The sequence below is a fragment of the Blastomonas sp. genome (genome assembly GCF_030373265.1).
Lineage (GTDB): Bacteria > Pseudomonadota > Alphaproteobacteria > Sphingomonadales > Sphingomonadaceae > Blastomonas.
The window spans coordinates 115,343-162,857 of the sequence record NZ_JAUCZC010000006.1; the positions used below are offsets into that span (position 1 = coordinate 115,343).

Annotated in this window: 50 protein-coding genes and 1 tRNA gene (1 of these 51 only partly in view); 26 read left to right on the top strand and 25 right to left on the bottom strand. The window is 64.7% G+C overall.

Going from position 1 to position 47,515, the window contains the following annotated elements; genetic code table 11:
* Positions 1-2,252, bottom strand: partial view of a TonB-dependent receptor gene (locus tag QUV11_RS05455; protein ID WP_300880960.1) — the 5' portion only. Its footprint begins 535 nt before the window's first position; 2,252 of the gene's 2,787 nt are visible here — the first part of the coding sequence; it begins with the start codon at positions 2,250-2,252; its stop codon lies beyond the left edge, outside the window.
* 152 nt (positions 2,253-2,404) lie between these two features.
* Positions 2,405-3,085: a ligase-associated DNA damage response endonuclease PdeM gene (gene pdeM / locus QUV11_RS05460; protein ID WP_300880961.1), complete on the bottom strand. Its 681-nt coding sequence runs from the start codon at positions 3,083-3,085 to the stop codon at positions 2,405-2,407.
* An 80-nt stretch (positions 3,086-3,165) separates the two neighbouring features.
* Here pdeM and QUV11_RS05465 point away from each other — a divergent pair, with 80 nt between their 5' ends.
* Positions 3,166-3,981 carry a rhodanese-related sulfurtransferase gene (locus QUV11_RS05465; protein ID WP_300880962.1) on the top strand — a complete coding sequence of 272 codons (816 nt, stop codon included), beginning with the start codon at positions 3,166-3,168 and terminating at the stop codon, positions 3,979-3,981.
* A gap of 87 nt (positions 3,982-4,068) precedes the next feature.
* Here the strand turns inward: QUV11_RS05465 and QUV11_RS05470 are convergent, their stop codons facing one another.
* Positions 4,069-5,178 carry a fatty acid desaturase gene (locus tag QUV11_RS05470; RefSeq protein WP_300880963.1) on the bottom strand — a complete coding sequence of 370 codons (1,110 nt, stop codon included), beginning with the start codon at positions 5,176-5,178 and terminating at the stop codon, positions 4,069-4,071.
* Between the two features lie 162 nt (positions 5,179-5,340).
* On the opposite strand from QUV11_RS05470, the gene QUV11_RS05475 reads away from it, so the two are divergent.
* From QUV11_RS05475 to galE, 5 genes are all read left to right on the top strand, one after another.
* The gene (locus QUV11_RS05475; RefSeq protein WP_300880964.1) at positions 5,341-6,501 is read left to right on the top strand and encodes an N-acetyltransferase; all 1,161 of its coding nucleotides are present in this window, start codon (positions 5,341-5,343) and stop codon (positions 6,499-6,501) included.
* A gap of 144 nt (positions 6,502-6,645) precedes the next feature.
* The gene (locus QUV11_RS05480) at positions 6,646-7,947 is read left to right on the top strand and encodes a UDP-glucose/GDP-mannose dehydrogenase family protein (RefSeq protein WP_300880965.1); all 1,302 of its coding nucleotides are present in this window, start codon (positions 6,646-6,648) and stop codon (positions 7,945-7,947) included.
* Positions 7,948-7,969: 22 nt separating this feature from the next.
* Positions 7,970-9,142, top strand: coding sequence for a non-hydrolyzing UDP-N-acetylglucosamine 2-epimerase (gene wecB / locus QUV11_RS05485; protein WP_300880966.1), 1,173 nt, complete (start codon positions 7,970-7,972; stop codon positions 9,140-9,142).
* Between the two features lie 94 nt (positions 9,143-9,236).
* Complete coding sequence (pgmG, locus tag QUV11_RS05490; RefSeq protein WP_300880967.1) at positions 9,237-10,622, top strand: phosphoglucomutase/phosphomannomutase PgmG; 1,386 nt, start codon at positions 9,237-9,239, stop codon at positions 10,620-10,622.
* Between the two features lie 10 nt (positions 10,623-10,632).
* On the top strand, positions 10,633-11,664 hold the full coding sequence (gene galE, locus QUV11_RS05495; RefSeq protein WP_300880968.1) for a UDP-glucose 4-epimerase GalE: 1,032 nt from the start codon (positions 10,633-10,635) through the stop codon (positions 11,662-11,664).
* Positions 11,665-11,670: 6 nt separating this feature from the next.
* On the opposite strand, the gene QUV11_RS05500 is transcribed toward galE, so the two are convergent.
* The 4 genes from QUV11_RS05500 to QUV11_RS05515 all read right to left on the bottom strand — a co-directional run bounded on the left by QUV11_RS05500 (position 11,671) and on the right by QUV11_RS05515 (position 16,790).
* Entirely contained in the window at positions 11,671-13,089 is a 1,419-nt protein-coding gene (locus tag QUV11_RS05500; RefSeq protein WP_300880969.1) for a trehalose-6-phosphate synthase, read from the bottom strand.
* Positions 13,086-14,897: a glycoside hydrolase family 15 protein gene (locus tag QUV11_RS05505; protein ID WP_300880970.1), complete on the bottom strand. Its 1,812-nt coding sequence runs from the start codon at positions 14,895-14,897 to the stop codon at positions 13,086-13,088. The genes QUV11_RS05500 and QUV11_RS05505 overlap by 4 nt, the downstream gene beginning before the upstream one ends.
* Positions 14,894-15,649 carry a trehalose-phosphatase gene (gene otsB / locus QUV11_RS05510; RefSeq protein ID WP_300880971.1) on the bottom strand — a complete coding sequence of 252 codons (756 nt, stop codon included), beginning with the start codon at positions 15,647-15,649 and terminating at the stop codon, positions 14,894-14,896. The genes QUV11_RS05505 and otsB overlap by 4 nt, the downstream gene beginning before the upstream one ends.
* A gap of 76 nt (positions 15,650-15,725) precedes the next feature.
* On the bottom strand, positions 15,726-16,790 hold the full coding sequence (locus tag QUV11_RS05515; RefSeq protein ID WP_300880972.1) for a DNA topoisomerase IB: 1,065 nt from the start codon (positions 16,788-16,790) through the stop codon (positions 15,726-15,728).
* 179 nt (positions 16,791-16,969) lie between these two features.
* Between QUV11_RS05515 and QUV11_RS05520 the strand changes: the two genes are divergently transcribed.
* Positions 16,970-17,272 (top strand): SemiSWEET family transporter, encoded by a 303-nt coding sequence (locus QUV11_RS05520; RefSeq protein ID WP_300881006.1) that lies wholly within the window; start codon positions 16,970-16,972, stop codon positions 17,270-17,272.
* 42 nt (positions 17,273-17,314) lie between these two features.
* Here QUV11_RS05520 and QUV11_RS05525 read toward each other — a convergent pair.
* A tRNA-Leu gene (locus tag QUV11_RS05525) sits at positions 17,315-17,401 on the bottom strand.
* A gap of 146 nt (positions 17,402-17,547) precedes the next feature.
* Complete coding sequence (locus QUV11_RS05530; RefSeq protein ID WP_300880973.1) at positions 17,548-18,426, bottom strand: MJ0042-type zinc finger domain-containing protein; 879 nt, start codon at positions 18,424-18,426, stop codon at positions 17,548-17,550.
* Between the two features lie 231 nt (positions 18,427-18,657).
* Here QUV11_RS05530 and ftsE point away from each other — a divergent pair, with 231 nt between their 5' ends.
* Genes ftsE through QUV11_RS05550 form a run of 4 tightly spaced genes read left to right on the top strand, consistent with a single transcriptional unit; the run spans position 18,658 to position 21,531 of the window.
* A complete protein-coding gene (gene ftsE, locus QUV11_RS05535; RefSeq protein WP_300880974.1) occupies positions 18,658-19,389 on the top strand; it encodes a cell division ATP-binding protein FtsE in 732 nt (243 codons plus the stop codon).
* Positions 19,389-20,285, top strand: a complete 897-nt coding sequence (locus tag QUV11_RS05540; protein WP_300880975.1) for an FtsX-like permease family protein — start codon at positions 19,389-19,391, stop codon at positions 20,283-20,285. Before ftsE ends, QUV11_RS05540 begins: the two co-directional genes overlap by 1 nt.
* Entirely contained in the window at positions 20,282-20,812 is a 531-nt protein-coding gene (locus tag QUV11_RS05545; protein ID WP_300880977.1) for a YdcF family protein, read from the top strand. The genes QUV11_RS05540 and QUV11_RS05545 overlap by 4 nt, the downstream gene beginning before the upstream one ends.
* Before the next feature lie 2 nt (positions 20,813-20,814).
* Positions 20,815-21,531 carry a 1-acyl-sn-glycerol-3-phosphate acyltransferase gene (locus tag QUV11_RS05550; RefSeq protein ID WP_300880978.1) on the top strand — a complete coding sequence of 239 codons (717 nt, stop codon included), beginning with the start codon at positions 20,815-20,817 and terminating at the stop codon, positions 21,529-21,531.
* 131 nt (positions 21,532-21,662) lie between these two features.
* Here the strand turns inward: QUV11_RS05550 and QUV11_RS05555 are convergent, their stop codons facing one another.
* The 6 genes from QUV11_RS05555 to QUV11_RS05580 form a co-directional block, all read right to left on the bottom strand.
* Entirely contained in the window at positions 21,663-22,640 is a 978-nt protein-coding gene (locus QUV11_RS05555) for a ParB/RepB/Spo0J family partition protein (protein WP_300880979.1), read from the bottom strand.
* A complete protein-coding gene (locus QUV11_RS05560; protein WP_300880980.1) occupies positions 22,640-23,425 on the bottom strand; it encodes a ParA family protein in 786 nt (261 codons plus the stop codon). The genes QUV11_RS05555 and QUV11_RS05560 overlap by 1 nt, the downstream gene beginning before the upstream one ends.
* A complete protein-coding gene (gene rsmG / locus QUV11_RS05565) occupies positions 23,422-24,099 on the bottom strand; it encodes a 16S rRNA (guanine(527)-N(7))-methyltransferase RsmG (RefSeq protein ID WP_300880981.1) in 678 nt (225 codons plus the stop codon). Before rsmG ends, QUV11_RS05560 begins: the two co-directional genes overlap by 4 nt.
* Before the next feature lie 8 nt (positions 24,100-24,107).
* A complete protein-coding gene (gene mnmG / locus QUV11_RS05570) occupies positions 24,108-25,955 on the bottom strand; it encodes a tRNA uridine-5-carboxymethylaminomethyl(34) synthesis enzyme MnmG (RefSeq protein WP_300880982.1) in 1,848 nt (615 codons plus the stop codon).
* A gap of 179 nt (positions 25,956-26,134) precedes the next feature.
* The gene (gene mnmE / locus QUV11_RS05575) at positions 26,135-27,430 is read right to left on the bottom strand and encodes a tRNA uridine-5-carboxymethylaminomethyl(34) synthesis GTPase MnmE (protein ID WP_300880983.1); all 1,296 of its coding nucleotides are present in this window, start codon (positions 27,428-27,430) and stop codon (positions 26,135-26,137) included.
* A 15-nt stretch (positions 27,431-27,445) separates the two neighbouring features.
* Positions 27,446-27,700 carry a DUF6489 family protein gene (locus tag QUV11_RS05580; RefSeq protein ID WP_300880984.1) on the bottom strand — a complete coding sequence of 85 codons (255 nt, stop codon included), beginning with the start codon at positions 27,698-27,700 and terminating at the stop codon, positions 27,446-27,448.
* Between the two features lie 116 nt (positions 27,701-27,816).
* On the opposite strand from QUV11_RS05580, the gene QUV11_RS05585 reads away from it, so the two are divergent.
* Complete coding sequence (locus tag QUV11_RS05585; RefSeq protein WP_300880985.1) at positions 27,817-28,527, top strand: dienelactone hydrolase family protein; 711 nt, start codon at positions 27,817-27,819, stop codon at positions 28,525-28,527.
* Positions 28,524-28,922 carry a nuclear transport factor 2 family protein gene (locus tag QUV11_RS05590; RefSeq protein ID WP_300880986.1) on the top strand — a complete coding sequence of 133 codons (399 nt, stop codon included), beginning with the start codon at positions 28,524-28,526 and terminating at the stop codon, positions 28,920-28,922. The genes QUV11_RS05585 and QUV11_RS05590 overlap by 4 nt, the downstream gene beginning before the upstream one ends.
* 112 nt (positions 28,923-29,034) lie before the next feature.
* Here the strand turns inward: QUV11_RS05590 and QUV11_RS05595 are convergent, their stop codons facing one another.
* From QUV11_RS05595 to hemE, 7 genes are all read right to left on the bottom strand, one after another.
* Positions 29,035-29,412: a c-type cytochrome gene (locus tag QUV11_RS05595; RefSeq protein ID WP_300880987.1), complete on the bottom strand. Its 378-nt coding sequence runs from the start codon at positions 29,410-29,412 to the stop codon at positions 29,035-29,037.
* A complete protein-coding gene (locus QUV11_RS05600) occupies positions 29,409-30,413 on the bottom strand; it encodes a PQQ-binding-like beta-propeller repeat protein (protein ID WP_300880988.1) in 1,005 nt (334 codons plus the stop codon). The genes QUV11_RS05595 and QUV11_RS05600 overlap by 4 nt, the downstream gene beginning before the upstream one ends.
* An 81-nt stretch (positions 30,414-30,494) precedes the next feature.
* Positions 30,495-31,466 (bottom strand): 2OG-Fe(II) oxygenase, encoded by a 972-nt coding sequence (locus QUV11_RS05605; protein ID WP_300880989.1) that lies wholly within the window; start codon positions 31,464-31,466, stop codon positions 30,495-30,497.
* Between the two features lie 78 nt (positions 31,467-31,544).
* Positions 31,545-32,219: a TerC family protein gene (locus tag QUV11_RS05610; RefSeq protein WP_300880990.1), complete on the bottom strand. Its 675-nt coding sequence runs from the start codon at positions 32,217-32,219 to the stop codon at positions 31,545-31,547.
* A 22-nt stretch (positions 32,220-32,241) separates the two neighbouring features.
* A complete protein-coding gene (gene rho, locus QUV11_RS05615; protein ID WP_054135170.1) occupies positions 32,242-33,498 on the bottom strand; it encodes a transcription termination factor Rho in 1,257 nt (418 codons plus the stop codon).
* Positions 33,499-33,818: 320 nt separating this feature from the next.
* Entirely contained in the window at positions 33,819-34,283 is a 465-nt protein-coding gene (locus QUV11_RS05620) for a CopD family protein (protein WP_289619261.1), read from the bottom strand.
* 55 nt (positions 34,284-34,338) lie between these two features.
* A complete protein-coding gene (hemE, locus tag QUV11_RS05625; protein WP_300880991.1) occupies positions 34,339-35,391 on the bottom strand; it encodes a uroporphyrinogen decarboxylase in 1,053 nt (350 codons plus the stop codon).
* A gap of 282 nt (positions 35,392-35,673) precedes the next feature.
* Here hemE and QUV11_RS05630 point away from each other — a divergent pair, with 282 nt between their 5' ends.
* The 10 genes from QUV11_RS05630 to QUV11_RS05675 all read left to right on the top strand — a co-directional run bounded on the left by QUV11_RS05630 (position 35,674) and on the right by QUV11_RS05675 (position 42,370).
* Positions 35,674-36,516 carry a pyruvate, water dikinase regulatory protein gene (locus QUV11_RS05630; protein ID WP_300880992.1) on the top strand — a complete coding sequence of 281 codons (843 nt, stop codon included), beginning with the start codon at positions 35,674-35,676 and terminating at the stop codon, positions 36,514-36,516.
* Between the two features lie 12 nt (positions 36,517-36,528).
* Positions 36,529-37,122, top strand: coding sequence for a nucleoside triphosphate pyrophosphatase (locus QUV11_RS05635; protein WP_300880993.1), 594 nt, complete (start codon positions 36,529-36,531; stop codon positions 37,120-37,122).
* A gap of 16 nt (positions 37,123-37,138) precedes the next feature.
* Entirely contained in the window at positions 37,139-37,951 is an 813-nt protein-coding gene (gene aroE / locus QUV11_RS05640; RefSeq protein WP_300880994.1) for a shikimate dehydrogenase, read from the top strand.
* Positions 37,948-38,586: a dephospho-CoA kinase gene (coaE, locus tag QUV11_RS05645; protein ID WP_300880995.1), complete on the top strand. Its 639-nt coding sequence runs from the start codon at positions 37,948-37,950 to the stop codon at positions 38,584-38,586. The genes aroE and coaE overlap by 4 nt, the downstream gene beginning before the upstream one ends.
* Positions 38,587-38,611: 25 nt before the next feature.
* Positions 38,612-39,313 (top strand): DNA polymerase III subunit epsilon, encoded by a 702-nt coding sequence (gene dnaQ / locus QUV11_RS05650; protein ID WP_300881007.1) that lies wholly within the window; start codon positions 38,612-38,614, stop codon positions 39,311-39,313.
* A gap of 128 nt (positions 39,314-39,441) precedes the next feature.
* Complete coding sequence (gene raiA, locus QUV11_RS05655) at positions 39,442-40,005, top strand: ribosome-associated translation inhibitor RaiA (protein WP_289619257.1); 564 nt, start codon at positions 39,442-39,444, stop codon at positions 40,003-40,005.
* Between the two features lie 194 nt (positions 40,006-40,199).
* Positions 40,200-40,661, top strand: a complete 462-nt coding sequence (locus tag QUV11_RS05660; RefSeq protein ID WP_300880996.1) for a PTS sugar transporter subunit IIA — start codon at positions 40,200-40,202, stop codon at positions 40,659-40,661.
* Positions 40,648-41,157: a PaaI family thioesterase gene (locus tag QUV11_RS05665; protein ID WP_300880997.1), complete on the top strand. Its 510-nt coding sequence runs from the start codon at positions 40,648-40,650 to the stop codon at positions 41,155-41,157. The genes QUV11_RS05660 and QUV11_RS05665 overlap by 14 nt, the downstream gene beginning before the upstream one ends.
* A complete protein-coding gene (locus QUV11_RS05670; RefSeq protein ID WP_300881008.1) occupies positions 41,157-41,510 on the top strand; it encodes a DUF1491 family protein in 354 nt (117 codons plus the stop codon). Before QUV11_RS05665 ends, QUV11_RS05670 begins: the two co-directional genes overlap by 1 nt.
* Positions 41,511-41,710: 200 nt before the next feature.
* The gene (locus tag QUV11_RS05675; RefSeq protein ID WP_300880998.1) at positions 41,711-42,370 is read left to right on the top strand and encodes a cell wall hydrolase; all 660 of its coding nucleotides are present in this window, start codon (positions 41,711-41,713) and stop codon (positions 42,368-42,370) included.
* 194 nt (positions 42,371-42,564) lie between these two features.
* On the opposite strand, the gene QUV11_RS05680 is transcribed toward QUV11_RS05675, so the two are convergent.
* From QUV11_RS05680 to QUV11_RS05690, 3 genes are all read right to left on the bottom strand, one after another.
* Complete coding sequence (locus tag QUV11_RS05680; RefSeq protein WP_300880999.1) at positions 42,565-42,951, bottom strand: UrcA family protein; 387 nt, start codon at positions 42,949-42,951, stop codon at positions 42,565-42,567.
* 467 nt (positions 42,952-43,418) lie between these two features.
* A complete protein-coding gene (gene thiS, locus QUV11_RS05685; RefSeq protein WP_300881000.1) occupies positions 43,419-44,429 on the bottom strand; it encodes a sulfur carrier protein ThiS in 1,011 nt (336 codons plus the stop codon).
* A gap of 75 nt (positions 44,430-44,504) precedes the next feature.
* On the bottom strand, positions 44,505-44,882 hold the full coding sequence (locus tag QUV11_RS05690) for a MerC domain-containing protein (protein ID WP_300881001.1): 378 nt from the start codon (positions 44,880-44,882) through the stop codon (positions 44,505-44,507).
* Positions 44,883-45,031: 149 nt separating this feature from the next.
* Here QUV11_RS05690 and QUV11_RS05695 point away from each other — a divergent pair, with 149 nt between their 5' ends.
* The 3 genes from QUV11_RS05695 to QUV11_RS05705 are packed head-to-tail and all read left to right on the top strand — an operon-like array spanning position 45,032 to position 47,299.
* Positions 45,032-46,117, top strand: coding sequence for a COX15/CtaA family protein (locus QUV11_RS05695; RefSeq protein WP_300881002.1), 1,086 nt, complete (start codon positions 45,032-45,034; stop codon positions 46,115-46,117).
* On the top strand, positions 46,114-46,464 hold the full coding sequence (cutA, locus tag QUV11_RS05700) for a divalent-cation tolerance protein CutA (RefSeq protein ID WP_300881003.1): 351 nt from the start codon (positions 46,114-46,116) through the stop codon (positions 46,462-46,464). The genes QUV11_RS05695 and cutA overlap by 4 nt, the downstream gene beginning before the upstream one ends.
* Before the next feature lie 16 nt (positions 46,465-46,480).
* Positions 46,481-47,299: a hypothetical protein gene (locus QUV11_RS05705; RefSeq protein ID WP_300881004.1), complete on the top strand. Its 819-nt coding sequence runs from the start codon at positions 46,481-46,483 to the stop codon at positions 47,297-47,299.
* Positions 47,300-47,515: the final 216 nt, after the last annotated feature.

Below are 47,515 nucleotides of genomic sequence, written 5' to 3' on the forward strand. Positions count from 1 at the left end.
TCGAGTTCCACACCCTGCGCAACCACGCCATAGCTGACATCGTCGCGGGCGCAGGCGCCGGTGGTGGCGCTGAGGTCCCGATCGCCGCCGCCCAGATCGGTCGAGCAGCCGTTGACGGTCTGCACCAGGAACACCGTTCCGTTGAAGGTGTTGAGCTGGAAGTTCTCGAACTGCTGGCGGAACAGCGCGAGGTTGAGGGTCAGCGGTCCGGTGGAGTATTTCGCCCCCAGTTCGAACGCATCGACGATTTCCTGATCGAACTGCAGGTTGCCGACCAGCGCCTGCGCGCCGCCGACCGCCGCGAAGGTGGTGGTGGGGATCGCGCCCAGCGGTGCGACGATCGGGCCCTTCAGCGCCGAACGGTCGAGGTTGAAGCCGCCCGCCTTATAGCCGCGCGAGGCACTGCCGTAGAACAGCAGATCGTCGGTGGCCTTCCACGACAGCACCACGGTTCCGGTGAACTCGCTCTCGCGGCGCCGATCGTTGATCGAAACGCCGTTGAGTTCCGCGGTCGAATTGCCCTGGCACGACAGCCCGATGATGCCGCCGGCCACCGGCGACAATCCGGCGTTGGTGAGGAAGGGAGTCAGCGCGGCCTGGTTCTGCACGCAGCCGATGTTGTCGTTGCTGAAAGTGGCGTCGAAGCGCTTGCGCTCGTTGGTGTAGCGCAGGCCCAGCGTCAGATCGAGCCGGTCGGTGATGTGCACGATGTTGTGCGTGAAGATCGCGAAGTTGCGGCTGTTCTGGAAATAGCGGTCGCTGATCGAACCGCGGTCGTTGATCGCATCAAGCCGGTCGATGCCTGCCACGATGGCCGGGCCCGCCGGGCCGAAGGGCGATGCGACACCTGGCACCGCGCCGCTCAGCACGGCCCTTCCGGTCGGGCTGAGACAGCCCGCCGATCCGGGCGAATAGAACTGTGCGAGACCGCCACCGGAAATCAGGCGGCAGCTGGCGAACCGGCCATATTGGCTGCCGAAGCGCAGGTTGTCGCGCACGGTCAGATCTTCGTTGGCGAAATAGCCGCCGACCAGCCAGTCGAGCTTGCCGCCGAACGCCTCACCCTGCAACCGCAGTTCCTGGGTGAAGGTCTTGAACCGGCGGAACTGCGCGTCCTCGTCATCGGCGCGGTAGAGGATGTCGACCGAGCTGTAGTCGATGTCGCCGGCCTGGCTGTTCTTGTATTCGCGATAGCCGGTGATCGAGGTCAGCGAGGCGCCGCCCAGATTCCAGTTCACCTCGAGCGAAACGCCGCCATCCTTGGTGCTGCCGTTATAGTTGCGCCCGGGGGTGACGAAGGCATTGCGGCTGAACGGATCGTTGAACGACACCAGAGGCTGGCCCAAGTCGCGCAGCACGTTGATGATGTTGTTGCCGTTCGGCTGCAGCGGCGCCAGCGGCGTCGAGGGATTGTTGAGGTTGCCGATCAGCGGGTTGAAGCGGTTGCCCAGATTGACCGCACCGCAGCAGCGTTCGTCGCGGTTGGTGTAGTCGGCGATGAAGCGGAACGACACGTCATCGGTCGGCTCCCACAGCAGCTGACCCTTGACGAAATAGCGGTTGCGGTTGTTGAGATCGATATCGTTGTTGACGTCCTGCAGGAAGCCGTCGCGCCGTTCGAACACGCCATCGATGCGGGCGGCGAGGTCCTGCGTGATCGGGCCGGTCAGCCCTGCCTGCAGGCGGACGTTGTCATAGTTGCCATATGTCGCTTCGGCAAAGCCGCCGAAATCGAACTCGGGCCGCTTGGAATAGATCGAGATGATACCGGCCGAGGCGTTGCGGCCGAACAGCGTCCCCTGCGGGCCGCGCAGCACTTCCACCCGCTCGATCTCGCCCAGTTCGTTGAGGCCGATGCCCGAACGCGAGCGGTAAACCCCGTCGATGAACACCGCGACCGAGCTTTCGAGGCCGGGGTTGTCGCCGACCGTGCCGATGCCGCGGATACGCGCAGAGCCGTTGGCCTCGTTGCCGGTCGAGGACACGAGCAGCGAGGGGACAACCTGATTGAGCTGGCGGATGTCGTTGGCGCCGGTGTTTTCCAGCGTTTCGGCGTTCACCGCGGAAACGGCAACGGGAACGTCGGAGAGCAATTGTTCGCGGCCCTGGGCGACGACGACGATGGTGTTGCCTTCGCGGACACCCTGCGCATCGGCTTCGGCTTCCTGAGCGAAGGCGGGACTGGCCATGGCGACGAGGCCGGCGGAAAGCATGAGGGATACACGGCTGGTCTTGCCGAAACGCATGGACATATCTCTCTCCTGATATTGGTCTTCGCAGGCGGTCATGTTGCCGCCTTGACGCTTACGTTAAACCAAATCGGTGCGACTTCCAGCGTTTGCGCGGGCCTCACGCAAAAATGCAGGCGTATGTCGCAAAAACGCAACACCCGTGCCAAGGCGCCTCAGGCGCGCAAATCTGCGGTTTTCTGCAAGTGGAAGGCAAGGGCCCTGCTTTCCGTAGCGACAACCGCCTGCGGATCATCGCCCATCACCCGCAAGATGGCCTGGTCGCCCGCATCCATACCACCGGTCAGCGACCCGAACGCCGGCAGGATCAACCGCTGCGAACACCGCACGAAGCACGGCCGCGACACCATCCGCCCGCGCAGCCGCACCCGCAGCCGGGGGTGAAAATGCCCCGAAAGCTCGGGCACGCTGGCATGCGATTCGGCGCGGTGACGCAGCGCCAGCCCGCCCAGTTCCGCCTCGTCGACCACACGGCCGCCAAAGCCCGCATCGAGCGCGCTGTCGTGGTTGCCGGTGATCCAGTGGACCGCGACCCGTTGCGCCAGGCTCTCCAGCCGCTCTGCCAGCCTGGCATCGAGCCGCTGAGCCCCCCGGCTGTCGTGGAAGTTGTCGCCCAGACACCACAGGCTCGTCGCCCCGCAGGCCGCGATCGCCGCCTCCAGCCGGTCGAGCGTCGCCGCGCTGTCATAGGGCGGCAGCATCTGGCCCGAGGCGGCGTACCAGCTCGCCTTTTCGAAATGCAGGTCGGCGACGAACAGCGCCCGCTGGCCCGGCCAGTACAGCGCGGCACGGTCGACGATCGTGAAGTCCTGTCCGGCGAACGAAAGGTGAACCATGGCATTGCCATGCCGCAGTGCGAAGCGTCTTGCAAGCAGGACCATTGGCATCGGGCGGCCTCGTAGCTTATGGGCGCAGCATGACCGACTCTCCCGCCTATCCGATCACCGTCGCCGCGCTCTATCATTTCGCGCGGATCGAGGACCCTGCCGCCGTCCGCGCGCCGATCGAGGCACTGTGCGCTGAGCATGGGCTGTGCGGAACGCTGCTGCTGGCGCAGGAGGGCGTGAACGGAACGGTGGCGGGAACGGCCGATGGCGTTGCCGCGCTGATCGGCCATATCCGCGGCCTGCCGGGCTTTGCGGACATCGAGATCAAGTATTCGGGCGCGCCGATCCCGCCGTTCCGCCGGATGAAGGTGCGCTTGAAGCGCGAGATCGTGACCATGGGGGTGCCCGATATCGATCCGGTGCACGGCCAGGGTGCGTATGTCGATCCTGCCGACTGGAACGCGCTGATCAGCGACCCCGATACGGTGGTCATCGACACCCGCAACAGCTTCGAGGTCGAGCAGGGCAGCTTTGCCCACGCCATCGATCCGGGCACCGAACGGTTCAGCGACTTTCCCGCCTGGTTCGATGACCAGGCCGAGGGCTTGCGCGAGTCGGGCAAGAAGATCGCGATGTTCTGCACCGGTGGCATCCGCTGCGAGAAAGCGACAGCCTATGTCCGCGCGCAGGGCTTCGACGCGGTCTATCAACTAAAGGGCGGCATTCTCAAATATCTCGAGGACGTGCCCGCCGACGAATCGCTGTTCTCCGGCGGCTGCTTCGTGTTCGACGAGCGCGTCGCCCTGGGCCAGGGGCTCAGCGTACTGGGCGATCCAGTCGCTCCGGTGATGGTCGACCGCAAGCGCAAACCCCGCAAGCGAGGCGTGGCTGACGTTAAAAATTAACCGTTACTCCCGCGCACGCGGGGGTCCCGCTTCTGCGCCACTGCCGCGCTGACGCGGGATTCCCGCTTTCGCGGGAATGACGGTGAATTACCGCGAACTGTTCGTCCGAAAGGTGCTGCGGACCAGACGCCCGACCAGACCCGACAGGCTGCGATAGTTCGCGAGCGCATAGGTCGAGGCGCCGGTGAGTTCGCGCGACAGCCGCCGGTGCGCCTCGGGCAGCGCGTGATAGGGCACGCCGGGCAGCAGATGGTGCAGCGCATGATAGCGCAGGCCCACCGGCGCCCACAGTTCGGGCAGCAGCCCGGGCGGCGGCACGTTGACGCTGTCGAGATACTGCGCGGTGACGCTCATCACCTGCTCCTCGTTCTCCCACAGATGCGCGACCAGGGTGCGGATCTGGTTGAGCACCATCGTGCCCGATGCGACCGCAAGGCCGATCAGGAAGGCGCGCAAGGGAATCGTTCCGGTCGCGACCAGTGCGATCAGGCTCATAGCCCAGACGCTCGCCAGCACCTCGAGCACCAGCCAATGGCGGCGCGCGGGGCCTTCGGGCATCACGCGGCGGAAGGCAGGGTTGATCACCAGCCCCGAGTAGCGCTCGACGACGATCCGGCGCAGCGGCGGGATCAGCGCCGACAGCGGCGACAGCACGCCATAGCGGATGATCAGGCCAATCGGGCCCAACGCCGCGACCGCGACGAACAACGGCACCGTCCACGGCTTCATCAGCGCGAGCGGAAGATATTCGGGATCCTTGGCGGTGCCATAGCGCGTGCGCTGGTGGTGCAGATTGTGCACGCCTTCGTACATGAAGCTGGGGATCAGCAGCGGAATGCCGACGAATGCGTTCCACCCTGCGTTGAAACCGGGCACCGCGCCGGGCCGCAAATGCGTCAGTTCGTGGATGAAGCTGCCTGCGCGGTAGAGCGCGAGCACCGCGACAACACCACACAGCACGGCAAGGCCGACGCCGGGCGCCAGAATCGCGCCCGCCAGCGCGCCATAGCCGACCGTCACCGATGCCAGCATGTCGGCCCAATAGATGCCGGGACGCGCAGCGTTGAGATCGCGCGTCAGCGATGCCGCCGCACGGATCATCTTCATGTCGTCGGGAATCTGACCGACAACCCGGGCGCTGGTCGCGCCGCGCGCTGCTGACGGGTCCGCGCCGGTCAAGGGAAAGCTGCTTGCCATAATCATCCTGCTTGTGAGTGCCTGCTTTAGCCAGATCAACATGGCAGCAACATGGCAACATCTGGCCCGCATGTCCTTGACACAGATCATAGCCGGGCGACAAAGAACGCTTCGAACACGGCCTGCCCCGCAAGAGGACCCGGCCCGGACAAGGAAACGGCATTGACGAACCCAGGTGAAATAAGGGTCAGCCCGGTCGATGACAAGGCGGCCCTCAAGGCGTTCATCGAAATTGCCTATACGCTGAACGCTTCGGACCCCAATTGGGTGCCGCCGCTGCGCACCGAAGTGCGCGAGATGTTCAATCCGGCCAAGAACCCGTTCTACGGCCATGCCACGGTGCAGCCGATGATCGCCTTGCGCGGCGGCAAGGTGGTCGGGCGAATTTCGGCGCATATCGATCATCTCGCGCTCGCCCAGCCGGTTGAGCAAGGCATGGGTCCGGGCACCGGCAATTTCGGCATGTTCGAGGCGGCGGACGAACAGGTCGGTCGCGCGCTGCTTGCCGCAGCCGAGCAATGGCTGCGCAATCAGGGCATGACCCGCGCGCTGGGGCCGCTCAGCCTGTCGATCTGGGACGAGCCGGGGCTGCTGACCTCGGGCTTCGAGACGCCGCCGATGGTGATGATGGGCCACCACAACCGCGCCTATCGCGGCTGGATCGAGGCGGCAGGGTACACGCCTGCCAAAAAGCTGCTGACCTATGAACTGCCGATCGTCGAAGGGTTCTCACCGCTTATCCAGCGCATCGTCGCCTCGGGGCATCGCAACGACCGCATCCACATTCGCAAGGTCGACAAGAGCCGGTTCGACGAGGAGGCCGCAACGATCCTGGAAATCCTCAACGAAGCCTGGGGCAACAACTGGGGCTTTGTGCCGATCACCGACGCCGAGGTTGCCTATATCGGCAAGAAACTGCGGCCACTGGTGCGCGAGGACCTGATCATGATCGCGGAATATGACGGCAAGCCGGTCGCGTTCCTGATGACATTGCCCGATATCAACGCGGTGACCGCGCCGCTCAAGGGATCGCTGCTGCCCTTCGGCTGGGCCAAGCTGCTGTGGTGGCTGCGCAACTGCCGCTCGCCCAGCGTGCGGGTTCCGCTGATGGGGGTGCGCACCGAGCTCCAGAACTCTCGCCTTGCCGCGCAGATGGCGTTCATGCTGATCGAAACGATCCGCATCGAGGCGGTGGGCAGATATGGCGCGATCCGCGGCGAGCTGGGCTGGGTGCTCGACGACAACCAGGGGATGGTGGCAATCGCCGATGCCATCGACAGCAAGGTCAACCGCGAATATCTGATCTACGAAAAGACGCTGTAGCCGCCGCGTGGTCGCGACAGCGCTGTTCAGATCATTGCAACATTCTGCCGCTATCACGCATGGCCAACGCCGGATGGTGGAATATTTGACGCCCCCCATGGCGGTCCCTAGACGGGGCCAAGACGCTCTGGAGCTTATCCTGACATGAAGATTGCAATGATTGGTTCGGGCTATGTCGGCCTGGTATCGGGCGCCTGCTTTGCCGATTTCGGCCATGACGTGGTGTGCGTCGACAAGGACCCGGCCAAGATCGAATCGCTGCTGGCAGGCATCATGCCGATCTTCGAGCCGGGGCTCGAGGGGCTGGTCGCCAAGAATGTGCGCGCAGGTCACTTGTCCTTCTCGACCGATCTGCCGGCCAGCGTTGCGGATGCCGATGCGGTGTTCATCGCGGTGGGCACCCCCTCGCGGCGCGGCGACGGCTTTGCCGATCTGAGCTATGTCCGCGATGCGGCGCGCGAGATCGCCGAATCGATCCGCAAGCGCTGCGTCATCGTCACCAAGTCGACCGTGCCCGTGGGCACCGGCGACGAGGTCGAGAAGATCATCCGCCAGGCTGCGCCCGACGCCGAATTCGAAGTCGTCTCCAACCCCGAATTCCTGCGCGAGGGCGCCGCGATCGGCGACTTCAAGCGCCCCGACCGGATCGTCGTGGGGACCGAGGTCGAATGGGCGCGCGAATACATGCGCGAGATCTATCAGCCGTTGTACCTCAACGAATCGCCGATCCTGTTCACCTCGCGGCGGACCTCGGAAGTGATCAAATACGCCGCCAACGCGTTCCTCGCGACCAAGATCACCTTCATCAACGAGATGGCCGATCTGTGCGAGAAGGTCGATGCCAACATCCAGGACGTCTCGCGCGGCATCGGGCTCGATGGCCGGATCGGGGCGAAGTTCCTGCATGCCGGGCCCGGCTATGGCGGCAGCTGCTTCCCCAAGGACACGCTGGCGCTGATGAAGACCGCGCAGGACCATGAAGCGCCGCTGCAGATCGTCGAGGCCGTGGTCCGCGTCAACGACCTGCGCAAGCGCGCGATGGCGCGCAAGGTGATCGCGGCGATGGGCGGCGATGTCGAGGGCAAGCGGATCGCGATGCTGGGCCTGACCTTCAAGCCCAACACCGACGACATGCGCGATGCGCCGGCGATCGTGATCGCGCAGGGGCTGATCGATGCCGGCGCCGAGGTTGTCGCCTACGATCCCGAAGGCATGGAAGCGGCGGCCGCGCTGATGCCCGGCGTGACCATGGCCAAGGGCACCTATCAGGCGCTCGATCAGGCCGATTGCGCGGTGATCGTCACCGAATGGGATGTCTTCCGCGCGCTCGATCTGCCCCGCATGCTCAAGACGATGCGCGGCAGCACACTGGTCGACCTGCGCAACATCTACAAGCCCGAGCAGATCAAGGCCGCGGGCTTCACCTATGTCAGTGTCGGGCGCTGAGCAGCGCGCCAACGGGGGGGCGATGAAGATGGCACAACACAGGACTGCGTCGCGGCGCATCATGGTGATCTTCGGCACCCGTCCCGAAGCGATCAAACTGTTCCCGGTGATCGCGGCGCTGCACGAGACGGAAGGACTCGAGCCGATCGTGCTGGTCACCGGCCAGCACCGCGAGATGCTCGATCAGGTGCTCGAGATCGCCGGGCTTGTGCCCGATCACGACCTCGCGCTGATGCAGCCCGGCCAGAGTCTCGACGAGATCAGCGCGCGGCTGCTCACCGGGATCGGCGGCGTGCTCGATGCCGAAAAGCCCGATATGGTGATCGTCCAGGGCGACACCGCAACCGCGATGTGCGGCGCGCTCGCGGCCTATTACCGCAAGCTCCCGGTCGCGCATGTCGAGGCGGGACTGCGCAGCGGCAACATCTATCACCCCTGGCCCGAAGAGGTGAACCGCAAGATCATCGGCGGCTTTGCCGATCTGCACTTTGCCCCGACTGAAACCGCGGCCAATGCGCTGCGCCGCGAGGCGGTGGCCGAGGACAAGATCCTGGTCACCGGCAATACCGTGGTGGATGCGCTGCACTGGGTCACTGCCCGGCTGGCCGAGGATCCTGCGCGCGCCGGCGTGATCGCGCCAGTCGAGCAACGCTTTGCCGGCAAGCGCATCATCGGCGTCACCACGCACCGGCGCGAGAATTTCGGCAGCGGGATGGACGACATCGCCCACGCCATCCGCGATCTGGCTGCGCGCGATAATGTCGCGATCATCTTCCCGGTACATCTCAACCCGCAGGTGCGCGCGGCGATGCTGCCGATCCTGGGCGGTCTCGACAATGTCGCGTTGCTCGAGCCGCTCGATTACCTCAACTTCACCCGGCTGCTGCAGGTCGCCGATCTGATGCTGACCGACAGCGGCGGGGTGCAGGAAGAGGCGCCTGCTCTGGGCAAGCCGGTGCTGGTGATGCGCGATACCACCGAGCGGCCCGAAGGCGTCGCGGCAGGCACCGCGAAACTGGTCGGCACCGACCGCGCGACGATCGTGGCCGAGGCGACCCGGTTGCTCGACGATCCGGCCGCTTATGCCGCCATGGCGCAGGCGCACAACCCGTTCGGTGACGGCAAGAGTTCGGCCCGCATCGCCGACGCCATCACCCGTTGGTTCGCCGCGCCCGAGCGCGCCGAGGCCAATTGAGTTTGCCGGTTTTTGCCGGTAGTGAACCCCCACGGTTCGCGCCCCATGACGTCACAGGGCTGATATGCCTGACCTTTCCGGAAGACCCCCCTTCATGACCCACCAGTTCCATTCCACCACCCTGCGCGAATATGACATCCGCGGGATCATCGGCGAGACGCTGGGCGAGGCGGATGCCTATGCCATCGGCCGCGGCTTCGCGACGCTGATCGCGCGTGCGGGCGGCAGCTGCGTCGTCGTCGGCTATGACGGCCGGGTGAGCTCACCGGTGCTCGAGGCGGCGCTGATCAGGGGATTGAACGACAGCGGTATCGACGCGGTCAGCGTCGGCATGGGCCCGACCCCGATGCTCTATTACGCCGAAGCGGTGCTAGAAGAGGCGGATGGCGGCATCCAGATAACCGGCAGCCATAACCCCGCCAATTACAACGGCTTCAAGATGGTCTTTCAGGGCCGTCCGTTCTTCGGTGCGGATATCCGCAAGCTTGGCGAGATGGCGGCGGCGGGCGACTGGGATGCCGGCACGGGCACCTCGCGCTCGGTGGATATTCTGGAGCGCTATGTCGACCGGCTGGTCGAGGACTTCGGCGGCAAGGCGGCGCGCGTCGGCTGGGATTGCGGAAACGGGGCTGCGGGCCCGGCGGTGGAACTGCTGGTCAAGCGCCTCCCAGGCGAGCACTTCACGCTGTTCACCGAAGTCGACGGCAACTTTCCCAATCATCATCCTGACCCCACCGAAGAGAAGAACCTCGCGGACCTCAAGGCGCTTGTCGCCGAGAAGAAGCTCGATTTCGGAGTGGCTTTCGACGGCGATGGCGACCGGATCGGCGCGATTGACGGCCAGGGCCGCGTGATCTGGGGCGATCAGCTGCTGAGCATTTACGCCGAAGTGGTGCTGAAAGACCTTCCGGGCGCCACCATCATCGCCGACGTGAAGGCCAGCCAGGCCTTGTTCGACCGGGTGAGCGAGCTGGGCGGCGAACCCTTGATGTGGAAGACCGGGCACAGCCTGATCAAGTCCAAGATGAAGGAAACCGGTTGCCCCCTCGCAGGCGAGATGAGCGGCCATGTGTTCTTCAAGCACCGGTATTACGGTTTCGACGACGCGCTGTACGCCGCCGTCCGGCTGATCGAGGCGCAGACCCTGCTCGGCAAATCCGTGACCCAGCTGCGCGGCGAGATGGCGCCGATGATCAACACCCCCGAAATGCGCTTCCAGGTCGACGAGGCCCGCAAGTTCGCGGTGGTTGAAGAGGTGCTCGCGCGGCTTTCGGCGAGCGGCGCGACCGTCAACGCCACCGATGGCGCCCGCGTCAACACCGAGGATGGCTGGTGGCTGCTGCGCGCATCGAACACCCAGGACGTGCTCGTCGCTCGCGCCGAAGCGCGCGATGAAGCAGGGCTCGAGCGGCTGATGGCGCAGATCGACGAGCAGTTGGCGGCTTCCGGACTGGAACGCGGCGAGCAGGCCGGTCACTGAGGGGCAGACGATGAGCGATTTGCAGGGTTTCAAGCAGAACCACACCGTGCTGGTCACCGGGGGGGCAGGCTATATCGGCAGCCACGCCGTGCTCGCGCTCAAGGATGCAGGCTGGAAGGTCGCGGTGATCGACAATCTGGTCACCGGCTTCCGCTGGGCCGTTCCCGAGGGCGTTGCCTTCTACGATGGCGACATCGCTGATGGCGATCTGCTGGCGCGGATCGTCGCCGAACAGAAGGTGGGCGCGATCCTGCATTTTGCAGGCTCGGTGGTGGTCCCTGAATCGGTCAGCGACCCGCTGAAATACTACAGCAACAACACGGTCAAAAGCCGGGCGCTGATCGAATCGGCGGTCGCAGGCAGCGTGAAGCACTTCATCTTCTCGTCCACCGCCGCGACCTATGGCACGCCGGATACCGATGGCCCGATTGCGGAGACCGACCCGCAGCGCCCGATCAATCCCTATGGCACATCCAAGCTGATGACCGAGTGGATGCTGCGCGACGTCGCTGCGGCGCATGACTTCAATTACTGCGCGCTGCGCTATTTCAATGTCGCAGGCGCCGATCCGCAGGCGCGCACCGGTCAGTCGACCGCAGGCGCGACGCATCTGATCAAGGTTGCGGTCGAGGCGGCTTTGGGCAAGCGCGACAGCGTCGCGGTGTTCGGTACGGATTTCGACACCCCCGACGGCACCGGGGTGCGCGATTACATCCATGTCAGCGACCTTGCGCATGCCCATGTGCTCGCGCTCGAAGCGCTGATCGCCGACCCTGGGCGCTCGCACACGCTCAACTGCGGCTATGGCCATGGCTATTCGGTGCTCGAGGTGCTCGACGCGGTCGACCGGGTCACCAATCTCAAGATCGAGCGCGTGCTGTCCGGCAGGCGGGCAGGCGACCCTGCATCGCTGACCGCCGACAACACCGCGATCCGCGGGACCTTCGGCTGGACCCCGCAGCATGACGATCTCGATACCATCGTCCGGCATGCCCTCGCCTGGGAGCGCCGGCTGAGCGAGAAGACCCAGCAGAGCGCCTGACCGCGGTCAGGACTTACTCGACGCCAGGGAGAGCTTTGGCCGGTCTTCCTCCGGCCGGGGCTCCCCCAGCGCCGAGATGAACCGGGCGCTCCACCAGCGCACGTCCTGCTGCACCACGGACTTGAGCATCGCTGCGTGGCGCTCCTTGCGCTCCTCGAGCGGCATCGTCAGCGCGCGCGCGATGCCATCGGCCATGTCCTCGCTGCTGTGCGGGTTGACGATCACCGCCGCATCGAGCTGAACCGAGGCTCCGGCAAAGCGCGACAGCACCAATACGCCGGGATCGGCCGGGTCCTGCGCCGCGACATATTCCTTGGCGACAAGGTTCATCCCGTCGCGCAACGGCGTGACAAGGCCGACCCGTGAGGCGCGATAGATGCCGAACAGCTCATCGCGGCCATAGCCCTTGTTGACATAACGCACCGGCACCCAGTCGATGGAGGCGAACTCGCCGTTGATCTGCCCGGAAAGGCTGTTGAGATCGGCGCGGATCTGCTGGTAGCTGGCGACATCGCCGCGCGACGGCGGCGCGATCTGCAGCATGAACACCTTCTCGCGAAGATCAGGCCGAGTGTCGAGCAACTGCTCATACGCCAGGAACCGTTCCTGCAGCCCTTTGGAGTAATCGAGCCGGTCGACCCCGACGATCACCTGCCGCCCTGCCGCGCTGGTGATCATGCGCTGCTGCGCCTGGCGCGCGGCAGGGCTGTCGAGCGCGCTGGTGAACTCGGTGGTATCAAGCCCGATCGGGCAGATCAGCAGCCGGGTCATCCGGCCCTCATAATGCGCGTAATCGCCATCGATCCGCGCATCGAGATGGGTAACGATATAGTCGATGAACGAGGCGCGCCATTCGTCGGTGTGGAAGCCGATGACGTCATAGCTCAGCAGGCTGGCGACCAGCTCGCGGTGATTGGGGAGCGATACCATCAGGCTGGCGGGCGGCCAAGGCGTGTGGAGGAAGAAGCCCAGCCGGTTTTCGAAACCGCGATCGCGCAGGCCCTTGCCCAGCGGCATCAGATGGTAGTCGTGCACCCAGATCAGGTCATCCAGCTCGATCAGCGGGGCGATCGTATCGGCAAAGCGTGCGTTGACGCGGGCATAGCCGCCGGCAAAATCGCGTGCGATCTCGGTCAGGTCGAGCCGGTAGTGAAACAGCGGCCACAAGGTGCGGTTGGCGAACCCGTTGTAGTATTCGTCGATATCCTGGGCTTCCAGATCGATCGTCGCGGTCGCCACCCCGTCTTCGCGTTTGAAGCTGATATGCCCGGTAAACTCGTCGGTCTGCTCGCCCGACCAGCCGAACCAGAAGCCGTTGCTTTCGCGCAATGCCGCTGACAATGCGACCGCAAGACCACCCCTGTTCGAGCTTTCCCCCGCCTGAGCGGCCTGCACCCGGTTGGAAATGGCAATCAGTCGGCTCATCGCGCGTCGCTCCAAGGCCGGGAGAGCATGCCTGCGCACTGGATCAGCCCAACCAGCGAATAGGTTTGAGGATAATTGCCCCACAATGCGCCGGTGCGGGGGTCGATATCTTCGGACAACAGACCGGCAGGGGTGCGCCGGCTCAGCATCTCTTCGAACAGCACGCGCGCATCGGCGTCGCGTCCGGTGGCATGCAGCGCCTCGATCAGCCAGAAGGTGCAGACGTTGAACGCGGTTTCGGGCATGCCGAAATCGTCTTCCTCGGCGTAACGCAGCATATGGCTGCCCCGCCGCAGCCCTGCCTCGATCGCTGCCAGGGTGGTGATGAAGCGCGGGTCGTCGGCCTGCACGAACTTGAGGTCGAGCAGCTGCAACAGGCTGGCATCGAGCGTGCGTTCGCCGAACACCGCCGAATAATGATCGCCATCCTCGCTCCAGGCCCGGTCGTCGATGTGCTGGCGGATGTGGTCGGCGCGGTCCTGCCAGAATTTAGAGGCCTCGCTGCGCCCGATGGCGTTGGCGGCATTGGCCAGCCGGTCGCACGCCGCCCAGCACATCGCGACCGAATAGGTGTGGATATGGCTGCGCGTGCGCAGCTCCCACAGGCCCGCATCCGGGGTATCGAACACATCGAACGCACGGTGGCCTACCGCTTCGAGAGCCTCGAAATCCTGCACCGTCGCGCGGCGAAGCAGCCTCTGGTCGAAGAACGCCTGCACGCTCGACAGAATGATCTGGCCATAGGCATCGTGCTGAATCTGCTCATAGGCCTGGTTGCCGCAGCGCACCGGGCCCATGCCCTGATAGCCGCGCAGCGCCGGCATGATGTTCTCGGGGATCTGCGCCTCGCCGCCGATGCCGTAGAGCGGCTGGATATGCCCGCCGCGCGCCGCATCGACGATGTTGCGCAGATAATGCAGATAGGATTCGAGTACGTCGAGCGCGCCCAAGCGGTTCAAGGCCTGCACGGTGAAATACGCATCGCGGATCCAGCAGAAGCGATAGTCCCAGTTGCGCCCCGAATCGGCATGCTCGGGCAGCGACGTCGTCAGCGCCGCGACGATCGCCCCGGTCTGCTCATACTGGCACAGTTTGAGCGTGATCGCCGCGCGGATCACCGCCTCCTGCCACTCGAGCGGCAGATGCAGCCCGCGCACCCAGTGCTGCCAGGTCGACACGGTCTGCTCCAGCATTGCCTCCATTGTGGCGGCAAGGTCGGCATCGAAGCCCTCATCGGGGCCGAAGTAGAAAAACAGGTCGCTTTCAACCCTGAACATCGTCTCGTTCCTGATCCAGCCCAATGGGGCGTTACAGGTCAGTCGCTGGGTATGGTCGTCCAGGATATAGCGTATGTGATTGGAGCCCGATGTTTGTGCCGGCTTGCCTGCGCCCCAGCTGTGTGCGGGGCGCAGGCGCACGGTGATCCGCGGCGACCCGCTGATCACGCGGATGATGCGCGCGATCGCCACCGGGCGGAACATCCGGCCATGACGCTGGAAGCGCGGCATGAAGTCGACGATCTCGATCACGTTGCCGCAGTCCGAGCTCATCCGGGTGACCAGCACCGGGGTGTTGCGCATGTAATGCTGCTCGATCCGGGTGCAGCCCTCGAGCAGCACGTCCCAGAAGCCATGATCCTCTTCGGGCTCGAGCAGCGAGCAGAACACCGGATCGCCATCGAAGCGCGGCAGGCAGCCCCAGCGGATCGAGGCCTTGGAATCAACCAGGGCTGCGATCTCGCAATTGCCGATCGGCCACAGGTTCATCGCATCGGCCTGCACGGGGGCGGTTTCGGAAGCAACGCTCATGCGCCGATCTCGCCGATGCGCGTGAGCACCGCGCGCACGTCGGTCAGCTGCTCGTCGGAATGATCGGCAGTGCGCGGGCCCACGCTGATCGCGGCCCCGCCCATCGCCTGCACCGCCTGGAATGCGGGGATATCGGTCAGGTCATCGCCGATATACAGTGGACGACTGCCCTCGAAGCGGTCCAGCGCCATGATCGCGCGCACCGCATCGCCCTTGTCGGCACCGCGCGGGCGCAGCTCGAACACCATGTCGCCCTGCTGGACGAACAGATCATGCGCATCGGCCATGGCGGCAACCCAGGCCTGGACGGTCTCGCGCAGTGCGGGCGCCAGGCGGTAGTGCACGCCGAGCCCGAACGTCTTTTCCTCGATGACGATCCCGCCATCATCGGCAAAGTGCCCGCTTGCCGCTGCGGCGAGCCGCGCGAACACATCGGTATGCACCGGGCTGTCGACTGTGCCTTCGACCTTGAGTTCCTGCCCGTGGCTTCCGGCCATCACCATGTCGGGCAGCGATCCGGGCCACAACGCCTCGAGCTGCGCGATCGACCGGCCGCTGACGATCGCCACGCGTCCGGCCAGACGCTCGGACGCCGAGGTGATCACAGCCACCAGCTCGCGGCTGACGTCGACCGAATCGGGAGTGCGGGTGATGTCGACCAGCGTGCCGTCGAAGTCGAGCAGCAGCGCGGTGCGCGGCGCGGGATCGGTCTGGGGATCAAGGACGGTATTCTGCGCAGGGCTGATATGCACGCGTTCGGAGCTCCCGGATGGCTAGGGTCTGCGATGGGGGTATCGCCTAACCACGCTCCGATCGCAGGTTGGTTCCCTATTTTCCGCGGTTTTCTGCCGCCTTTAGCAGGGCGAGAACCTCCACTTCCGCATCATCAATGACCATTTTGCCAAACGGCGCAGGGTCGGCGCTATACGCATCGAGCACCGCGGGATGGATATAGGACTGACGGCAGATGGTGGGGGTGTTCTGCAGCGCCTGAGAGGCTGCGAGCACCGCCTGCTTGATCGCCGCCTTGAGCGCGGGAGGTTCGTCCTGCTGGTGCAACTCCGCCAGCATCGCGACCGCGGTCACCGTCCCGGCCCATGTGCGAAAATCCTTGGCCGAAAAGTCCTCGCCGCCGATCTCCCGCAGATAGCTGTTGATGTCATCCGAGGTGATCGCGCGCAGGCTGTCGCCATCCAGATAGCGGAACAGCTGCTGTCCCGGCAGATCCTGCAGCCCGCGGATGACCCGCGCGACCCGGCGGTTGCGCAGCGACACATCCCATTTGCGCCCGCCCTTGCCGGCAAAGCGGAATCGGATCGTCGAGGATTCGAGCGAGACATGCCGCCGACGCAGCGTGGTGAGGCCGTAGGACCGGTTCTGCTCGGCATAAGGCGCGTTGCCGATGCGGATCGCGGTGCAATCGAGCAGGTGGACGATGGTGGCGATGACGCACCGCCGCGATGTGCTGCGCGCGCGCAGATCGGCATCGATCCGCCCCCGCATCTCGGGCAGGGCGGCGCCGAACTGCGCCAATCGTGCGAATTTCGCCTGATCCTGCGCCGCGCGGAAGGCGGGATGATAGCGGTATTGCTTGCGACCCTTGGCATCGCGCCCGGTCGCCTGCACATGGCCATTGGCGCGCGGGCATATCCACACCTGCTGATAGGCAGGCGGGATGGCGAGCGCGCGGATGCGATCAAGCGTCTTGCGGTCGCGAATCAGGCTGCCATCGGGTTTGTGATAGCTGAAACCGCGCCCGCGCCCGACACGGGTGATTCCGGGCATGTCATCCTGAGTATAGACCAGCCCGCCGGCGAGTGCAGGCACCGGCACGGGAACGGCCACCGAATCGCTGCCAGCCTCGTCCGTGCCGGCCTTGTTCTTGCGAGCCACCGTGTGAATTCTTTCTCCAGCGAGCGTGCCGGTCATGCGCCTGATGCAGGCTGACGGGTCGCCATCCTGCGCCGATTACGCGCACCGCCCGGCAAAGGCTCCGCAGCGACCGCGCCGAATGGCGACGCCGGCGCGATTATTTTGCGAAACCAGCCACGCCCGGGCGCGTAGTGGCCGGTATGACGATGGACTGGATCACGATAGCGGGAACGATTGGCGCTGTGGCGTCGGTTGCAAGCTTTACCCCGCAAGCGTGGAAGATCATCCGCAGCCGATCGACCGAGGGCCTGTCGCTGGGCATGTTCGCCCTGACCTGCCTCGCCTTCGCGTCATGGACCACATTCGGGCTGCTTCAGGCCGAATGGACGCTGATCATCCCCAACGCGATCTGCCTGTGCTTTGCCCTGTTCATCCTGGCGATGATCGCCCTGCCCGAGCGCAAGACCAAGGAGATCGCCGAGACGCTCGATCCGGTGGGGTGATTGCGAAGGAGCCCTCGCCGGTGGTCCGGCGGGGCGGGTGACTGGTGCGGTCAAGAAGACTCGAACTTCCACGGGCTTTCGCCCACAACGACCTCAACGTTGCGCGTCTACCAATTCCGCCATGACCGCACAGTCCAGCAATTCACGGGATTTTTGAGCGGGATGAGACCCGCCTGCCCGCGTGGCAGGCCGCGCCATTAGCAAAGCGCTTGGCGCATAGCAACACGGATTATCCGGCAGACCCGATGCCGGTCGCAACCGGCGCCACACCGCAATCAGCGACGCTTGGCCCAGGCGATCTCGGCCGAGCTGGCCGAGCGGGGCACATCGACCATCGCCTGGCGGAAATCCGCCGACTGGCCTGGCTGCAGCGTCTCGACCGGCGGGTTGATGATCCAGTTGAACACCACCCGGTCCTGGGCATCGCGCAGCACCACCAGCATCGGTGGCACGTCTTGCGCGGTCTGGCTCAGATTGCGGATGGTGCCCGAAGCGGAAAAGAATTCGGTGCCATTGGGCAGGGTCCGCCGTTCCTGCTTGGTGGGCGGAAAATCGATCTGCAGATCGGGTTCGACCTCGGCAAACGGCAGGCTGTAGCTGGTCAGCGCAGCTGGCAGGCCGAAGGCATAGATCGCCGCGGCCGTTCCCGATGCGATCACCGCAAACGCCACTGCGCCCAGCATCCACAGCTTCGCCGGGTTGCGGCGAGGCCGGAAGGGCGGCTCGTGGCTGAAGCTGCTCGGGCGATCGGCGAGCGATTCATCCGCATAGGTCGCAACGATCGGGCGGCTGGCCGGCGGCACGGGCCGGGGCAAAGGCGGCAAGGTCGGCTCGGGCTCCGCTGCAGGCGCAGGCGCAGGTGCAGTTGCAGTTGCAGGGTTGGCAGCCGCGGGTGCGGGTGCCGGGGCAAGCTGGGGTGCCGGGGCAGGCGGGGGCGCTGGAGCAGGCGCAGCTGCGGGCGGCGGCGGCGACGGCGATGCCGGAGCCGCAACGGATGGCTGCGGTGGCGCAGGTTCGGGCGGCGCAACCACCTCCGGGCCGTGCTGGAACCAGTTGTGCCCGCATTTGGCGCATCGCACCGATCGCCCATCGATACCGATGGCACTGTCCGGGACCGCATAGCGGGTGTTGCACGCGGGGCACGCAATAATCATGGCGTTTCTAACCACGCCGCGCGAATCGCTGCAAGGGGATTGCGGCGCCCGCTGCGACCTCTCAACCCTTTTTCCACCGGAGTTTGCCCGCCGGAGCTATAATTCAATGGGTTGGCGACGTTCAGACCCCCATGGCCGGCACCATCGGCACCGCAGAGTCCATCGCGATGCGCATTGTGATTGCCTGCCCGGTCCACCCCGCGCTATCGCCTGCGCATGAGCAGCGCGACCATGGATAGCATCGTCCAGTTCGAGAATGTCGGGCTGCGGTATGGCACCGGCCCGGAGGCGCTGTCCGACCTCTCTTTCACCCTGTTCTCGGGCCAGTTCTACTTCCTCACCGGGCCTTCCGGCGCGGGCAAATCCTCGCTGCTCAGGCTGCTGTATCTTGCTCAGCGGCCAAGTCGCGGCATGATCCGGCTGTTCGACAGCGATCTCGTCACCCTGAGCCGTGACCGGATGCCTGGCTTTCGGCGCCGGATCGGTGTGGTGTTCCAGGATTTCCGACTGGTGCCGCATCTCTCGGCGTTCGATAACATTGCGCTGCCGCTGCGTATTGCCGGGATGCGCGATGCCGATCTGGCCACCCCGGTGCGCGAGATTCTCGACTGGGTGGGGCTCAGCGCGCGCGGCGATGCATTGCCCGCCACGCTGTCGGGCGGCGAGCAGCAGCGCGTCGCCATCGCGCGCGCGGTGATCACCCGGCCCGACATCCTGGTGGCGGACGAGCCCACCGGCAACGTCGACCCCGAGATGGCCGTCAAACTGCTGCGCCTGTTCGAGGCGCTCAACCGGATGGGCACCACGATCATCGTCGCGACCCATGACATCCACCTGATGACGCGGATCAAGCGCGCGCAGATGATGCGGCTCGAGGGCGGGCGCCTGTTCGACCCGACCGGCGCCCTGCGTTATCCGCCCAAACCATCGGATCTGCGCGGCTGGGACGAGGACCGGGGCTGATGCTGGGCGCGATGTTTCCCACGGCGCATGACCGTCGGCTGATCCCGCAGGCACGGCTGACCGGGCCGATGCCTTGGGTGATCGCGGTGATGCTGTTTCTCACCCTGCTCGCCGCCGCCGCCGCACTGGCGCTGGGCAGCGCTGCGGACCAGATCAATGCCGACCTGGCCGGGCGCGCCACGGTGCAGATCGTCAACGCCGATCCGGAGGCGCGCGAGCGTCAGGCGAGCGCCGCCGAGGCGGTGCTGCGCTCCGACCGGGCGGTGGCGTCGGTGACGGTGGTCAGCGATGCCGAGGTGCGCTCGTTGCTGTCGCCCTGGCTCGGCAGCGGCGCCGGCAGCAAGGATATCCCCCTGCCCAGCCTGATCGACGTGAGCTTCCGCCAGGCTGCCGACAAGGCGACGTTGGACCGGCTGCGCGGCGCGATGGCGCAGGCCGCACCCGATGCGCGGATCGACGCGCATGGCCAATGGCTGCGCCCGGTGTTCGAGCTGATCGGCACGCTGCGCTGGCTGGCGATCGCACTGGTCGCCCTGCTGGTGCTCGCCAGCATCGCCTCGGTCACGCTCTCGGCACGCAGCAGTTTCGCCGCACACGCCGAAACCATTGATATCATGCACCTTCTGGGCAGCACCCATGCGCAAATCGCGCGATTGTTCCAGCGCCGGATCGCGCTCGACGCGGCGTTGGGCGCGCTGTTCGCCTGTTTGCTCGCCGCGCCGGTGCTGTGGCTGCTCGGCGAGGCTGCCGCGCGGCTCGATTCGGGGCTGGTGTCTGCCGGATCGTTCGGGCCGCTCGACTGGCTGCTGCTTGCAACCGTGCCGATTGCGGGTATTGCGCTGGCAGTGATCACCGCACGCATCACCGTGCTGGATGCGCTCAGGAAAAAACTGTGATTGTCCGCCTTTTGTCATCGGTCATGCTGGCCTGGATCCTCGGCTTCGCCTGGTTTGCGATCCTGCTGCCGCAACCGCTGGGCGAACTGCAGACCGATGCCGTCGTTGTCCCCACTGGCGGGCCGTTGCGGATCGATCGGGGGCTCGAGGCGCTGCGCAACGAATGGGCGGAGCGGCTGCTCATCTCGGGTGTCGACCGCGACGTCCGCCCGGCCGAGCTCAACGCGCAATATCCCGGCTCCACCGCGCTGTTCGATTGCTGCGTCGATCTGGGCTTTCGCGCCTATGACACCCGCTCGAACGGGATCGAGACCGCGCGCTGGGCCGAACAGCGCGAGGTGAGATCGGTGCGGCTGGTAACCACCGACTGGCACATGCGCCGCGCCGAATATGAATTGCGCCGCGCGCTGCCCGACAACATCGCAATCTATACCGATGCGGTGGCCAGCAAGCCCAGTCTGATGACCTTGTGGCGCGAGTACAACAAGCTGGTGCTGCGCGTGCTGGCCGGGTTGTTCGGGGTTTGACGATGCGGACTTTGCTCGCCCTGTTGCGCACGATCCTGTTTACCATCGCCTTTTACGGCGGGTCGGTGCCGATCGTCATCGTCGCCTTTATCATCCTGCCGTTCTCGCGGCACCGGCTGCAGGGCATGGCGCGGTTCTGGGGCACCTACCACTATGTCTGCGCCCGCACGCTGCTCGGCATCCGGGCGCGCATCGACGGTGCGATTCCCGACGGCCAGGTGCTCTACGCGATCAAGCACGAGAGTTTTTTCGAGACGATCGAGCTGCTGCGAATCTTCAACCGTCCTGCGGTCGTCGCCAAGATCGAACTGTCGCGCATCCCGTTGTGGAGCCAGATCGCACGGACATACGGCATGATTTTCATCGACCGTTCGGGCGGTGCGGTTGCGCTGCGTTCGATGATGACCGAGGTCCGCAGGTTCGTCGCCGAGGGCCGGTCGATCGTGATCTATCCCGAAGGCACCAGCATTCCCCCCGGCGAACAGCCGCCCCTTCAGGCTGGCTTTGCCGGGCTGTACAAGCTCGCCAAACTGCCGGTGGTCCCGATCGCGCTCGACAGCGGGTGTCTGTATCCGCGCCGCGGGTTCATCAAGCACCCGGGGGTCGTCACCTACAAGTTCGGCGAGATCATCCCCGCCGGCCTTCCCCGCGAAGAAATCGAGGCGCGGGTGCACGCGGCGATCAACGTGCTCAACGATTCGGGACGGATTTCGTCTTAGTGATTTCGTCTTAGCACAGCACCGTCACCCCCGCGCAGGCGGGGGTCCCGCTTTGGCGCCACACTTGCAGCAAAGCGGAATTCCCGCCTTCGCGGGGATGACAGAGATTGGTCTTTAAACCACTGAAAAGACTAGATAATATCACCTGACAACCGCTGACAGATCAGGTCGAGCTGGTCCAGATTGCCATAGCGGATGGTCACGCTGCCGGAGCGCTGGTTGGCGTCGGTCATGATCTTGACCTTGAGCCCGAGCAGGTCCTCCAGATGGCGTTCGACCGCCGCGATATCGGCATTGCTGGCCGAATCATCGCTGCCCTGCCCCGAGCCCTTGCGACGCGCGCTGGGTGCCGTTCCCGAAGCGTCGCTGCGCGCCCGCCGCACCAGCTCTTCGACCTCGCGCACCGACAGCCCGCGATCGACCACCTCGGCAGCGATCGCCTCGGCATCGGGCACGTTGATCAGCGCGCGGGCGTGGCCCATGCTCAGGCTCTTGTCGGCGATCATCTTGAGCACCGGCTGCGGCAACGCCAGCAGCCGCATCAGATTGGCGATGTGGCTGCGCGACTTGTCGACCATCCGCGCGACCTCGACCGGGGTATAGCCCTGATCGCCGACCAGCCGCTGATAGGCCTCGGCCTCTTCGACAGGATTGAGATCCTCGCGCTGGATATTCTCGATCAGCGCCAGCGCAAAGGTATCGGGATCGCTGAGCTCGCGGACGATCGCGGGAATCTCGTGCAGCCGCGCGCGCTGCGCCGCGCGCCAGCGGCGTTCGCCGGCGACCAATTCGTACCCGCCGCCGCTGCGGGGACGGACGATCACCGGCTGGATCACCCCGCGCTGCGCGATCGACCGCGCCAGGTCGTCGAGCGCCTCTTCGTCGAACCAGCGGCGCGGCTGTCCCGGGTGCGGGCGGATTTCGGACAGCGGCAGCGTCCTCAGCCCTGTCGCCGGCATCGCTTGCCCCGAAGGCTCATCATCGCGCCGGATCAAAGGCTCCTCGCGCACCGCTTCCCCAAGCAGCGCGTTGAGGCCACGGCCAAGCCCGGACGGACGCTTGCGTCCCAGCGCCTTGGCGACATCGGGCAGATCGTGTTCCTCGGCCATCAGGCGGCTTCCTCTTCGACCCGGGGCAGCCGGGAAATGAACTCACGTGCCAGCGCGATATAGGCTTCCGACCCGACGCAGCGATGATCGTAGATCAGTGCCGGCATGCCGTGGCTGGGCGCCTCGGACAGGCGGACGTTGCGCGGGATGACGGTATCGAACACCAGTTTGCCAAGCACCGCGCGGACGTCATCGGACACCTGATCGGTCAGCCGGTTGCGCCGGTCGTACATCGTCAGCACCACCCCGATGATCGCGAGGTCCGGATTGAAGCGCTGCTGCACCCGTTCGACCGTCTGGAGCAGCTGGCTCAATCCTTCGAGCGCAAAAAATTCACACTGCAGCGGCACCAGCACCTGGTCGGTTGCGACCAGCGCGTTGAGCGTCAGCAGCCCCAGCGAAGGCGGACAATCGATCAGGCATACCTGCCAGCGGCCCGCGCTGGCCGAGTCCATCGCCATCTTCATGCGGTGGGTACGATGCTCGAGATCGACGAGTTCGATTTCTGCGCCCGACAGGTCGACGGTGGCGGGAACGATGTCCAGGCCGGGAATCTGGGTGGGCACGCTGCACTGCGCGAGCGAGCTTTCATTGGTGAGCAGGTCATAGCTCGAAAACTCGCGGTCGTTGCGCGCGATGCCGAGGCCGGTCGAGGCATTGCCCTGCGGGTCGAGATCGATCAGCAACACCTTCAGCCCGGTCGCAGCCAGGGCCGTCGCCAGGTTGATCGCGGTGGTGGTCTTGCCAACCCCGCCTTTCTGATTCGCGACCGCAATGCGGATCATGATGGGCTCCTGTGGCTGCGCTTCTGCCCGACGCCACTGTGCTGGGTGATGGTTCCGGTTCCAACCAAAATGGCGGCATCGGCATCCGTTAAACTGTGTTCCACGTGAAACACATGGTGCCACGCCGGGTCGATGCTTTCCAGTTCCGCAGCAGCATTTCGGCCCTTCGGCAGCAACCAGCACGTTTTATCTGTGGAAAACCTTTGGGCACTCTCCAACAGTTTGGGCAAGGGTGCGAACGCGCGGGCAGAAATATAATCCGCACTAACCGTCGGGACCCGCTCGAGCGGCATCCCGGCCACATCCACCTGGCCACGCAGGCCGAGATGATCGACGGCGCGCTCGAGATAGGAAATCCGCAATCCGCGCGATTCGACCAGGGTGACCTGGCATGGCGCCAGAAGCGCGATGACCAGACCTGGAAACCCTGCGCCACTGCCCAGATCGATCCAGCGCTGCCCAGCTTGAGGCCGTGCAAACCGCAGCAGCTGCGCGCTGTCGACGATGTGGCGTTGCCATATTTGGGGCAGCGTAGATGCCGACACCAGATTTTGACCAGCGGCCTCAGCGATCACGAACGCACGCAGGCATTCCAGACGCTCCATCGTTTCACGTGAAACATCCAGCACATCGGTCAGCCAGGATTGGGCCTCATCTTCGGTCTGAATAATCATTGTCTGGGTCATGCTGCCTGGCGACGGGCGTGGACGAGGATCGCGGCAAGCGCAGCCGGGGTCACCCCGCGAATGCGTCCGGCTTCAGCCAGTGTCTCAGGCCGCGCCAGGCTGAGCCGCTCCACCATTTCGTTGGAGAGACCGGTGATCGCGCGGTAGTCGATATCCCCACCCAGGCTGATGCGCTCATTGGCGCGCAGGTCGCGCAGTTCGGCATCCTGCCGCGCCAGATACGGCGCATAGACAGCGTCTTCCTCGATCTCGGCGATCAGATCGTCAGCCAGATCATGCTCCCCCTCGATCAGCGGAGATAGCGACGCCAGCGAAATCGCCGGGAAGCGCAACCAATCCTGCAAGCTCTGACGCGCCCCATCGGCCTTGACAGGCAGCCCCAGGGCAGCGAGCTCGGCGCAACTGGCCGGACGCTGGAGCGCTGTCAGCAATCCTGCCTTGGCGCGCTGACGCCGCTCGAACCACGCCTGGCGTTCATCGCCCACACAGCCATTGCCGATCGCCAGCCCGGTCAGCCGATCCGAGGCGTTGTTGGCGCGCAGCCGCAGCCGGTACTCGGCGCGTGCGGTGAGCATCCGGTAAGGTTCGGTCACGCCCTGCAAAACGAGGTCATCGATCATCACCGCCAGATAGCTGGTTGCGCGATCGGGCAGTTCGATCTGGCGTCCAAGCACCTGCCCCGCCGCTGCCATGCCGGCCACCAGACCCTGGGCTGCAGCTTCCTCGTATCCCGTGGTTCCGTTGATCTGCCCGGCGCAGTACAGCCCGGGGATTGCCCGCACCTGAAGCTGATGATCGAGCGCCCGCGGATCGATATGGTCATATTCCACCGCATAGCCCGGCACGACGATCTCAGCGCACTCGAGCCCGGCCATCGAACGCACGAAGGCGCGCTGGACATCGGTCGGCAGCGACGTGGAAATTCCGTTGGGATAGACCAGATGTGTGTCCAGTCCCTCGGGCTCGAGGAACACCTGGTGGCCATCGCGATCGCCAAAGCGGTGGATCTTGTCCTCGATTGACGGGCAGTACCGCGGCCCCTGCGCGCCGATCGCGCCGCTGAACAGCGGCGAGCGATCGAGGTTTACACGGATGATGTCATGCGTCTGCTGGCAGGTACGGGTAATCGCGCAGAACACCTGCGGCACGCTGCGGCCTTGACTGCGCGGCGACATCGTCCAGCCATCGCTGTCACTGGGCTGCTTATCGAGCATCGCCCAGTCGATCGTGCGTCCGTCGATCCTCGGCGGGGTCCCGGTCTTGAGCCGCGCCATGGGAAGCTCGGCAGCGCGGAGCTGCTGCGCCAGCAAGCTCGCGCCCGGCTCGCCGATGCGTCCACCCTCGAGCCGCTCTTCGCCGCGAAACATGCGTCCGCCCAGGAACGTACCGGTCGCCAGCACCACCGCCCGCGCAGCGATGCTGGTGCCATCGGCCATACTCACCCCGGACACCCGGCCGCTTTCGATCCGAATTGCGGCGACTTCACCTTCGACGATATGGAGATTGTCCTGCTCGCCCAGCATCCGCTGAATGGCAGCCTTGTAAAGCTTGCGGTCGGCCTGGACGCGAGGCCCCTGCACCGCACTGCCCTTGGAGCTGTTGAGCATCCGGTAGTGAATCGCCGCCTGATCGGCCGCGCGCGCGATCAGCCCGTCTAAGGCATCGACCTCGCGGACCAGATGGCCCTTGCCCAAGCCGCCGATCGCGGGGTTGCACGACATCGCCCCGATCGCATCGCGGGTGAAGCTGACCAGTGCCGTGCGCGCACCCATCCGAGCGGCCACAGCCGCAGCCTCGCATCCGGCATGACCGCCGCCGACAACCAGAACATCGAATTGAACCATGACACCGCGCATAGCGCAGTTGCGGGATTCGGTCGAGGGGTTGGGAAGATCATCTCTCCCCTCCCGCTTGCGGGAGGGGTGGCTGAGCCGAAGGCGAAGACGGGGTGGGCCTGACGTTAGCTCCGGTTCAAGCCCACCCCGGCCTACGGCCTCCCCTCCCGCTTGCGGGAGGGGAGAGGTTATTTGCCGATGCAGAAGTTCCCGAACAGCGCGTCGAGCATATCCTCGACATGGGTGCGCCCGAGCAGTTGGTCGAGCGCCAACCGCGCGTGCCGAAGCGATTCCGCGCGCAGCAGCAGGTCATCCTGCTGGCCTGCGCGGTCGAGCGCCTCGGTGCATTCGGACAGCAGCCGATGCTGGCGCGCGTTGAGCGCGACATCGCCCGCTCCCGGCAGCAGTGTCTGTGCGGTCATCACGAGGTCGTCAATCAGTCCGTCCAAGCCGATCCCGGTCCTAGCCGATAGCCTGTGCCGGGCAGCGGTCTTTGTTTCACGTGAAACATCGATGCGATCAATCTGCGTCTCGATCTCCCAGGCCCTTGCCCCGCCCTGCCCCTCGGGCCCAAGCCACAATAGGATATCGGCCACCGCCATCGCATCGCGGGCGCGGTCGATCCCGATCGCTTCGATCACCTCCGCGCCCTCATCGCGCAAGCCGGCCGTGTCGGTGAAGACGAACGGGATACCCTTCAGCCCGACCGGGACCTCGATCAGATCGCGCGTGGTCCCGGCGATGTCCGAGACGATCGCAGCTTCCCGCTGAACTAGGGCGTTGAGCAGGGTCGACTTGCCGCTGTTGGGTGGGCCCGCCAGCACGACGCGAATACCATCGCGCAACCGCTCAGCCCGCGGCCGCTGAAGCGCTGCGCCGATGTGGCTCGCCAGAGCGATGATGCCCTGCCCCGTGGTATCCGCCACACCGCTGGCGACATCATCCTCGTCGGAAAAATCAAGCTCGGCTTCGATCAGCGCCGAAAGCCGCAAGACCTCCTGCCGCCAGCTTTCGACCTGGCGCGACAGGTGCCCGCTGGCCATCCGGATCGCAGCGACGCGCTGGGCCTCGGTCTCGGCAAACAGCAGGTCGGACAATCCCTCGGCCTCGGCCAGGTCCATCCGCCCGTTGAGGAAAGCCCGGCGGGTGAACTCGCCCGGCTCGGCCAGTCGCAAGTCCGGCATGCGCGCCAGCACGGCTTCCACCGCCCGCACCACCGCGCGACCGCCGTGCAGATGCAGCTCGGCAAGGTCTTCCCCGGTTGCCGTGGTCGGCCCGGGAAACCATAGCACCAGCGCACGGTCGAGCAGACCGCCGTCATCAGGATCCTGCAGGGAACGCAGAACCGCGTGGCGCGGCGACGGCAGTCCGCCGGACAAGGCCGCCAGCGCATTGCCGGCGCCCGGCCCGCTGATCCTGATGATGGCCAATGCCGCAGGCGGTGCGCCGCTGGACAGCGCAAAGATCGTATCGCCTGCGTGCATTGTTAAGGGATGTGGTCAGCTGCCGCTTTTGGGCTTGCCGCTGGCACCCGATGCTGCGGCTTCCATGATCTGCTGGAAGAAGCGCAGCCCCATCTCACCCATGGGTGCGATGTTCTTGGCCATGGTCTGCAGCTGGTCGACGTTGCTGGTGCCCTTCATCGCGTTCACGACACCATCGACATAGGTCCGGTTGACATCGGACACGTCAGGCAGCCCCATGAACCGGCGCATTTCTTCGGGGGAGCAATCGACTTCGATATTCACTTTCATGGCAATCTACCTTCTTGCAGCGCAAAGGCCCCCAAGCCCCAGTTTTACGCTTATCTGCAATGGCAAAGTGGGTATAAATGGCCGCCAAAGCAAACGAATTGATGATGGAGAGCAAAATGGGTTCGATGCACAGCATCCAGACTTTCGACCACGCCGGGAAGTTCGACGCCTATGTCGCAACGCCCGAGGGTGCGCCCAAGGCAGCGATCATCGTGATCCAGGAGATATTCGGGGTCAATCCGGGCATCCGGCAGAAGTGCGATGGCTGGGCTGCCCAAGGCTATCTCGCGGTCGCGCCCGATCTGTTCTGGCGGATCAAGCCGGGCATCGAACTCGATCCGGATGTCGAAGCCGAGCTGCAGGAAGCGTTCGGCTATTTCGGCCAATATGATGCCGATGACGGCGTAAAGGACATCGAGGCGACGATCCGTGCGATCCGTGCAGGCGTCGGCGGGCTGGACGGCGTCGCCAAGGTGGGTGCGGTGGGCTACTGCCTCGGCGGCAAGCTTGCCTATATGACGGCAGCGCGCACCGATATCGACGCCAGCGTCGGCTATTACGGCGTGATGATCGACCAGATGATCAACGAATCGCATGCCATCGCCAATCCGCTGATGCTGCACATCCCCAAGGCCGATCATTTCGTCGGGCCTGAAGCGCAGGCCGCGATCCATGCGGGGCTGGATGATCACCCCAAGGTGACGCTGTACGATTATGACGGGCTCGATCATGGTTTTGCCGCCGAGATGGGCGACCGCCGCGACGAGGAGGGCGCGCAGCTCGCAGACAGCCGTACCCAGGCGTTTTTCGCCGAGCATCTTGCATGAGCGCGGCGTCGGCAGGGGTCGCCGCCTGGCATGATTACATGCACGGCGGCTCCGACCCCGACAAGCTGGGCGCAATGATCGCAGACGACGCGGTGTTCCACTCGCCGGTGGTCCACACCCCGCAAGAGGGCAAGGCCAAGGTCTTCGCCTATCTCCACGCCGCCGCGCATGTGCTGGGCAACGACAGCTTCCATTATGTCCGGCAGATCATCGACGGCGACACCGCGATGCTCGAATTCGCGCTCGAGCTCGACGGCATCCAGGTCAACGGCGTCGACATCATCCGGTGGAACGACGCGGGCCAGATCGAGGACTTCAAGGTCATGGTCCGCCCGATGAAAGCGATGAACAAGGTCTGGGAGAAAATGGGCGAGATGCTGGCGAAGGCGGGGTAGAATAATCTCTGTTGCCGTCATTCCCGCGAACGCGGGAATCCCGCTTTGGCGCGACGATGACAAGTGAGCGGGACCCCCGCGTTCGCGGGGGTGACGGTTATAACCGCTTGGGTTAGTTGGAAGCCATGAGATAAGCAATGATCGCCGCGCGTTCGTCGGCCTTCGTCAGCCCGAAGAATCCCATTTGATTGCCAGGCGCCACGGCTTGCGGATCGGTGAGAAACCGGTCCAGAAGCTCGGGCGTCCAGCGCGGGTTGGCACTCGAGAAGTTCTTGAAAGCCTTGGAATATTTAAAGCCCGGATCCGCGGCGATGGCCCGTCCGGACAGCCCGTAAAGATTGGGCCCGCTCAGCCCCGTCTCGCCCTTGGTAACCGAATGGCAGCTATAGCAGCGCTGGAACGCGCGTTCACCGCTCTGGTTAGGGCTTTGCCCCGACGAGACGGTCGGTATCACCAGTGCGAGCGCGAGCGCGCCAAGCCAGCGGATCATCTGGCCTCGGTACGGATGACCATCATCCGCTCGGTGCCCGATTCAGGCAGCATCACCTCGCCCTTGCGGCCGAGGATCTGGCGGACGTTGGCCCCCTCGCCGCTGCCTGGATAGCGCGCGGTGAATTTCTCGGTGCGCGGGTCGAACACGCGGGTCGAGTTGTCTCCGAAGTCGCTGACCCATACCATGTCGCGCTCGTCGACATAGACCGCATAGGCCTTGGGCGCATCGCCGGGCAGCTTCCAGGTCTTCCAGCTCGTGTTCGAGGGGCGATAGCGATAGAGCTCGCCGCTGTTCCAGCCGGTGATCCACAGATCGCCCTGGCTGTCCGCCCAGACCCGGCGAAGCCCGGCGCCCGGCGTCGGCGGCTCGATCACGCTGATCTCGCCGGTCGCGCTGTCGATCTTCGCCAGATGGCTTCCGGCGAGCGAGACATACCATACGGTGCCATCAGGCGCGGTGGCGATGCCATAGGGGCCGCGGCCCTTGGGGTCTTTCCACACGTCGACCTTGCCGGTGGCAGCATCGACCTTGCCGTAAACCCCGTTCTGGCCAGTGAACCAGTGCGTGCCTTTGCCGTCGAACGCGCCGGTGTTGAGGTTGGTGTAGCCGGTGTCTTCAGGCAGCTTCCACACGTCGATCTTGCCGTCCTCGGGGTTGTAGCGGACGATGGCGTTCTGACCGCCATCGGTGATCCACGCCATGCCGTCAGGACCCTGGATGACGCCATGCGGCGCGGATTCGGGGCCGAGCGGGACTTGCACAACCTTGCCGGTGACCGGGTCGAGGATGCCCAGCGCACCCTGGCGTTGGGCTGTGTACCAGATCTTGCCATCGGGGGCGGGGGCGACGTCATGCGGGCGCGACCCCTCGGGCAGCTCGAACAAGGTCACCGCCTCGGATATTTCTGCCGATGCGGCGATCTGCGCCTGCTCCTTGGCGCTCGCCATGCTGGTGGCCAATGCCGCCACCGCAATTCCTGTCAGCATTACCCGCATCATCGCCCGCTCCTCCGTCTGTCGTCTGCGCACAGTCTATCAGGATCCAACCCTGCAGGCGTCGAATTGTTTCCGCCCGATCCGCTATGCTGCCGCGTCATCGCACCATGGCGTCCATTTTCGGGTGCGGATCCAACGTGTCGCCACCCATTTTTCGCCGCGGTCCACCGCCGTGCCGGCATGGCGGGTGCGCGAATCGATCGCGCCATCCGCCGTGGTGTTGGCAAACAGCAGCATCGCGCCGCGCCGGGGAGCAACCTGCAGGCCGATCAGCGGAAAGTCGGTGGCGCCGCCCTCGAAGGCCTCGTTGAGATAGACGATCGCGGTCCATTGGCGCTGGTTAGTCACCTGCGGCAGACCGTCGTGGTGCAGCCGGTATTGCTGGCCCGGCGTATAGCGCAAGACATGCAGCATCTCGCCGGCACGCCAGTCGGTCCCGGTGATGGCGGCAATCCGCCGGTTGATGGCATTGATCACGCAATCCTCTTCGACCGGGCCGAAATTGGTGCCGTGTGAGGTGCGCACCGGGTGCGGTACCCGCCTGCGCGTGGCGGGATCGACGACAAAGCTCGGTGCCAGCCTGGAACGCGCCGCATCCATGACATAGTCGCATACGCCCGGTGGCAGAGCGTCGGCAAACAGCCGAATATCCGGGTTCTGGCTGAGGCACGCGCCGACCGGCATGGGCGCCTGTTCCAGCATCTCCAGCGCCGCAAGCTGGCCTGCATAACGAGGGTCTGATGGCGCCCGCGCGCGCACGGCGCGGATTGCAGCGTCCGGGTGGTCGGGCCCGGCCAGGCCATTGGCGAGCAGCGCGATATCTGCAGCGATGGCCTCGGCGTGATGCTGGCCAGCCGCCGAACGGAACAGCCGGGCTGCTGCTTCGGGATCCCGATCGACATACTGGCCATAGAGCCGCCAGAGGCCCAGCTCATATTGCGCGTCGGCGTTGCCCTCGTCCGCAAGCCGGCCAAGCAGCGACGCCGCATCGGACGCCTGCCCGCGCGACAGCAAGCTGCCCAGTTGTCGGCGAAGATCGACGCCTGCCTCTGTCATTGCTGCAATCCTTCTCGCGCCATCCCCTCCATGTAGCAAATTCCGGAGGCAGGACGCGAGCCTGGATCGGGCAGAAATCTAGAACAGGGTACCGACCCCGACCACCGGATCGACAAAGCCGTCATAGATCATCTTGCCCGCGACATACAGGATCACGAGGAGGCCGAAATAGGCGATCCAGCGATAGCGCTCGATGTATTTGGCGATGAAGTTGGCAGCGACCCCCATCAGCGCAACCGCGAGGATCAGGCCGACGATCAGGATGCCGGGGTGTTCGCGCGCCGCGCCCGCGACGGCCAGGACATTGTCGAGGCTCATCGACACATCGGCCACCGCAACCGCCCAGGCGGCCGAGGCAAAGCTCTTGGCAGGCTTCAGCCCGCTATTCTCATCGCCCTCGACTTCCGGCGATCCAGGCGATCCGCCCGCAGGTTGCAGCTCGCGGTACATCTTCCACGAGACCCACAGCAGCAGCAGACCGCCAGCAAAAATCAGGCCGACAATCTGCATCAGCTGGGTCACCACCAAGGCAAAGGCGATGCGCAGCACCAGAGCGGCAATGATGCCGATCAGGATGACCTTGCGACGCTGATCGGCGGGCAGACCCGCGGCCAGCGCGCCAACGACAATCGCGTTGTCGCCGGCGAGCAGGATATCGATCATCAACACCTGGCCGAATGCAAACCACGCCGCAGCGTCGCCGGCAAACAGCCCGGAAAAGTCCATGACGATGTGGGACCAGAATTCGCTCATCAGCGCAGTACCCTTCAGGCTTTTACTGGTTCATCGAGTCGAAGAAGTCTTCGTTGGTCTTCGAATCCTTCATCTTGTCGAGCAGGAATTCCATCGCATCGATGGTGCCCATCTGCATGAGGATGCGGCGCAGCACCCACATTTTCGACAGGATGTCCTTCTCGACCAGCAGCTCTTCCTTGCGGGTGCCGGACTTGCCGACATCCAATGCGGGGAAGATGCGCTTGTCGGCGACCTTGCGATCCAGCACGATTTCCGAGTTGCCGGTGCCCTTGAACTCTTCGAAGATGACCTCGTCCATGCGGCTGCCGGTGTCGATCAGCGCGGTGGCGATGATCGAGAGCGAACCGCCCTCCTCGATGTTGCGCGCAGCACCGAAGAAGCGCTTGGGGCGCTGCAATGCGTTGGCATCGACGCCGCCGGTCAGCACCTTGCCCGACGAGGGCACCACGGTGTTGTAGGCACGGCCCAGACGCGTGATCGAATCGAGCAGGATGACGACATCCTTCTTGTGCTCGACCAGACGCTTGGCCTTTTCGATCACCATTTCGGCGACCTGGACGTGACGCTGCGCAGGTTCGTCGAACGTGGACGAGATGACCTCGCCCTTGACGCTGCGCTGCATGTCGGTGACTTCCTCGGGCCGCTCGTCGATCAGCAGCACGATGAGGAAAACCTCGGGATGGTTGTCGGTAATCGCCTTGGCGATGTTCTGCAGCAGCACGGTCTTGCCCACGCGCGGCGGGGCTACGATCAGCGCGCGCTGGCCCTTGCCCTGCGGCGAGACGATGTCGATGACGCGCGCCGACTTGTCCTTGACGGTCGGGTCGAGCGTGTCGAGCCGCAGCTTTTCGTCAGGGTAGAGCGGGGTCAGGTTGTCGAAGTTGACGCGGTGACGCACGACATCGGGATCATCGAAATTGACTGCGGTGAGCTTGGTCAGCGCGAAGTAGCGTTCGCCGTCGCGCGGTGCGCGGATCTCGCCTTCGACCGTGTCCCCGGTGCGCAGGCCGAAGCGGCGCACCTGGTTGGGAGAGACATAGATATCATCGGGCCCGGCGAGATAGTTCGCCTCGGGGCTGCGCAGAAACCCGAACCCGTCGGACAGCACTTCGATGGTGCCGAGGCCCATGATGAGCTCGCCATCATCGGCCAGTTCCTTGAGGATCGCGAACATCAGGTCCTGGCGGCGGAGCGTCGAGGCGCTCTCGACGCCCAGCTCTTCGGCCATGGTGACGAGTTCAGCGGGGGTTTTCTGCTTAAGTTCTTTAAGATGCATGAGGTGCAGGTTTCCGTGGGATGGGTGCCGCAAAAAGATCAGGCGACAGTCATGGGAAGTTCTGTGGGACGCCCAGCCGGTAATCCGGTCGCTGGTGGAAAGGGTCGTCAAAGGTCCCGGACGGGACGAACGCGAAATAAGCCCGGGTTGCGGGAAAGTCAATCGGGGCTGCGACGGGGCGAAATAGCACTTTCCCCTACCGCATCCTTTCCCGATCCCCTGCGCAGGCAGGGGTCCATCTCCAAAGCGTGCATCCAGACGCACCGGCAGGAGATGGGCCCCCGCCTTCGCGGGGGAACAGGACGTTCAATACCGGAGGATCAGAAAGGCTTCACGATCACCAAAATCACGATCACCGCAGCGGCGATGCCCGGCACCTCGTTGACCAGCCGCAATTGCTTGCCTGTGAACTTGCGCTCGCCCCTTGCGAGCTTTTTCGCATAGCCGACCATCCAGCCATGATAGCCGCTGAGCAAAAGCACGAACAGCAATTTGGCGTGGAACCAGCCTTGCGAAAACGCGCCGATCTGCACCGCCAGCACCAGTCCGAGCAGCCATACCACGATCAGCGCGGGGTTGAGGATGATCTTCTTGAGCTTGGCCTCGCGCTCGACCCAGAGCGCCGCCTCGGGCGATCCGGCAGCGGCTTCCTGATGATAGACGAAGAACCGCGGCATCATGAACAGCCCCGCCATCCAGAAGATGACGAAGATCAGATGCGCCGCTTTGAGCCAGAGATAGAGCATTGAAAGGACGTAATCCGTTGTCAGGAGGAGCTCGTTCATGGTGCCATGCCGTGTGTGCGGGCAGGAAAACCCGCCCGCTCGTTAGGCAGCGCGATTATGCGCCCTGCTTCACCAGTGTAAGCAGTGCGTGAACATGTTCAATGGGCGTCTGCTGCAATATGCCATGGCCCAGGTTGAAAATGTGCGGCCGCCCCTCGAAGGTGCGGATGATGTGCCGGACCGCGCTTTCCATCTGCTCGCCACCCGCCAGCAGCGCCAGCGGATCGAGATTGCCCTGCACCGGCAGATGCGCCGGGATGTTGGCCGCGGCCCAGACCGGATCGATCGTCTCATCCAGACCCAGCGCATCAACCCCGGTCTCGCGCGCATAGGCGGCAAGCTTTTCGCCCGCGCCCTTGGGAAAGCCGATCACCGGAACCCCGGGGCGTGCTGCGTGAATCGCGGCGGCGATCCGCGCATTGGGGGCGATGACCCAGCGTTCGAACTGCGCCGGGGCCAAGGATCCCGACCAGCTGTCGAAAATCTGCACCGCATCGACCCCGGCATCGATCTGGCCGATGAGATAGGTGATCGTCAGATCGACGATCGCGTCGATGAGCGCCTGAAAGCCTTCCGGATCACGATAGGCGTAAGACCGGGTGGCGTGCTGGTCCTTGCTGCCCTCGCCGTTGACCATATAGGTCGCCACGGTCCATGCCGACCCTGCAAAGCCCAAAAACGCCTTCTCAGGCGCAAGATCGGCTTTGACCAAGCGCACCGTCTCATAGATCGCATCGAGCCGCTCAGGGACCGGCACAAGGCTTTCCAGCGCATGGTCGATCAGTGTCGGCGACAGGTGCGGTCCCTCGCCGACCAGGAACTGCAGGTTCTGCCCCATCGCATACGGAACGATCAGGATATCGGAAAACAGGATGGCGGCATCGAGATCGAAGCGCTTGAGCGGCTGGAGCGTTATCTCGGCGGCCGAGGGGCTGTCATAGACCAGCTCGAGAAAGCCTCCCTTTTCTGCCCTGAGAGCCCGATACTCCGGCAGATAGCGCCCAGCCTGGCGCATCATCCACATCGGCGGCGTCTCGTGCACCTTGCCTGCCAAGCACTCGAGCAGCGGCGCGGTGCGCACTGCGGTCTGAACTGTGTCCCCGCCCATACTTTATCTTATATCCTTTAATTAGGAATCTGTTGAAGAAGGCCGCTTGATAACCGGCATGACGCTTTCTTGCCTGATGTATCGACAGATTGACAGTCGGCAAATTGCACGAGCGTCACGAGTCGGAAAATTTATCCCGGCTATCAACAGCCTGTCGATAAGCTTGTCAGCTGTGGACAAAGGCCCGGACGATTCAACCGGTAGAGGGGAGCGTTTTCCTCCCCGGTTTTGCCCACAACATCATGCCTTGATTTATCCCCCTACAACCCACAGACCATCGCCATGAGCCGCTTTCACCTCCATCTGCTGTCGGATTCCACCGGCGAGACGCTGGAAAACATCGCCAAGGCTGCCCTGGCGCAGTTCGATGCGGTCGAGATCATAAAGCACTTCTGGCCGATGGTCCGCTCCGAAACCCATCTCGACCGGATCCTCGACGAGGTCGCGGCCAATCCGGGGCTGGTGCTGTTCACTCTGGTCAATCCCGATATCCGCGCCAAGCTCGAACGGCGCTGCCGGGTGCTCGGCCTGCCGATGGTGCCCGCGCTCGATGCGGTGAGCGACGCGCTGTCCAACCTGCTCGGCCAGGCCGCCAAGGCACGCCCCGGCAGGCAGCATGTGCTCGATGCCGCGTATTTCGCGCGCGTCGAGGCGATTCAATTCACCATCGCGCATGACGACGGCCAGAACTGGGAAAACTGGGAAGCCGCCGATATCGTGCTCGCCGGCGTGTCGCGCTCGTCCAAGACGCCGACCTCGATCTATCTCGCCAACCGCGGCTACAAGACCGCGAACATCCCGATCGTGGTCGAATCCCCGCCGCCTCGGGCACTGTTTTCGCTTCGGCATCCTCTGGTCGTCGGGCTGACCACCAACCCCGAGCGGCTGATCGCGGTGCGGCGCAATCGGCTGTTGTCCTTGAACCAGGCACCCGAAACCGATTATGTCGATGATGAGAAGGTCAAGGCAGAGCTGGCCTTTGCCCGGCGGATGTTTGCGGATAATGGTTGGCCGGTGATCGATGTGACCCGCAGGTCGATCGAGGAATCGGCCGCAGCGATCATCAACCTGTTCAACGAGCGCGAAAGCCGCGGACAGGCAGGGCTGGCCATAGATGAAGAGTAAGGACACCAAGACATGCTGATACTCGCATCGCAGAGCGCATCGCGCCGGACCATGCTGGACAAGGCCGATGTGCCGTTCACCGTGGTGGCGGCGCATATCGATGAATCGGCAATCCGAGCCTCGCTCCACGCCGAGGGCACCTCTCCGCGCGATATTGCCGATGCGCTCGCCGAAGCGAAGGCGATGCGCGTGGGCACGAAACGGCCCGAAGCGATGGTGCTGGGATCGGACCAGATTCTCGAAACGTCGACCGGCGAGATGCTGTCCAAGCCGCAGACGCCCGAAGACGCGATCCGCCAGCTCGAAACTCTATCGGGCGAGGCGCACAAATTGTGGAGCGCCGCCGTGATCGTCGAGGGCGGACGGCCGATCTGGCGGCATGTGGAAAAAGCGGTGATGCACGTGCGTCCTCTGGGCAGCGCCTTTGTGCGCGACTATGTGGATAAGCACTGGGAATCGATTGGATATACGGTGGGTTGTTACGAGATCGAAGGCGCGGGCGCCCAGCTTTTCAGCCAGATCGATGGCAATCATTTTACCGTGCTGGGCATGCCCCTGCTGCCCCTGCTCGGCTTTCTGCGCGAGCGCGAGCTGATGCCGAGCTGAGCGGCCGAACAAGTCTGTGGAAAAACCTTACGCAGAAGTGATCGGCGACCCGATCGCGCACAGCAAATCGCCGCTGATCCATGGCTTCTGGTTCGCCAGGCTGGGAATGGACGCAGACTATCGCGCCACCCATGTGACGCCCGAAGGGCTGGCCGATTATATCGCGGCGCGGAGCAAGGATCCGCTCTGGCGCGGCTGCAACGTCACCATCCCGCACAAGATGGCGGTGATGGAGCATGTCGCCGATCCCGGGGATGTCCGCGCCAGCATCGGTGCGATGAACACCATCGCGCGCGATGAAACCGGCGCCGTGTTCGGCACCAACACCGATGCCGGCGGGTTCTACGCACCCTTGGGGCAAAGCGATTTCACCGGCGCGGATGTCGCGATCATCGGGGCGGGCGGGGCCGCGCGGGCGGTGCTGTTTGCCCTGTCCCGCATGGATGTCGGCACGGTCACCATCCACGCGCGCAATGCGCTCAAGGCGATGGGGCTGCTCGCCAGCTTCGGATTGAAGGGCCAGGTGCGCGGGCTTGGCGATCCGCTCGGCGATGTCGGGCTGCTGGTCAACACCAGCCCGCTCGGCATGCGGGGCTTCGATCCGCTCGAAGTCGATCTGTCGACGCTGGCGCAAGGCGCGCTGGTCTATGACATCGTCTATGCGCCGCTCGAAACCGCCTTGCTCAAGGCGGCGCGCGCCCGCGGGCTCGACACCGTCGACGGACTGGAAATGCTGATCGGCCAGGCGGCGCTCGCGTTTGAGATCTTTTTCGGTGTCGCCCCGCCGCGCGATGGCGAGGACGAATTGCGCGCGCTGCTGACCGCATGACCGCGCACGTCAAGCGGCTGCCCCCCCATCATCGACACCGCCCTATGGTGCTGGGGCTGACCGGATCGATCGGCATGGGCAAGTCGGCCGTCGCTGCCATGCTGCGCGCCGAAGGCGTGCCGGTGTTCGACGCCGATGCCGAGGTCCACCGGCTGCAGGGACCGGGCGGCGCCCTGCTGCCAGCCATCGAGGCAGCGTTTCCCGGCACCACCGGGGCGCAAGGCGTCGATCGGGCGAAGCTGGGCGCGGCGGTGTTCGGCAAGCCGGCTGCGCTCAAGATGCTCGAGCATATCGTCCACCCCGCCGTCGGGCGCTCGCGGGCTGCGTTCGTCCGGGCCAACCGCGCGCGGCGCATCATCGTGTTCGACATTCCCCTGCTGTTCGAAAAGGGCGGCACCGAGCATGTCGACGGCATCGTCGTCGTGTCCGCCGCTTTGTGGCAGCAGCGCAAGCGCGTGATGGCGCGGCCAGGCATGACCGCCGCACGGCTTCGGCACATTCGTCACCTGCAGATGGCCGACCATCACAAGCGTTGCCATGCCGACTGGATCATCCCCACCGGGGGCACCAAGCTGGGCACGCGGCAGGCGGTGCGGAAGCTGCTGGGGAATTTGCGGTCGTCTCTTGCGCGCTGATCAAATCAGGCCAATAATGACTGAAATGAGAGAGATCATTTTCGATACCGAAACCACCGGCCTGTCCCCCGACGAAGGGCACAGGATGGTCGAAATCGGGTGTATCGAGATGGTTGGGCGGATGGCCACGGGCCGCACCTACCACGCCTTTTTCAACCCGCAGATGCCGATGCCGCCCGAGGCCGAGCGCGTGCATGGCCACTCGGACGCGTTTCTCGCCGACAAGCCGCTGTTCCATGAGCGCGCGGGCGAACTGCTCGAGTTTCTGGGCGATGCGCAGCTGGTGGCGCACAATGCCGGGTTCGACATGCGCTTCGTCAACGCCGAGCTGGCGCGGATCGATCTGCCGCCGATCCCGATGGCGCGCGTGATCGACACCGTGGCGATGGCGCGGTCCAAGTTCCCCGGATCGCCGGCCAGCCTCGATGCTCTGTGCAAGCGCTTCGGGGTCGATCGCAGCCACCGCGTACTGCACGGCGCGCTGCTCGATGCCGAGTTGCTGGCGCAGGTCTATATCGAGCTGACCGGCGGGCGGCAGATCGGGCTGGGTCTGGCCGACGAGATGGATGGCGACGCATCGGGCATTCCCGCCCGGCCCCGGCTGATTCCTGCCATCGGACGTCCGCATCGCCTGCCGCGTCAGTTCGCCGCCAGCGCCGAAGAACTGGTGGCGCACCAGGAATTTCTCGCCAAGATCAAGCAGCCCTTGTGGCTGTCCAAGCGTTGAAAACAAAACTCTTCGCGAAAGGAGGTCAGAACCAGGTTCCCTAAATACCTTCTGCCCTTGCGCAGGGGACATTCTGTCCGGTCTGCCGCGGTTCATGCCGGCGGTGGGCCTCAAAAATGGAGAACATCATGGACATTCGTATTTCAGGTCATCAGGTCGATACTGGCGAAGCACTCAAGGTGCATGTCTCGGACCGGCTCAATGCGATTGTCGAAAAGTATTTTTCAAAGGCGATATCCAGTCAGGTCACCTTCGGGCGAGGGCCGCATGACCAGTTCCAGTGCGATATCGTCACGCATGTGATGCAGGGCCTGATCCTCAAGGGCCAGGGTATCGCGCCCGACGCGCATGTCGCGTTCGACATTGCCGCAGAGAAGATCGACAAGCAGCTGCGCCGCTATATGGGCCGCCTCAAGGGCCGCCAGGAGCAGGTACAGCACGCTTTGGCCGAAGAAGAGGCTGCCTATACCGTGTTCGACAGCGGCAACGAGGAAGACGAGGCGGGCGATTTCCCCGTGGTGATCGCCGAGACCCGGGTCGACGTGCCCGAGGCGACCGTGTCCGATGCGGTGATGATGCTCGATCTGCGCAACACCAACGCGCTGTTTTTCAAGAACACCGGCACCGGACGGCACAATATGGTCTATCGCCGTACCGATGGCTCGATCGGCTGGGTCGAACCGGCCAAATAACGCCTAGTTGTGCGCCTTTGCACAGAGCCGCTTGGTTTTTGCGGCAATCTGGTGCATGGGCGCCCCAGATATGCGTTGGCGGGACGAGGACAGAACCTCCCCGGCAGGGGCAACGCGAAACCTGACGGACATTCCTGCGCCCGCACTCGGCAACGATCGAGGGCGGGCGCACAGAATCGAGACTATTGATTATCATGGCGTGGTTCGAACTCGACAAGCAGGCGGTGCTCATCTCGGCGCGCGTCGCGGACAAGCAGCAGGCGCTGGAACTGGCAGCCGAACAGTTCGGCCATTGCTATGGGCTGGACACCGACAAGGTGCTGAGCTGCCTGCTCGAACGCGAGCAATTGGGCTCGACCGGGTTCGGTCGTCGCGTGGCGATCCCGCACGGCAAGATCGACGGCCTCGATCATTCGCTGGCGGTGCTGCTGCGGCTGGGCAAGCCGATCGACTTCGGCTCGATCGACAACCTGCCCGTGGACCTCGTGATCGCGCTGATCTCGCCGGTGGCCACCGGGGCCATGCATCTGCAGGCGCTGGCGCACATCTCGCGGCTGACGCGCGACGAAAAGACCCTGGCCAAGATCAAGGGCGCGGACGATCCCGATGCCATCTTCGCCCTGGTGACCGCCGAGCTGGACCGTGACGCTGCCTGAAGCCGTTTCCGGTCAGGCCTCCGGTACCGGAGCCGAAGCGCATTATCGCGCGCTCGAGCGCCTTTACGAGGCCGCCGCGATCAACCGCCTGTTCCCCTCGCGCCTCAGCATCACCGAGCACGGCCGCGCGCGGATCGACTTCAACGTCACGCCCGAGCATTTTCATGCCGCAGGCGCAGCGCACGGCACCTTGTATTTCAAGATGCTCGATGATGCGGCGTTTTATGCCTGCAACGCGCTGGTCACCGACCGGTTTCTGCTGACCACCGCCTTCAATCTGCATTTCACAGCGCCCGTACGCGCCGGACCGGTCTATGCCGAGGGCCATTGGGTCAGCGGCCGCAGGCGGGTGTTCGTCGGAGAGGCGCGGCTGGTCGATAGCCATGGCGAAGAGATCGCCCGCGGCACCGGCACGTTCATGCGATCGCATATCGGCCTGTCGGGGCTCGAGGGCTACAGCCTCCCGACCGCGATACCCGGCACGGACGCGGCTTGATGATCGAACCGCGACTCGCCGCGCATATCCGGATCGAGGCGCTGAAGCGGCTGACCCAGGCGGCAGGGGGGTTTGCCACGTTGCTGGCGAAGGGCGACTTGGTTGCGGGTGCGATCTTGATCACGCGCACGGTGCGCGGCGCCGACAATGGCGTGATCGAGGGGACGTCGGATCTCGACGGAAGCGTCCACTGGAAAGAGATCTGGAATGAAGACGCCCAGACGATCGCGGGCAAGGGGACGCTATCGGAATATGTAGCGCGCCGACGGTCCAGAGACCCCGATATATGGGTTATTGAACTGGATGTCGCCAGCCGCGCACAGTTCGACGCTATAATCAACCAGATGCGTTGACTCGCCTGGCCCCATGATAGAGGGGCGCGTTCACCAGAAACGCGCAGGCGGCTTACAGGTTCCACCGGAATACAGACCGGTCGGAGAATCCGAAGCAGGCACGCAGACGGGGGGAAACCTTTCGGAGTACGGCCAGCAGATATCCTTCTGCCAGCTCGTTGCCCCGGACATGGTGACTCACCGCACAGTCAAAGACTTTGATGAGTACGATAATCAAGGCAGCCAGCATGGCCGCCGTGGCGATTTATTCGATCGCTACCCTGACCTTCACCGACGCTTCAGCCGCCTTTGCATCGCCGCTGATTGCCGACATGATCCAGCCGGTCCCAGCCCAGACCAGCGAAGACGCCGTTTCCAGCGACCTTGACGTCCCTGTCGAAACCCTCGCGGATGCTGATACCGACCCCCTTCAGATCGACACGCAGAACGCCGCTCCGCCGCTCAAGGCCGAGAGCCTGACGCAGCTCGTCGCGATGCATGATCATCCCGCCCAGATCGACGAAGAAACCCGCTGCCTTGCCGGTGCGGTCTATTTCGAATCCAAGGGTGAAACGCTCAACGGCCAGCTCGCCGTCGCCAAGGTGGTTATCGCGCGTCGCGATTCGGGCCGCTTTGCCAACAGCCTGTGCGGCGTGGTCTATCAGCCCAGCCAGTTCTCGTTCGTGCGTGGCGGCAAGATGCCCGCCATCCCGACCTCCAGCCGCAGCTGGTCCGAAGCGGTTGCCATCGCGCAGATCGCGCTGAACGATGCCTGGGAAAGCCCGGTCGAAGGTGCGTTGTTCTTCCACGCGCGCCATGTCTCGCCCGGCTGGCGGATGCAGCGCCTTGCCGCTGTCGACAACCACATTTTCTATCGTTGAGTTCGGCTGCCCGATCGGGCAGTTACGGACCCCTATCGAGCTAGTCCTTTGGGTCGCGAAGGACTGAGGCGGGCGCAGCAATGCGTCCGCCTTACCATTTTTACCCGTCGAATGGGTGGGATGCAAAAAAGGACCGGCGGCTTGGGGGCCACCGGTCCAGTCTCGACTTTACCAAGGGTTGGTAAACTGGAAAATCAGCTGCCTACGGCGATGCGCTCACCGGCTTTGAAATGATCGCCGGCCTCGGCGCGGGCGACCAGCGTCACCATCGCGCGCTGGCCGCTGGCCATGGTTTCCTGGATGCACGCGCGACGATCCATCTGCTGCTGCAGCGGTGCGCGCTCGGCCGCGCCACAGACCTTCTGCGATGCGACCTTGAGGCGCGATTCGAGCGCTGCGACGCCCTGCGCCGTGGTCAGGTCCAGATCGACGAACCGAACGTCGACGCTGCGGTAGACGCGTCCATCCTTTTCGACCGAGGTGATGGGATTGGCCTGCACAGAGGCGGAAAACAGGATGGCGGTGGCAGTTGCCGCAGCCAGGCTGCGAGACAGAAATGATGCGGGTGCGGGGGCAAGCATGGGGTGGGGTCCTTTCGATGATGCAAACTGAACCGTGACCGGCCCTGTTGGTTAAGGGGCCCATCAGGGCCGGTTCTGGTTTGCCGCGGATGCCCGGCCTGGGGAGCTATGGACATCCGCGACAGGATCTGGATAGGCGCCCAGGCGCGGCCGGTCGCGGCCCGCTCGACCAAATCGGCCAATGCGTCGCTCAACGACTACACGCGTCGACGAACGACAGCGCGGGATCGACAAATGTTATAATGTCGCGAATGTGTCATCCGAATCGGTCGGCTCGGACTAAGCTGACGTTACGGAAAGGCTGATGGCCAACCGCTTTGTTTCGTCAGGCTCCCGAACGCGGGAATCCCGCTGAGGCATTGGCGGACACGCGGGACACCCGCGTTGGCGGGGGTGACGAACCATTGGTCGATGCAGACGGCTATGCCAGGCCGGTTCCACGTGGAACCGATGGACGCCGACGAGGATCAGATCAGGCCAGCAAGCGGGCTCGACGGATCGGCATATTTCCGCGTGCCCATGCGTCCGGCCAGATACGCGTCGCGTCCGGCCTGAACCGCCAGCTTCATCGCGCGCGCCATGCGGATGGGATCCTTGGCTTCGGCGATGGCGGTGTTCATCAGCACGCCGTCGCAGCCCAGTTCCATTGCGATCGCCGCATCCGATGCGGTGCCGACGCCCGCATCGACCAGCACGGGGACCTTGGCGTTCTCGATGATCAGACGGATGGTCACCCGGTTCTGGATGCCCAAGCCCGATCCGATCGGTGCGCCCAGCGGCATGATCGCCACCGCGCCCGCGTCTTCTAGCCTTTTGGCGCCGATCGGATCGTCGACGCAATAGACCATCGGCTTGAAGCCTTCCTTGGCCAGGATCTCGGTGGCGCGCAGCGTTTCGTGCATGTCGGGGTAGAGCGTCTTGGCCTCGCCCAGCACCTCGAGCTTGACCAGGTCCCAGCCGCCCGCTTCGCGCGCCAGCCGCAACGTGCGGATCGCATCCTCGCCGGTGAAGCAACCGGCGGTGTTGGGCAGATAGGTGATCTTCTTGGGATCGATGAAATCGGTCAGCATCGGCGCGCTGGGATCGGAGACATTGACCCGGCGGACCGCGACGGTGACGATCTCGGCGCCCGAGGCTTCCACTGCGGCGGCGTTCTGCGCAAAGTCCTTGTACTTGCCGGTGCCGACGATAAGTCGCGAGCGGAAGGTGTGCCCCGCCACGCTCCAGCTGTCGTCGGCAGGCGCATGATCGCCGCCCCCGACGAAATGCACGATCTCGAGCCGGTCGCCATCGGTGACGGTCACTTTAGCCAGCGTCGAACGCGGCACGATCTCCAGATTGCGCTCGACCGCGACCTTGGCCGGATCAAGACCCAGGCTGGTGACCAGAGCGGCGATGCTGTGCCCGGCGGGCACGCGGCGCCGTTCGCCATTGATATGGATGGTGATGTCGGCGGTGCTGGTTTCGGTGCTGGTCATAGGCCGCAACTCTTGGCGCGGATGGCAGGCAAAGGGCAAGTGCGAATGTTAGTGTCCGACTTGCAGCAGCCTTCGTCAGCCCTGACGGGCGGCGCGGTAATTGAGCAGATGCGCGACGCTGAGCAGGGCGACGCCTGTCAGGGTGAGCGCATATTCATAGGCGCTGCCGTGCGGCACCGTCATCGCCATGACCATAGCAGCAATGCCGACAACGCCGATCCCCAGCGGCAGCCGCGCGCCATGCGTGCGCACGCCATGGCCCAGAGCCAGCGCAGCCATCAGCGCGGCGAGCACGAAGCCCACTTCGTGCACCCAGGGCGCGAGCAGCATGCCGCCCAGCGAGGCAAATCCCGCCACCAGCCAGATCCCTGCGGCGCAGTGCACCATGCACAATGCCGACAGCGCAATCGCTGCAGAATCGAGCTGGCCGGATTTGGTGATACGAGACAACATGCAGTCCCCATAGGTGATATGATATCATTGCGCAATGTCGCTTGAACGGTCGGTCGCAAAAACATGCCGATGGGCCCGGTTTGGCAGGAACGGGACGCTGTGCAAAAAACCCCTTGCAAGCCGGGCACCGGCGTCCGAAATGCGTGACCATGACCAGCCTCTCGCAAGCCCGAGTTCCCGCAGCCCAGTCCGGCGGACGTGCGACCCCGTCCGCAATCGCCAACTGGCTGTATGGCGTGGCGCTGCTGGTGTTTGTCATGGTCGTGGTCGGCGGGATCACCCGGCTGACCGAATCGGGCCTGTCGATCACCGAATGGAATGTCGTGACCGGCATCCTGCCACCTTTGTCCGAGGCGGCGTGGGTGGCCGAGTTCGAGAAGTACAAGCTGATCCCGGAATATATCGAGGTCAACGCCGGCATGACGCTGGCCGAGTTCAAGACCATCTATTTCTGGGAATATGTTCACCGGCTGCTGGGGCGGCTGGTCGGTGTCGCTTTCGCGCTCCCGTTTGCCTATTTCGCCATCCGCCGCGCGATCCCCACAAGCTATGGCTGGCGGCTGACGGCTTTGTTCGCGCTGGGCGGGCTGCAGGGCGCGGTGGGCTGGTGGATGGTCACCTCGGGCCTGTCCGAGCGCACCGATGTCAGCCATTTCCGGCTTGCGGTGCACCTGCTCAACGCGCTGTTCATCATGGCGGGGCTGATCTGGACCGCGCTCGACCTGAAGGCGCTGGCGCGCGACCCCGGTGGCCGTCCGGCGCGGATGACGGGCCTGAGCCTGATCGTGATCGCGGTGCTGTTCGTGCAATTGCTGTTCGGGGCCTGGGTGGCGGGGCTCAACGCGGGCTATGCGGCGAAAAGCTGGCCGCTGATGAACGGGTCGTTCTTTCCGGTCGATGTCGACTGGTCGCAGGGGCTGGTACACACGCTGACCCATGATCCCCTCATGCTGCACTTCCTTCACCGCTGGTGGGCGTTCGCAGCCGTCGCCGCCCTGGTGGTGATGGCGCGCAGCGTGCGCCGCGTCGACCGGCGGATTTCGCTGGCGATCCACACCGCCTTTGGCGTCCAGGTTCTGCTCGGCATCGCCACGGTGATGACCAGCGTCGATCTGCATCTGGCGGTGCTGCATCAGGCGGTTGGCGCCATCCTGGTTGCGACGACGGTCTGGGGCGCGCACCGGCTGGGCCAGACCTCGCCGGTCGCCAGTCCCGCCAGATCGGCGGTTGCGTGATCGGCGATCTGGCCAGCGAACCATCCGATATCCGGCTGGTCTACTGCCCCTTTGCCGACGAGGAGCAGGCGCGGACGATTGCGCGCACCGTGGTGCGCGAACAGCTCGCCGCCTGCGCCAACATCCTCGCCCCCGTGCTTTCGGTCTTTCACTGGCAGGGTGAACTCTCCGAACAGGCCGAGGTGCCGGTGCTGTTCAAGACCGCCCTGCCCCAGTCCAAGGCCTTGGTCGCGCGGATCGTGCATCTGCACAGCTACGAAGAGCCCGCCGTGCTGGTGCTGCCGGTCGACTATTGCCCGCCCAGCTTTCGCGCCTGGGTGTTCGCGCAGACGCTCGCGGTCGATTGATGCTGGGCATCTGCTGATGCTGACCGGCGCGCTGCTGCTGCTCGCGCAGCCCGCCGCGAGCCTTGGTGCCCCGCCCGAATCCCCCGCATGCCCCGCAGCGGTGATTGCCTTCGCCCCGCCGCTTGAGACCCCGCTGGTGCTGATCCGCAGGATAGACCGTCCTGTGGCCGAGGGCATCTTCACCCAGACGGTGACCTATGCCGTGACCTTCACCCGCTCGGGACGCGGCTACCGGATGCGCTGGCAGCAGACCGGGCATCGGGTCGATGCCCCGCCCGAATTGCTTCGGCTGCTGGCGCTGGATGGAGAAAGCGCGGCCGGCGAGATTCTCGACTTCACGCTCGATGCGGACGGCACGCTGCTGGGCGTGACCGAATCGCCCGACGCGGCTGAGCGACTCAGGCTGGCGATCGACCGTCTGCGCACCGACCCCGCGCTGACCGCGCGTTCGGAGCGCGAGCAGGTGGCGATGACGGCGGTGCTCGACCGGCTGGCGGCGCTGCCACCCGGCGAGCGTGCCGAAGTGCATAAGGTCAAGGCATCGCGCCTGCTGATGCTGGCCGGACGCCCATGCCGTTCCAGTGCGCTGGTGGCAGCCGATGGCGCGAGCTTCCGCTTGGCCGCGGTAACCGGCGAAACCCTTGGTTTTTCAAGCGCGAGAGCCGAATCCCTGCCCGATGGCCCGCAGTTTTCCGTCCGCACCACCGGCACGCTGTCGTTGCGCACAGGGTTGGTCGAAAGCCAGCACCGCAGCATGACCAGCACGGTCAAGGGTAGCAGCCGTCTGTTCCGCGAATCGGTGACGCTCGAGCCCATATCCGCCAAGCCGGATTGAAGAAGGTATCATTTTACCTCATTGCAATCGCGCGGAAAGCTTGACTAAATGCGCCTCGATGGTCATTAGCCGCGCTACGCTCAGACCGCTTTAGGTCTGTTCGTTTCATAGAAACGTGTCAGCCGACAGGCGGCGGCCCGATCCGGGCCCGTCCGACCACCGGCTGATGTTTTGGAAGGTTGAAGGCCATGAAGGCTTTGCTCAAGACCACCAAGT

Coding starts and splice junctions, on each gene's coding strand:
- pdeM (WP_300880961.1), bottom strand. CDS start 3,085: ATGGTTCACCTTTCGTTCGCCGGACAGGACTTCACGATCGTCGACCGT.
- QUV11_RS05465 (WP_300880962.1), top strand. CDS start 3,166: ATGACCGACTCTCCCGCCTATCCGATCACCGTCGCCGCGCTCTATCAT.
- QUV11_RS05470 (WP_300880963.1), bottom strand. CDS start 5,178: ATGGCAAGCAGCTTTCCCTTGACCGGCGCGGACCCGTCAGCAGCGCGC.
- QUV11_RS05480 (WP_300880965.1), top strand. CDS start 6,646: ATGAAGATTGCAATGATTGGTTCGGGCTATGTCGGCCTGGTATCGGGC.
- wecB (WP_300880966.1), top strand. CDS start 7,970: ATGAAGATGGCACAACACAGGACTGCGTCGCGGCGCATCATGGTGATC.
- pgmG (WP_300880967.1), top strand. CDS start 9,237: ATGACCCACCAGTTCCATTCCACCACCCTGCGCGAATATGACATCCGC.
- galE (WP_300880968.1), top strand. CDS start 10,633: ATGAGCGATTTGCAGGGTTTCAAGCAGAACCACACCGTGCTGGTCACC.
- QUV11_RS05500 (WP_300880969.1), bottom strand. CDS start 13,089: ATGAGCCGACTGATTGCCATTTCCAACCGGGTGCAGGCCGCTCAGGCG.
- QUV11_RS05505 (WP_300880970.1), bottom strand. CDS start 14,897: ATGAGCGTTGCTTCCGAAACCGCCCCCGTGCAGGCCGATGCGATGAAC.
- QUV11_RS05520 (WP_300881006.1), top strand. CDS start 16,970: ATGACGATGGACTGGATCACGATAGCGGGAACGATTGGCGCTGTGGCG.
- QUV11_RS05530 (WP_300880973.1), bottom strand. CDS start 18,426: ATGATTATTGCGTGCCCCGCGTGCAACACCCGCTATGCGGTCCCGGAC.
- ftsE (WP_300880974.1), top strand. CDS start 18,658: ATGGATAGCATCGTCCAGTTCGAGAATGTCGGGCTGCGGTATGGCACC.
- QUV11_RS05540 (WP_300880975.1), top strand. CDS start 19,389: ATGCTGGGCGCGATGTTTCCCACGGCGCATGACCGTCGGCTGATCCCG.
- QUV11_RS05550 (WP_300880978.1), top strand. CDS start 20,815: ATGCGGACTTTGCTCGCCCTGTTGCGCACGATCCTGTTTACCATCGCC.
- QUV11_RS05555 (WP_300880979.1), bottom strand. CDS start 22,640: ATGGCCGAGGAACACGATCTGCCCGATGTCGCCAAGGCGCTGGGACGC.
- QUV11_RS05560 (WP_300880980.1), bottom strand. CDS start 23,425: ATGATCCGCATTGCGGTCGCGAATCAGAAAGGCGGGGTTGGCAAGACC.
- rsmG (WP_300880981.1), bottom strand. CDS start 24,099: ATGATTATTCAGACCGAAGATGAGGCCCAATCCTGGCTGACCGATGTG.
- mnmG (WP_300880982.1), bottom strand. CDS start 25,955: ATGGTTCAATTCGATGTTCTGGTTGTCGGCGGCGGTCATGCCGGATGC.
- mnmE (WP_300880983.1), bottom strand. CDS start 27,430: ATGCACGCAGGCGATACGATCTTTGCGCTGTCCAGCGGCGCACCGCCT.
- QUV11_RS05580 (WP_300880984.1), bottom strand. CDS start 27,700: ATGAAAGTGAATATCGAAGTCGATTGCTCCCCCGAAGAAATGCGCCGG.
- QUV11_RS05585 (WP_300880985.1), top strand. CDS start 27,817: ATGGGTTCGATGCACAGCATCCAGACTTTCGACCACGCCGGGAAGTTC.
- QUV11_RS05590 (WP_300880986.1), top strand. CDS start 28,524: ATGAGCGCGGCGTCGGCAGGGGTCGCCGCCTGGCATGATTACATGCAC.
- QUV11_RS05595 (WP_300880987.1), bottom strand. CDS start 29,412: ATGATCCGCTGGCTTGGCGCGCTCGCGCTCGCACTGGTGATACCGACC.
- QUV11_RS05600 (WP_300880988.1), bottom strand. CDS start 30,413: ATGATGCGGGTAATGCTGACAGGAATTGCGGTGGCGGCATTGGCCACC.
- QUV11_RS05605 (WP_300880989.1), bottom strand. CDS start 31,466: ATGACAGAGGCAGGCGTCGATCTTCGCCGACAACTGGGCAGCTTGCTG.
- QUV11_RS05610 (WP_300880990.1), bottom strand. CDS start 32,219: ATGAGCGAATTCTGGTCCCACATCGTCATGGACTTTTCCGGGCTGTTT.
- rho (WP_054135170.1), bottom strand. CDS start 33,498: ATGCATCTTAAAGAACTTAAGCAGAAAACCCCCGCTGAACTCGTCACC.
- QUV11_RS05620 (WP_289619261.1), bottom strand. CDS start 34,283: ATGAACGAGCTCCTCCTGACAACGGATTACGTCCTTTCAATGCTCTAT.
- hemE (WP_300880991.1), bottom strand. CDS start 35,391: ATGGGCGGGGACACAGTTCAGACCGCAGTGCGCACCGCGCCGCTGCTC.
- QUV11_RS05630 (WP_300880992.1), top strand. CDS start 35,674: ATGAGCCGCTTTCACCTCCATCTGCTGTCGGATTCCACCGGCGAGACG.
- QUV11_RS05635 (WP_300880993.1), top strand. CDS start 36,529: ATGCTGATACTCGCATCGCAGAGCGCATCGCGCCGGACCATGCTGGAC.
- coaE (WP_300880995.1), top strand. CDS start 37,948: ATGACCGCGCACGTCAAGCGGCTGCCCCCCCATCATCGACACCGCCCT.
- dnaQ (WP_300881007.1), top strand. CDS start 38,612: ATGAGAGAGATCATTTTCGATACCGAAACCACCGGCCTGTCCCCCGAC.
- raiA (WP_289619257.1), top strand. CDS start 39,442: ATGGACATTCGTATTTCAGGTCATCAGGTCGATACTGGCGAAGCACTC.
- QUV11_RS05660 (WP_300880996.1), top strand. CDS start 40,200: ATGGCGTGGTTCGAACTCGACAAGCAGGCGGTGCTCATCTCGGCGCGC.
- QUV11_RS05670 (WP_300881008.1), top strand. CDS start 41,157: ATGATCGAACCGCGACTCGCCGCGCATATCCGGATCGAGGCGCTGAAG.
- QUV11_RS05675 (WP_300880998.1), top strand. CDS start 41,711: ATGAGTACGATAATCAAGGCAGCCAGCATGGCCGCCGTGGCGATTTAT.
- QUV11_RS05680 (WP_300880999.1), bottom strand. CDS start 42,951: ATGCTTGCCCCCGCACCCGCATCATTTCTGTCTCGCAGCCTGGCTGCG.
- thiS (WP_300881000.1), bottom strand. CDS start 44,429: ATGACCAGCACCGAAACCAGCACCGCCGACATCACCATCCATATCAAT.
- QUV11_RS05690 (WP_300881001.1), bottom strand. CDS start 44,882: ATGTTGTCTCGTATCACCAAATCCGGCCAGCTCGATTCTGCAGCGATT.
- QUV11_RS05695 (WP_300881002.1), top strand. CDS start 45,032: ATGACCAGCCTCTCGCAAGCCCGAGTTCCCGCAGCCCAGTCCGGCGGA.
- QUV11_RS05705 (WP_300881004.1), top strand. CDS start 46,481: ATGCTGACCGGCGCGCTGCTGCTGCTCGCGCAGCCCGCCGCGAGCCTT.